The sequence below is a fragment of the Synechococcus sp. LA31 genome (genome assembly GCF_018502385.1).
GTDB lineage: Bacteria > Cyanobacteriota > Cyanobacteriia > PCC-6307 > Cyanobiaceae > Vulcanococcus.
In genome coordinates, this window is the sequence record NZ_CP075523.1 from 1,856,856 (window position 1) to 1,909,176 (window position 52,321).

Consider the following 52,321-nt stretch of genomic DNA (forward strand, 5'->3'; position numbering starts at 1 on the left):
GGCACCCGCAGGTCCACCAGGCTGCCGCCGTGAGGTGCAATCAGGCCTTGGGGGGAGGCAACGGTGCTCGTCATGGCGGCGGTAGAGGCATGCGTTGGAGGGGATTCTCCCAGAGCGCGTCCTAAGGGGTACGTCAACAGCGGCAGGAACCGAAGCCAGACGCTGTCCCAGTCGGGATATCCATGGATATCCCGACTGGGACAAGACACAAAAAAGGGGCCCTAGGGCCCCTGGCGATCAAGAACGCTCGAACCGGATCAAGCCTTTTCGAGACGGCCGTAGAGCTGGCCAACGATCTTCACATCGACGGGGTCATGGCTGCCCATGTCGGTGTCAGACGGCTGAACGGCCGTGAACACGCCAGCGAATTCACCGGTGGACGCATCAACTTTGGTGATGGAGAGGTTCATCTCACCGGTGCCGTCGATGTAGCGCTTGCTGTTCTCGCGAGCCAGCTCGTCATCCTGGCCATTCAGCGCAACCAGACCTTGGGCGTACTGCACCCCGGTTGTAAGCGCACGACCCTTGGGGTCAAGGAAGTTGGAGGTGCGGTAGCTCGGCACCCGATAGGTGCCGTTCAGGTCTGTGCTGGTGGTGAGAGCAGCGCCATCAGCGGTTGCGCTGAGCTCCTTGCTCGAGAAGGTGAAAGGCACTTCCTCACCGCCGGGCAGAAGCACGGTCACGATCTGGAAGTCGATCCCGCCCTGCTCCTGGAAGTTGATGCCGTTATCGGTCACCGCCAGGTCGCCATAGACCTGGTCAAGGCTGGTGGTGAAGCGAGTGAGGATTTTGGACTCCACAAACTGCGCCTCTTGGCGCTTGTTAGCGGGTTCTCCTTTCACAAACACCTCAGAGGGGTGCATGCAGATCTCCCGGAGCTGGTACTTGCTGCCGGCGTCCAGGCCGATCGAACCGCGAGCCGAATCGGGCAGGGTCGGGCAGTCGTTAGCCAGACCGGTGTTGTGGATGTCGTCGTAGGTGAGGTTGGCCCGATCAACAGCCTTGGCGCCGCCGCTGCAGGCGGTCACGAGGGTGAGACAAAGCGCCAGCACGAGGGCCAGCAGGGGACGGAAACGCATGGGGAGAAGCCGGTCTGGCGGGGAATACCTCTGGGTGGGGGTGCGCCCGCTGCGGATACTACCGGTGCAAAAAGCCCATTCCGCGTACCATGTCGCGGCTCTCAACAACCTGTATGCGAGGGCGGCCGATTCAGAACGCATGAACGAAGGCAGCAGCGATCACCGCACCACAAACAACCTGGCCGCAGGTGACTGGGAAGCTCGCCTCAGCGAGGAGCTGCTCAGCATCCAGGCCCTGTCTGATGAGGTGGATGGTGATTCCGAGGCGCTTCTCCTGCTGTTGCGCCGCCTGGAAGAGCTGCACCGCAACATTCAAGACGGCCCCTTCCGCTCCAGCCTTCCCGCCGACCGCGGCGAGCTGTTCAACCTGCTGCAAGGCATGGAAAAGAGCGGTGGCTGGCCCTATATCCCCCGCCTACAGCTGCGCACCTTCATGGATCTGCTGCAGAGCGGCGATTCCGGCTCAGCCCTGGCCGCCTAAGCAGGACAACGGGTGGCCAGCAAGCCGCCGAGGCGATCCAGTAATAGGTGGCCCATCGCCAATTTGGCCATGGGCTCCAAGCGCTCCTCCGCACAACCTGGTCCCAGCAACCAGCCCTGATTGAGGGCGCTGCCAAAGCCTGCGCCTGGTTGATCAATTGGATTGGCAAGCAGCAGATCGCAACCCTTCCGCGCCAATTTCGCCCGAGCCTGAGGAAGCACCTCGCCGCTGTGGGCTGCAAAACCAAGGATCGCCTGGTGGGGCAGGCGGTGCTGCACAAGCTCGATCAGCAGATCCGGCACCGCCTCCCAACCGGCCGCCATCGCCTCGGCACAGCCCGCCTTATCGCTTTTATGGGCCAACGGCCTGGCAGGTCGATGGTCGGCCACAGCCGCCGCCATGGCAATGGCATCCACCTGGGGCTGTAAGCGCTGAAGCGTCTGCTGCAGCTCAGCGCCGGTCTCGATCGGGTGCGACTCCACCCCCTCGAGCCACGCTGGCTCAACCTGCAGAGGCCCATGCACCAGCTGCACCGCAGCGCCCCGCAGCCGAGCGGCCTGAGCCAGCAGCACCCCCATGCGGCCGGTACTGGGGTTACTGATGCAACGGGCCGGATCCAACCACTCCCGGGTGGGACCAGCCGTCACCAACAAGCGACGGCCGTGCCAGTCGCGCTGCCAGCCCCAACAGGCCAGGCTTTCCAGGGCCAACAGCAGCAGGGCGGGTTCTGCCATACGACCGGACCCTTGGCGATCACAGGCCAGCAGCCCCTCGGCAGGGCCGAGGGGGAGCACTCCCGCAAAACCCTGCAACCTCTCCCAATTGCCATGCACCCCAGGCGAGGACCACATGGCGGTGTTCATGGCTGCGGCCGCCAGCACCGGTGCCTCGGTGGCGAGCAGGGTGGCCGCCAGCAATGTGTCGCCCAGGCCATACACCCAGCGGCCCAGGCTCGTGGCACTGAGAGGAGCCAACAACACCAGTTCGGCCCATTCCGCCAGCTCCACATGCAGAGGCCGCGCAGCGGTATGGCTCCACTGGTCGGCATCGAGGTAACAACGTTCACGGCTGAGGCTGGCGAGGGCCACGGGGCTCACCAGCTGGGCTGCACTGGGGGTGAGAACGCAACGCACCTGAGCGCCGCGTTTGGCGAGGGCGCTCACCACCAGAGGCAATTTCACCGCGGCGATGCTGCCGCTGATGCCCACCAGGATGCGCCTGCCCCTCAGCGGATCAGCCGGTGCCGCTGGAGCCGGGTCAGTCTTCATCAAAGGGTTCCTGATCCACCAGGTGCACGTAGGGCCTGGCCAACTCGGGGCGATGAATGGCCACAGCGCGCAACAGATGCCAATCGCGAAGCCCCGCAAACGGGGTGGGGTAGTCGTCATCTTCGAGACGACGGGCCAGCTCGGCTAGGGCAGCCTCATCCAGCGAGGCCAGCAGTTCAGGCGTGATCGTGGCGGGCTCGGTCATGTCTGGGGACAGCAGGGGACGGACATCAGCCGCTACAGCACCAGTAAAGGCTGATAAGTTCTCGCCAGAGCCCCGCGTTGGGCACTCGAGGGGAATTAGCTCAGCTGGTAGAGCGCTGCGATCGCACCGCAGAGGTCAGGGGTTCGAGTCCCCTATTCTCCATCCACCCAATGAAGGCTGAGCAACGGCAGCGATGAACTGGAGCGCAGACGCCGAAGCCAAATTGAAGGAGATTCCTTTCTTCGTGCGCCCAGCCGTGCGCAAGCGCATCGAAACCCTGGCCAAGGAGGCGGGCCACCACTGCATCGAGCTCGCCTTTTATGAACAAGCCAAAGCCCAATTTGGCCAGAAGTAAGGCGACACGACCCCATCTGTAACGGCTGTGGGATTCACTGGGCTGACCACGGCCCGGTCTCTGCTAGAGGGCGATGCGGTAAAAGAGACTGATCAGTCCGTTCCTGATCACAGGCATGTCGCAGTCGAAACGCGAGCAAGTGGTGAGCCATCTGCGCTACATCCGACAGGAACTGCGCGAGATGCACCAGGGCGTGATGGACGACGGCCTGCTGCCTGAAGCCGGCGAGGTTCGCGGTGTGATGGCTCAGATGGAAGCCCTGCTGGAGCTGCTGGAAGGCAAAGGCTCCCGCAAGAAAGACGCCGACAGCTGAGCCCTGATTGAACAGCTCCCGCCCACTGCAGCGCACCCGCCTTCAGCAGAGCCTGGGCGGTGCCTGGCCGCGGCTTGAGCAATGGTCCACCAACCCCTGGCGCCGACTGTCACTCCTGCTGATCGTGCTTTTGAGCACGTTTTTCATCGGCAATGCTGTGAGCACGATCATCGGGGCACGGGCTTTTCTTGATCCGCCCGCCGCTCTGATCTGCGTGGCGATGATCGAGCTGGCGGTCCGAGCGCGCCGCCCCTTGCTGCGCCGAAGCGGCGACCGCCTGGGGTTGCAACTGCTCGACATGAGCCGTATCGGCTTCTGCTACGGACTGCTACTCGAGGGTTTCAAGCTGCTCTGAACGGCCCACAGCCGATCAACTGGCTGCCATCAGATACAGCAATGCCATCCGAACCGCGATGCCGTTAGTGACCTGCTGCTCCACCAAGGAGCGCTGAGGATCGTCAAGCAGGGCGCCGCTCATCTCCACGCCACGGTTCACCGGACCTGGGTGAAGCACTGGCACATCGGGAGAGCAGCCGCTGAGGCGTGCATGGGTGAGGCCATAGGCGCGGTGGTAGCTCTCCAGGCTGGTGAGCAGATGCTGGTTCATGCGCTCCTGCTGCAGCCGCAGGGTCATCACTGCATCAGCACCAGCCAAGGCTTGATCCAGATCGCGCTCCACCCGGATCGAGCCACGCTGAACCACTGGATCCACGGCCTGCCCTGGGGGTGGAGCATCAGCGAACTGCGCGAACGTCTCCGGCAGGAGCGTGGCGGGCCCACACAAAACCACCTCGGCTCCGCAGGCGGTGAGGGCCCAGAGGTTGGAGCGTGCCACACGAGAATGGAGGATGTCGCCCACGATCACGATGCGGCGCCCGCGCAACGCCTCCGGGGTGGGGGCATCCGGGCTGAAATGGCGCGCCAGGGTGAACAGATCGAGAAGGCCCTGGCTGGGATGGCTGTGCAGGCCATCGCCACCATTGAGCACTGCAACCCGCTCGCCACTGGCATCGAGATCACGCGCTAGAGCTGCAGGCACGCCCGTGCAGCGATGCCGCACCACCAGCAGATCCGCACCCATGGCCACGTAGGTGCGCACCGTGTCGAGCAAGCTTTCGCCCTTGCTTAACGAACTGGAGGACGGTGAGAAGCTCTGCACGTCAGCCGAGAGACGCTTGGCAGCGAGCTCAAAGCTGCTGCGCGTGCGGGTGCTGGGCTCAAAGAACAAGGTGGTCACAAGCCGGCCCTGCAAGGCCGGTAGCTTGCGCGCACCGGACGTCGGCATCACGCGGAAGCGCTGAGCCAGCTCGAGCACCGTGGCGAAATCATCGAGCGAGAAGGCCGACAGATCCAGCACATGGCGATGGGTCCAGTCGCTCAAGGTGGTCTGCAAGCGTCGACTTCAGGCTAAGAGTCCATCGGCAGCGGGGCCACGAAAAGGGCATCCGCCAGAGCAGGCAATCGATCACCTCTGGCTCGCTTACTCACGCTGCGACTGGCCCGCAAGTACCAGCGCCAGGGAAGCTCCTGCCCCTGACTGATGCCAATACGGGTGGTTTGCACCAATTCCTTAGGCCCCAATGCCTGGAGCTGCGGCGGCCGAGGCGCGAGCCACAGCCCGTTGGCTGGATCCACGGGCTGCGCGTCGTAGCCGCAATCAAGAGCAAAACGGCGCGCCAATAAGGCGGGCCCCGCCGCCACCCGCTCAGATTCCCCTGCCATGGCTACCGCCCGCAGCAACACGCCATTGGCCCAATCCGGCTTGTATGTCACCACATTCACGCAGTGGTGGATGCCGTAGCTCACATAGACATAAAAACGCCCTGGCTCACCAAAGAGCGTTTCGTTGCTGGGGGTGCGGCGGCGGTAGCCGTGGCAGGCGGGGTCGTCTTGGGAATACGCCTCCGTTTCCACAATCGCGCCCCACAGGAGGTCGCCATCGGGTTGGCGTTTCACCAGAAGGCAGCCGATGAGGTCGGGAGCAACCTGTTCGGCGGGGCGGGCGAAGAAGGATTGGGGAAGAGATTGATCGCGATGAGTTGGCACAACTACACCACGCAGCAACATGGAAGAAAGATGAATGACTTGACTTCCCAAAAATCATCAAGCACAAGAGCCCTCAAAACCGCGAAGCAGATCGTCACGAATCATTTCAGAACCCTGCGAACCAAGCCGTCGCGAGGAGCATGAAATTATTCGACTTTTGACAATGGGGCGTATCAAGTGGCTGTGGCAGTATGCCAACACAGAAGGGGATAGCCCAATAGGCAAAGGCAAGCTGTTCACCAACAGCAAACCGAATGACGAAGGCTTCTACCGCGTGAAGGCCATCAAAGGGAAAGTTGATGGCGTCAAAATTGACGAACTGCTACCCGCCGGCACAGGCATTCCAGGGAATGTAGATCCGATCACCGGAACGCCCTACCTCGGAGACAACAGGCTGCGGCCAAAAAGCTTTAACGACAGTGAGGCACAGCTCACAGGTGGAGGGATCATCTTCTCGCTGAAAGACGCAAACTATTCCAATCTATTCTTTGGCAACTATCCGCCCCAACCAAGCTATTACGAATTCCACACTGCGCCCCCCTATCCCGACGGGCTGGTACCACCTAATACGCAATCCTTCATCAACTTCAACGCCTGGATCAGCGAAGTAGGCTGAAGGCCATCGCCCAGCCAAGCATGCACTCCAGCGGCTTCACACTCGCCACCGTGCTGATCGGAGGCAGCGGCCTGTTCGTTCTGGCCACACTCTTTTTCGGCACCAAAGGCGGCTACTACGACACCGACGACTACGACGGCAACGGGACGGCCCACTGAAGACGCTCAGGTTCAACGTGGGCACGTCCATCGTTAGCTTGATTCTGGGCGCTGCTGTTCTGGCAGGGCTGAAAGCCACAACCGTGCTGGCTTGGCTGCTCGTCCAGCCACCGCCACTAGTCTTGCTGGGACTGGTCTTACTCAGTGGCGTCGTGCTCTTAATGGCAACCCGGGTTGCCCATCACGCCGATGAGCTGGCCTTGCGGCTGGGTGAGCCCTACGGCACTTTGATCCTCACGGGCTCGGCGATCGTGGTGGAGCTGGCGCTAATTGCCAGCACCATGACCACTGGCGAACAGAATCCAACGCTGGCGCGGGATTCCATGTTCGCCGTTCTGATGATCGCCCTGACTGGAGTGAAAGGCATCAGCATCTTTCTGGCCTCCCAGGAACAAGAGCGACAGCTGGACGAACCGGTTGATGACAGCAATTTGGCCAGCATGAACCTCAGTGGTTCAGCCACCTACTTAAGCCTGATCTCAGCGATCAGCGTGCTGGCACTGGTGACACCCAACTTTGCACACCTCACCAATGAAGCCAACTTCACCACGTCTGTGAATGTCGTACTGAGCTTGGTGGCGATTGGGTTGTATGCCGTGTTTCTCAGCTATCAAACAGGCTCCTATCGACCTCTCTTTACAGAGAGTGCAAGTCAGGCGGAGTGGCTCAGCACAAGCTTCAACATTGATGACAACAACCACAAGCGGGGAATCCTGCCCACAGCTGCACTGATGGCAGGTGGATTGCTGTTGTTAGTGCTGATCACCGAATCGATGGGTCAGCTGATCGAAACCAGCATCACCGATTTGGGACTTCCCAGCTCCATGGGTGGTGTACTGGTGGGCCTACTCGTGCTGGCGCCGGAAGCTCTCAATGCGTTCCAGGCTGCTTCCCGTGGCGAAGTTCAGCGATCACTCAACACGCTGTATGGCTCGGTGCTCTCCACCCTGTGCCTCACCGTTCCAGCGGTGTTGCTGATCGGAGCGGTGATCCACAGCGATGTGATTCTCGGGCTCGACCCACTCGAGATGGTGCTTCTAGCCCTCACACTCTTTCTCGTCCGCCCCACCACTGGCCGCGTCAGCCGCCTCGATGGATTGGTGCTTCTGGCGATTTTTCTGTTCTGGATTGCCCTTCAGGTGGGCTGAAGGAAGGCCTTATCCCTGGCTGGGGAGCTGCTCCGATTCAGGGCAGTCGCCCGTTACTTCGATGTCGTCAGCATCTGCGCTGCGGCTGAAGAAAGCCAGGCGGGTGCTGATCGCGCCGATGGAATCGAGCCGCACACATTCCTCCCAGCTGTGCAACTCGTCATCGTCCTCAGCGTCGTAGCGGAGGGTGACCAGATCGCCCTCGAGTTCCACCACCAGCGCCTCTTCAATCCAGCGCTGCTGATCGCGCAGAAACACCCAGATCGGGCGTTGCTCGCACTGGAAGCGATAGAGCTTGCGCTGCAGCATGGGGTGCCCTCAGGAACCACCTGTCTCAGATCCTAGAGATACTGAGCCGAAGTGAGCTGATGTGTCGTCGTGGTTGCCACCAGTACTGAGGACATCCGTCTGCAACTGCGCAGCTGGCCGGAAGTGGAGGCCTACCTGGAGGGCTGCAAAGGCGTGATCGTGCCTCTGGGCTCCACGGAGCAGCACGGCCCCACCGGCGCCATCGGCACCGATGCACTCACCGCTGAAGCGGTGGCACTGGAAGTGGGCTGCCGCACAGGCGTGCTGGTGACCCCGGCTCAAGCCTTTGGCATGGCTGAACACCACCTCGGCTTCGCCGGCACGATGAGCCTTCAGCCGGCCACGCTGCTCGCCGTGATTCACGATCTGGTGCTCTCCTTGGCCCGTCACGGCTTCGAGCGCATTTACGTGATCAATGGCCACGGGGGCAACATTGCCACCACCAAGGCCGCCTTCGCCCAGGCCTACGGCACCGCGGCCAGCCGCGGCCTCGACAATGCGGGATCCCTGCGCTGCAAGCTGGCCAATTGGTTCATGGCTCCCGAGGCAATGACGCTGGCCAAGGAGCTCTACGGGAAGAAGGAGGGTCATCACGCCACCCCGAGCGAAATTGCCATCACCCTCGCTCTAGAGCCAAGCCTGCAAAGCAAACAGCGCCCCTTGCCAGAGCCCGCTCCAGCCGGACCGATCCACAGCCCTGAGGATTTCCGCCGTCGTCACCCCGATGGACGCATGGGCTCCCACCCCTCTCTGGCCACAGCCGAGCACGGCAACCGATTCCTGGATGTGGCCGCCACAGCCTTGGCTGCCGATCTGCAACGCTTCCTGGATGAGCCCTCCAGCTAGGTTCTGCTCATGAGCAACATCAGCGCTGACGACGTTCGCAAGGTGGCCAAGCTGGCCCGCCTTGACCTCCCTGAGGAGAAGATCGCCACTTACACCACCCAGCTCGAGCGGATCCTTGGCTACGTGGATCACCTACAGGCGGTCGACACTGAGGGCGTGCCTCCCACGACCCGTGCGGTGGAAGTGGTCAACGCGACCCGCGACGACGTGGTAGTGACCACTGACGTGCGCGAGCAATTGCTCGACGAAGCGCCTCAACGCGAGGGCGACTTCTTCCGCGTGCCGAAAATCCTGGCTGACTGAACCAGGCCGACTTGCACCGGCCGGCTTGCACCTCTCAGCGTCTGGGCGAAACGGCTGTGCGATGCAGCAGCGCGACAACATGGCGTCGCGCCTTGAAGCTGGGCAGCAACCCTGCGATAGGCCGCAATTTGCTGCGGCGGCGCTTGTGGCTGCGCACTCCCAGCAGGACGTCGTAGATGAAGTTCGTGAAATCACCCTTGCTTTCAAACAAGCCAAGCCTCTGCGGTGAGCCCTTGGCATCAAGGATCGGTTTTGTGGCTTCGTAGGCCGGTTTGTATTCAAACCAGGGAATCGAAGGCCAGAGATGATGCACCAAGTGATAGTTCTGACCCATGATCAGCCAATTCATCAGCCTGCCGGGGTAGATGCGGGCGTTATGCCAGCGATTGCGGGAGAGAAACGGGCGGTGGGGTAAGTAGTCGAAGAACAAACCCAAGGTCACGCCCACCATCAGGGCCGGAGCGAACCAGCAATTGAAGATGAAGTCGATAAAGCCATATTGAATACCGGCGAACACAATCATGAAGAAGATGCCGCGGCCTAAGCCCCACTCCAGCAGTTCATAGCGGCGCCAGAGGCGGCGCTGAAAGAAGAAATACTCGTGATAGAAGAAGCGGGGTGCAATCAGCCACAGCGGGCCAAAAGTGCTCACGATGTGATCCGGGTCGTTCTTCGGATCGTTCACATGGGCGTGGTGTTGCAGGTGCACCCGCGTAAACACGGGGAAGCTGAACCCCAGCAACAGGGCCGCACCATGGCCCATGAAAGCGTTCCAGAAGCGATTCGGATGGGCGGCGTTATGGCAGGCGTCGTGAATCACGGTGCCCTCAAGATGCAGGGCTAAAAAACCGGTCGCCAACAGCGGCAGCAGGGGCCACTCCCACACAAACCAACCCGCGATCGTGATCGCAGCCAGCACGTAGCCACCCAAAAACAACCCCACCGTGGGGTTCCAGGCCGACGGTGGATCGAGGTACTCACGCGGCACCGCACTCACCGATGCCCGCAGCTCCCTGGGAGATCCATCCATCTCCAGCGACTGAACCAGAGCTTGCGTCATTCCCTGGCTGCACCGGCCAACAGTGAAGCCACCTTAGGAAGTTGGGGCCTTTGCCCCGATGCCCACCGGGGGACTTGAACCCCCACAGCCGAAGCCACTGGAACCTAAACCCAGCGCGTCTACCAATTCCGCCAGGTGGGCATGGCGCAACTGTAGGGATACGCCAAGAATGGGGTCAATCTTCAGCAGACCCATGGTTGCCAGCCTCAGCGGGACGCTTGCCCTAGCGGTGGGCCTGGCCGTGCTGCTGCTGCCATTGATGGCCAGCGAGCTGTCGCGCCCCCGCGATGCCATGTGGGGGGCGGTGGTGCTGTTGCTTGGGCTCACCCTGGTGACCAGCGCTGATCGCCTCACCGGCTCCCCGATGCTGGCGGTGCTCTGCGGCGGGCTTCTGATCGGTCGCCTGGGCCTTGAGGTGCTGCAACTGCGCTGGCGTGCCCTCACCCCCGAGGAGCAGCAGCGTCTGCTCTCGATCGAACGCTGGCAGACCAGCCTCAGCGAACTCCTGGTCACGGTCGCCAGGGGAATTGCAACGGTGAGCGCAGCCGCCGGCACCGTGCTGGCTGCCCTCAAGCGCGGCGGCGGCAAAGCCAGCAGTGGCAAGCGCTGGGTGAGAACCGAAACCACGGCTGAGCCTGTGCCTGCAAAGCCGGAAGCCACGAGCCCAGAACCCACGCACGTGGTGCATTCCTTCGCCGAGATCGATCAGCTGCTGCAAGCCGCCGGCAGCCAGGCGGGATAATCGGCCCTTGCTGCCCAAGGCGCCGTGACCGCCAGCTCTGCGCCCGCCACCTCCTACAAAGACACCCTCAACCTGCTGCAAACGCCCTTCTCGATGCGGGCGAATGCCAAGGTGCGCGAGCCAGAGATCCAGGCGTTCTGGGCGGAACTGCAGCTCTATGAGCGCCTGAGCCAGCAGAACAGCGGCGAGAGCTTCACGCTCCACGACGGCCCCCCCTATGCCAATGGGGCCCTGCACGTGGGCCACGCTCTCAACAAGATCCTCAAGGACATCATCAACAAAACGGCCCTGCTGCAGGGCAAACGGGCGCGGTTCATTCCTGGCTGGGACTGCCACGGCCTGCCGATCGAGTTGAAGGTGCTGCAAGGCCTGAAGAGCAGCGAGCGGGCCGAACTCACCCCTGTGAGCCTGCGCCAAAAAGCCCATGCCTATGCACTCGAGCAGGTGGAAGGTCAAAAGGCCGGCTTCCGTCGCTGGGGCATCTGGGCCGACTGGGATCAGCCTTACCTCACCCTCCAGAAGAGCTACGAAGCCGGCCAGATCGGCGTGTTCGGGGCCATGGTGCTGGCCGGGCACATCTACCGGGGCCTCAAGCCCGTGCACTGGAGCCCCAGCTCCCGCACCGCCCTGGCCGAAGCCGAACTCGAATACCCCGACGGCCACACCTCCCCGAGCGTGTATGCAGCCTTCCCGGCTGTGGAGCTGCCGGAGGCCCTGGCCGGCCGGCTGAGCGCCGCTGGCCTGAGCAGCGATGCCGCAACTGCAGCAGGCGGCCTGGCTGTCGCCATCTGGACAACCACCCCCTGGACCCTGCCCGCCAACCTGGCGGTGTCGGTGAACGAGCGGCTCGACTACACCATCTGCGCTGTTGCCCCCCAAGGCGACAACAGCGCTCCCGGCGTGAGCCATCTGGTGGTGGCCGCCGAGTTGCGCGAAAGCCTGGAAACCAGCTTGGGGCTAACGCTCAAGCCCCTGCTGAGCGTGAAGGGCGCCGATCTCGCGGGAATCGTCTACCGCCATCCGCTGCTGGAGCGCACCAGCCAAGTGGTGATCGGCGGCGACTACATCACCACCGAAGCCGGCACGGGCTTGGTGCACACCGCCCCAGGCCACGGCGTTGACGACTTCAATACCGGTAAGAAGTACGGACTGCCCGTGCTCTGCCCAGTGGATGAGGCCGGCAACCTCACCGCTGAAGCGGGCCCCTTCGCTGGCACCAACGTGCTGAAGGACGCCAACCCAACCATCCTCGAAGCGCTCGAGGGCACAGGACTCCTGCTCAAACAGGAGCGCTACGAGCACCGCTACCCCTACGACTGGCGCACCAAGAAACCCACCATCTTCCGCGCCACCGAGCAATGGTTTGCTTCGGTGGAGGGCTTCCGCGCTGCGGCCCTGGACGCCATCGCCCAGGTGGAATGGCTCCCGGCCAGTGGCCGCAACCGCATCGAAGCGATGGTGAGCGAGCGCGGCGACTGGTGCATCAGCCGCCAGCGCACCTGGGGTGTGCCGATTCCCGTCTTCTACCACCGTGAAACCGGTGAGGTGCTGCTCAACCAGACCACGCTCGATCACATCCAGGCCTTGATCGCTGAGCACGGATCCGATGTGTGGTGGCAGCGCGATGAAGCAGGCCTGCTGCCCGAGCCCTACGCCGCCGATGCAGCGCAGTGGCGCAAAGGCACCGACACGATGGACGTGTGGTTTGACTCCGGCTCCTCCTGGGCCGGCGTGCTGGGCGGCATCGCAGGCAGCGAAAGCCGTGCACCCGAACTCCACTACCCAGCCGATCTGTATCTCGAAGGCAGTGATCAGCACCGCGGCTGGTTCCAGAGCAGCTTGCTCACGTCCGTGGCCGTGAACGGCCACGCGCCCTACAAGCGGGTGCTCACCCACGGCTTCACCCTCGATGAGAAGGGCCGCAAGATGAGCAAGTCGCTCGGCAACGTGGTGGATCCCGCGGTGCTGGTGGAAGGCGGCAAGAACGAAAAACAGGAGCCGGCCTACGGCGCCGATGTGCTGCGCCTGTGGGTGAGTTCTGTTGACTACTCCGCCGATGTGCCCCTAGGCCCCGGCATCGTCAAACAGCTGGCCGACGTCTACCGCAAGGTGCGCAACACGGCCCGCTACCTACTGGGCAACCTGCACGATTTCAATCCGGCCACGGATGCCGTGCCCTACGCAGAGCTGCCGCTGCTGGATCAGTGGATGCTGCAGCGCACCGCCGCTCTGATCGACAGCGTGACCGGAGACTTCGAGCGCTTCGAGTTCTACCGCTTCTTCCAGGCGCTCCAGAACTTCTGCGTGGTGGATCTTTCCAACGTCTACCTCGACATCGCCAAGGATCGTTTGTATGTGAGCGGTGCGGCTGACTTCCGCCGCCGCAGCTGCCAGACCGTGCTGGCCCTGGTGGTGGAGCGCCTGGCCGGCCTGATCGCGCCGGTGCTCTGCCATATGGCGGAAGACATCTGGCAGAACCTGCCCTACGCCGTGGCGGAGCGCTCGGTATTCGAGCGGGGCTGGCCCACGGCCCCGGCTGAGTGGCACCAGCCAGCGCTCGAGCAGCCGATGGAGCAGATCCTGCACCTTCGGGCCCTGGTGAACCGCCAACTGGAAAGCTGTCGATCCAGCGGTCAGCTGGGTGCTTCCCTCGAGGCCCAGGTGCAGTTGGAACTAGGCGATGGCGCCGAATCCACCCGCACAGCCCTGGCCTGGCTGGAAGCAACCGCTCATCCCAGCGTCGATAACCTCGCCGACTGGCTGCTCGTGTCTGCCCTACGGCAAGGCGGCGTCGCCCCGGCAGAGGTGCTGGCGGAAGCCAGCGAATCAGGCCTCAGCGTGCGCATTGCCAAGGCCGCCGGCGAGAAGTGCGAACGCTGCTGGCACTACGCGTCAGACATCGGCCAGCACAACGCCCACCCCACCCTCTGCGGCCGATGCGTGACAGTGCTGAGCTGATCATTCAGCTTGGTCTCCAGCCCCATCCAGAAGGAGGCCATTACCGCGAGACCTACAAAGCCGAGCATCAGGTGATAACTCCGCGGGGCCCGCGGGCAGCCTGCACGGCCATCCTGTTTCTGCTGCGAGCGGGCGAACGCTCCCATTGGCATCGGATCCACTCCGATGAGATCTGGCACATCCACGGAGGCGGCCCGCTGGTCGTGCATGAACTCAACCGCAGCGGCATCGCCCGGAGCACCCACCTCGGCATGGATTTGGCCCATGGCCAGCAGCCCCAGCATGTGGTGCCAGCCGGCAGTTGGTTCGCCGCAGAACCATGCCCCGGCTCAGCCTGGTGTCTGGTGAGCTGCACCGTGGCCCCAGGCTTTGACTTCGCCGACTTTGAACTGGCCCAGGCTGACCAACTGGCTGCCCACGCCCCAGCACTCAGGCAGCTCTGCGGGGCATGGGAGCGCTTCTGCGTTTGAGCTTCAAGCCCAGCGGAGCGGATCGAGCAGCTCTTCGGCCGCCATCGGCCCTGCCAACACCTGCTCAGCCGCGGGGTTGAGGGGCCCTGCCAGCAGCTGAGCCGCTTCGATGCGCGCCGCCTCAGACAAAGCTGGCTGATCAGGATCAAAGGCGGTGGGATGGCTGACGCTGCTGGAGAAGCCGCGGAAGATCAGCAGCTCAAACAACTCCTCACCGTGATCTCCGGGCAGATGCCCTGTGAGCCGCAGCACCCGATCCGGGCGGCTGCGGCTGATGGCTTCAAGCTGAGCCAGAAGAGCGGCGATAGTGCTCACAGCAACACCCTAAAAACCACCGGCGACCCGCCCCTGCTTGGGCAACCGCACCAACAGCCATTGGAGGGCACCCACGCTGTAGGCCACCAGTGCCACATAGCCGGCAAAGGCAGCGATGGTGCCAGTCCAACTGCCACCAAACACAAAACCAAAGAAGTTGGCCGCTCCGCCGTGCAGGTCGTCGGGAGCTTCCAGCCAAACCCGGCAGAAGGGGCGCGTGACACCACCGCGCACACAATCGAGGGCTCGGGCACTGAGCAAGCCCCCCAGCACGCCAAACACGCTTAACCCCCAGCGCCAGGCACGCACCACAAACGGCAGAGGCCGCCAGGGGGGCAGATCGGCAAGCTCTTCATTGAGATCCACCCAGAACCACACGCTCACGACCACAAGCAACTGAGCCAGGAAGGCCAGCAGGTAGCCCAGGGGTTTGTTGTCCGTCAGCAGAAGCACGGTGATCAGCAGCAGGCTGGCCACCTTCCAGTAGATGCCCATCAGGCGCACCAACGCCTGCTCTTGCTTCCAGGCCGACCAGATCAGCAGCACCAGGGGGAGCCCCACGGCGAACAGCGCCGCCAAGCGGTAATCCAGCCACACAAGAGTGCGGTAGAGCTGCAGGTCTGGCACGCAGAGGGGGGCGGCAAGCCGTCATTATCCCGAGCCTGACGCTGCAACCAGCAGCAGTAGGGTCCAGCCATGGCTCGGATGTTCCCCCTCCCCCACTCGCTGCTGCGGCGTTGGCCAGGGCAACAGGCCCACTGCTTCACAGCCTTGAGCAACCAACCGGCCCTGGAGGCCGCTGTGGCTGACCTCAAGCAGCAACTGCGCGCAGCAGGCCAACGCGGACCGGCTGATCTGGCGCTGGTGTTCTGCTCCACCGCCTACGCGACCGACCTGCAGCGTCTGCTGCCGCTGTTGCGCGACGCCATCCCCAGCCACAACTGGATCGGCTGCGCCGGTGGCGGCGTCGTGGGCACCGATTCAGGCGGGCAACCGCATGAACTGGAACATCAGCCGGGGATCAGCGTCAGCCTGTTTGAACTGCCGGGCAGCGAACTGCAGTTATTCCATCTCGAGGCTGGAGGCCTGCCCGATCTCGATGGCCCCAGCCAGCAGTGGGTGGATTGGGTGGGCGCTCAACCGGAAGACGCGCACTCGATGCTGCTGTTCATCGACCCGGGTTGTCCAGCCATCAACGACCTGATCAGTGGCCTCGATTACGCCTACCCGCAGGCGGCCAAGGTGGGCGGCATCGCTGGCCAACACAACGCCAGTCACGGATCCCTGCTACTCAACGACCGCGTTGTGGAGGGAGCAGTGGGCTGCCTGATCAGCGGCGCCTGGCGCATCGAGCCTGTGGTGGCACAAGGCTGCCGACCCATTGGCCCGGTGTTCGAGGTGGAGAAAGCCGAGCGCAACGTGGTGCAGCGCCTCAGCGATGGGCACAACCAAGGCACCCCTGTGGCCTGCCTGCAAGCGATTCTCGAAGGCCTCAATCCCCAAGAGCGCGAGCTAGTGCGCCACTCGCTATTTCTGGGGGTGGCCAAGAGCAGCTTTCAGCTCAGCAGCAGCGACACCCCCGATGATTCCGCCTTTCTGGTCCGCAACCTGATCGGCGTGGATCCCCGCACCGGTTCGGTCGCCGTGGGCGAACGGCTGCGGGTAGGCCAGCGTGTGCAATTCCAGCTGCGCGATGCCAACGCCTCACGCCAGGAGCAACGCCAACTGCTCAGCCTGCAGCGCCGGCGCCAGCCCGAACCCTTGGCCGCCCTGCTGTTTGCTTGCCTGGGGCGGGGCGAAGGGCTCTACGGCCAACCCGATGGCGATGTGAACGCCTGCCGCGAACTCTTCGCACAGGTGCCTGTAGCCGGTGCCTTCTGCAATGGCGAGATCGGCCCGGTGGCTGGTGCAACCCACCTGCATGGCTACACCGCCAGCTGGGGCTTCCTTGTTCCCAACACGCCCCCGGCCGTCAGCGACATGCCGTCGGGTGCCACAGCCTCCTGAGCCGCATGGTGCGTCAGCACGTCAATCCCCTCAGCCGCTTCTTCCAGCTGCCCCTGGAGCTGCCGCCACCGGCTGAACTGTTCAGCACGCCGGCGCTACCGCTGCACCTCGACATCGGCTGCGCCCGCGGGCGCTTCCTGCTGGCCCTGGCCCAGCAGCAACCGGGGGTCAACCATCTGGGCGTAGAGATCCGGCGGCCGCTGGTGAGTGCCGCAGAGGCCGACCGGCAAGCTCTGGGCCTGAGCAACCTCCATTACCTGTTTTGCAACGCCAATGTGAGCCTTGAGGCCTGGCTGGAGGCACTGACGAAGGAGCAGCTGGAGCTGGTCTCGATCCAGTTTCCCGATCCCTGGTTCAAAAAGAAACACCACAAGCGACGCGTGCTTCAGCCGGCGCTGCTGCTGGCCATTGCCACCGCCCTGAAACCCGGCAAGCGGCTGTTCTTGCAAAGCGATGTGCCAGCCGTGATCGAACCGATGGTGGCTCTCACCGAAGCGAGCGGCTGTTTCACCCGGCCCTCCGCTGATCCACGCCCCTGGCGGGCCGACAATCCCCTACCGGTACCCACCGAACGGGAAACCTATGTGATCAGCCAGGGGCTGCCGGTGTATCGGGTGCTCTACGAGCGCAACGAAGAGCCGCGTCCGGAGCTGCAGCTGCTGGAGCAATGGATGGAAGCCGCCGACAAACAGACCGATAATCCGCTCGACCCTGAAGCCCCCATGGCATGAGCCTGGCCCCGGTGCCGTCCACCACTCCCTGGCTGCTGCGCTGGCAAGGGCTGCTGACCAGAGCCGCCAACGGACCCATCAGCTCGCGCCTGAGCCTGATCGCCGGGATTGTGCTCTGTGCCCTGATGGCCGGCCTGCCGCTGGTAACGCGGGGGGGATTGAGCTTGTTGATCCTGGCCGCCGGACTGCTCTGGCTGCTGTGGGCTCTATGCACCCCGGCTGGGCGCATTGGCACGATCAGTGGCTGGCTGCTGCTGATGCTTGGCATCGCAGTGCTGGCCACGGGCTTTTCGCCGGTGCCGATGGCGGCCTTCAAGGGGCTGCTGAAGCTGCTCAGCTATCTGAGCGTGTACGCCCTGATGCGCCAGCTGCTGGCTGCAGCACCTCCTTGGTGGGATCGGATCGTGGCAGCGCTGCTCGCTGGAGAGCTGGTGAGTGCGGTGCTGGCGATCCGTCAGCTTTATGGGGATACCACTGAGCTAGCCCGCTGGGCCGATCCCAACTCCGTGGCGGATGGCACGATCCGTGTCTACGGCCCCCTGGAGAACCCCAACCTGCTGGCGGGTTATCTCATTCCGATCCTGCCCATCGCTCTGGTGGCATTGCTCCGTTGGCGCAGCTGGCCCCAGCGCCTTTTCGCTGCAACAGCGCTGCTGAGCGGCAGCGCAGCCCTCTTTTTCAGCTACAGCCGCGGTGGCTGGCTAGGCATGCTGGCCGCCCTGGGAGCGGTCGCTCTGATGCTGGTGCTGCGGCAGACCCGCCACTGGCCAACGCTTTGGCGACGGCTCTTTCCCCTGCTGCTGGTCAGCGCCGCCGTGGCCGTACTGGTAGTCGCCGTGACCCAAATCGAACCACTGCGCATCCGTGTGATGAGCCTGCTGGCCGGCCGCCAGGACAGCTCCAACAACTTCCGCATCAATGTGTGGCTGGCGGCGATCGACATGATCCAGGCCAGGCCCTGGCTGGGGATCGGCCCCGGCAACACCGCCTTCAACCTGATTTATCCGCTGTTTCAGCAGCCCAAGTTCAATGCCCTCAGCGCTTACTCGGTGCCGCTGGAGCTACTGGTGGAAGGGGGCATTCCCAATCTGCTGGCCGGGCTGGGCCTGCTAGCGGCCTGCATCCGGGCAGGCTGGGCCCAGTTGAAGGGGGAATCAGCCTGGGCGTTACCCGCCATTGCCGCACTGGCCGCCATCGCCGGGTTGTGCGTTCAGGGCGTAACCGACACGATTTTCTTCCGGCCTGAGGTGCAGCTCACCGGCTGGTTTTGCCTGGCCACCTTGAGCGTGAGCCGCAGCGCACAGACCAGCAGCGATGCCTGACACGGAGCACCGGCTGATCGCCGGTTTCGATGCTGGCCAAACCCACACCACCTGCCGGCTAGCCACGCTGCAACCCGATGGCTCCTGGCAAGTGCTCAGTGAAGGCCAGGGCACGGGCGTCTCACACCTCGCGGCCGAGGGTGGAGCCCCACGTTTTGAAGCTGCACTGGGCAGCAGCCTCAGGTGGGCGCTGGATGCAGCAGGTCTACCGGCCAACGCCACCCTTTACGCCACCGGCATCGGGGCCAGCGGCATCGAATCGGGCAGCACCGTGCAGGAGCAAGGCACCCACCTGGCTTCGGCGTGTCTAGGTCTGGCTCAGCAGCGAGTGGTGGTGGTGGGGGATGAGTGCACCGCACTTGCGGGAGCGTTCAACGGCGGCGCGGGGATCTTGGTGATCAGTGGCACCGGCTGCATCGCCCTCGGCAGTGATGGCCAGGGGCACAGCCACCGCTGCGGCGGGTGGGGCTGGCTCTTGGATGGGGCTGGATCCGCCATGGACATTGGCCGCGATGGCCTGGCCCTGAGCGTGCAGATGGCCGATGGGCGCCTGCCGGAAACGGCCCTGCGCCAAGAGCTCTGGCAGGCCCTGGGGGCTAGCAGCGCCCAGGCGGTGAAAGCCGCCGTGGTGGCCCCACACTTCGCTGCGGCAGGGTTCGCCCGACTGGCCCCTGTGATGCATCAACTAGCCCTCGGCGGCGACCCCCACGCCCAAGCGGTGATCCAACGCTCGGCGGAGGCACTGGCAGCGATGGTGCACACCATTGCCGAGCGCTTGAAGCTGCCTGAGCCTGCCGTGTGCGGAGTGGGGGGAGCCCTGCATCACCTCAGCGTCCTGCGGCAGGGATTCAGCAGAGAGCTGAAGCGGCGGCTGCCGCAGGCCGAGCTGCAACCACCAGGGGGCGATGCCTGCAGCGGCGCTCTCCGCTTAGCCGCTCAGGCAGCGTTGAGGTAGCGGTCAGCCAGCGCGGCTAGCTGCTGGCTCCAGTGATCCACGTCGCTCTGCTCAGCCGCCTCCACCATCACCCGCAGCAGCGGTTCGGTGCCGCTGGCCCGCACCAGCACCCGGCCGCAGCCCTGCATCGCCGTTTCCGCCTGGTGCACAGCCTCTTGCAGGGGCTCACAGCTCTGCCAGCCCGTGCGGCGCCCCTGATCGGGCACGGTTACATTCACCAATTTTTGCGGATAGGGCTGGAAGCTGCCGTCCATCCAATCGGTCAGGGATCCACCCTGGGCCTCGATCAACGTGGCCACCTGCAGGGCGGTGAGCAGGCCGTCGCCGCTCATGCCATGCCGGGCCGAAAGGATATGGCCGGATTGCTCGCCCCCGAGGGCCGCCCCCAGCTCCTCCATAGCGGCATAGACATATTGATCGCCCACCGCGGTGCGCTCCAGCACGCCACCAGAGGCCTGCCAAGCGCGCTCGAAACCCAGGTTGCTCATCACCGTGGCCACGATGCGATTGCCCGGTAAGGCGCTCTCGGCCATCAGCGCCTGGCCCCAGAGATACAAGATCTGATCGCCATCCACGATCCGGCCGCGGCCATCCACCGCCAGCATCCGGTCGGCATCGCCATCAAAGGCAAAGCCCATCGCCGCTCCCTGCGCGATCACGGCCTGCTGCAGCGGCTCCAAGTGGGTACTGCCGCAGCCCTGATTGATGCGGTTGCCATCGGGAGCGCCGTGCAACACGGTGAGGTCAGCCCCCAACGCCCTGAACAGCGCCTCCCCGCAGCTGCTGGCAGACCCCCAGCAGAGATCCAGCACAATCCGGCAACCATCCAGACGCGCAGCGCCCACGCTCTCCAACAAACGCTGCTGGTAGTCCTGCATCAGGTCGGGGCGCTGCTGCAAGCGGCCGCTTCCGCAAAACCCCTTGTGATCCTGGCCGACTCCATGCAAACCGGCCTCAATCGCAGCCTGTTGCTGCTTGCCGAGTTTGGCGCCGCAGGCGCCAAACACCTTGATGCCGTTGTCGTGTGGGGGGTTGTGGCTGGCGCTCACCATCAGGCCGCCGCTGCCACCGAGCTGGCGGATCGCCCCGGGCACAGCGGGCGTGGGGCACAAGCCGAGATCCAGCACCTCGCGCCCCGCCGCCGTGAGCCCGGCCGCCAGGGCCGCCACCAACATCGGCCCGCTGCTGCGGGAATCACTCCCGAGCAAAATCGGGCCACCCTGTGGCAGCACCTGCCCACACCAGTAGCCCAATTGCAGGGCCAGAGCAGGCGTGATCTGGCTGCCCACCCGGCCGCGGATGCCATCGGTGCCGAAGGCTGCAGTGCCCTGGGGCAACGGCGCACCCAATGGAGAGGCAGCCAAGGAGAACGCAGCCGGCTCGGCCATTACAACAATGCACCTATGGCGGCCTGCAGGGTAGGCCGCGGCCTCAAGCCCGCTCAGCGCCAGCGCCGCGGCCACCAGGCCCAAACCAGCAGCTCGATCACCGCCCAGAGCAACACAGCACCCATCACCCAACCCGGCAGCAATCGCAGCGGCCAGAACGCCCGAAACAGCATCAACAGGCCCGCCAAAGCCCACACCTGCAGCAGCCGGCGCCGCTGACGCCACCCCGGCAGCAACGTGAGGCTCGGCGGAAGCGATGGCAAACGCAGCCGGCCCATGGCTCGAGGTTGAGATCTCCTCAAGAATGCCAACACTCGTTTCACCCCGTTGCCCCAGCTGCGCCCCGCCGCCACCCTGCTGATCGGCGCCACCTGCCTGGGCAGCGGCATCGCCTTGGCCGCTGCCCGCCAGGCCTTGGTGCAGCTGGCTCCACCGCTCACTCCCAACAGCACCACCGCCCAGCTGGAGGCAGCCCGCTTCCGCGGCATCAATCCGCAACGGCGCCGCGAGGCCGCTTTGCTGCTCAGCGCCCAACCCCAACGCAGCGAGCAGGAACGCAAGCGCCTGCTGCTGGGCCAGGGCTGGGGTCACTCCCCCCTGGCTGCCGTGGTGCTCAAGCAATCGGGCCGGTGGCAGGCGCTGCTGCGCCGCTTCCCGCAGGAGCCCGCCAGCGCTGATGCCCTCTACGCCCTGGGCCGCCGCAACGAGCTGCTGCAGCGCTTCCCGGCCCACCCAGCCGCGCTAGCAGCGGCGCTGGAAGCTGGCGACGGCCTGCACCTGGCCCGCTGGGGGGCCCGCTGGCCTGGGGCAGAACCGCTGCTGCTCCAGGCCTGCGAAGCAGCGCAAACCACGGTCAAGCCGCACGAACGCCACTGGCTGGCCGCTGGCTTGCTGCAGCTGGGCCAGCTGGAGGCGGCGCGCCGCTGCCTTGGAGAGCCGCCGTGGCCGCCGGAGCTCACCCTGAACCTGAGCCGAAGCCTGCTGCGCGGGGATGCTGCCGAGCGGGCCGAAGGCCAGCTGTTGCTCCTGCGGATGGCCCAGCGACAGCCCAACAACACGTTTAGCCAGGAGGCCGCAGCTCTGCTGGCTGAAGACCCAGGCGAGGTAGCGCTCACCCTGCTGGATCAATTGCCCGAGAACCTCAACAGCAGCGCAGCGGTGCAGGCGCGGTTGGCGCTGGAGGGGCTCATCCCCTGGCAACCGGTGCTGCAGCGCTGGCCTAAGGAGCCCTCCAGCTGGGAGCTGCAATGGGAGCTGGCCCGCCAAGCACTGCTGCAGCGGCGCTGGGTGCAGGCCAGCACGATCCTCACGGCCATCAACAGCCAGGAGCTGCCGGCGCCCCTGGCTGCGCGGCAGTTGTTCTGGCAGGGCTACAGCGCCCAGCAGCAGGGCCAGCGCCAGCAGGCCGAACGCCTGTGGCAAGCCGTGCTGCAGGCCCAGCCGATGGGGTACTACAGCTGGCGGGCGATGGTGCGGCTGGGCCGGGTGCTGCCGCCCACCAACGCCAGCCAACCAACAGGAGGGAAGGAGTTGCTCTGGCGCCCCTTGGCCAGCGGCAACCAACGCCTCGACGACCTCTGGCGCACGGGCCAGGCGCTTGAGGCCTGGGAAAGCTGGCGCAACCTGCGGGGGGGTGCAGCGCCAAAAGACGCGCAGCAACGGCTGCTCGAAGGTCGCCTGCGGACCGGCATCGGTGATGACTGGACAGGGCTGGGCCAGCTGGAGTTCGCCAATCTGCGCCTGCCACAGCCTGGCTGCCGGCAGCAGTGGCTGCGGGAGACCGATCAGCACCCGCGCCGCTTCCAAAGCGAGCTGGGGGAAGCAGCCCAGCACGAAGGGGTGGATCTCGAGCTGCTCTGGGGTGTAGCACGGCAGGAATCGCGCTTCAGCCCAGGGGTGGCCTCCCCGGTGGGCGCCATCGGCCTGCTGCAGCTGATGCCCGACACCGCCGCCGAACTGGCCAGGCGCGAGCTCAGCACCCAGGAGCTGCAAAACCCTGCGCTGAATGCTCAGCTGGGCGCGCGCTATCTGCGCCAACTGCTGGAGCGCTGGCAGAGCCAACCCTTTCTGAGTGCGGCCAGCTACAACGCTGGGCCAGGCGCCGTGGCCAGCTGGTTGAATTCAGCCTTACCAGACCCGCAGCGGGAGCCGGAACTGTGGACCGAAGCCATCCCTTACCCGGAAACACGCCTCTACGTGAAAAAGGTGCTCGGCAACCGCTGGAGTTATCAGCTGCTGCAGCACGATCCGGCTCTGATCTGCGGCCGTTAGGCCGCCACCGCTACGACGCGCTCATGCAGCAGGTAGCCAAGGCCAATGCCCAAGAGCACCCAGCTGCTCAGCCCAGCGGCCCCCACAAGCGGCGCAGGAGCGATGCGCAGGCGGCTGAGATCAAGGCGGGCCAACAGCACGGCTGAAGCCAGCACCAAGACCTCCGCCAGCACCGCCAGGTGCAACAAATACAGACCACCGGTGATCACGATCAGCAGGGTCACCACCAGGGTGAGGGCCTTGCTCGCAGCCATCAACTGCGAGAGCTCGCGTAGCAACAGATCGGGCATCGCACACACCACCACCACCACAAGGGCTTGCAGACACTGCAGAGGCCAGAACAGGGGGCCGGCCAGCTCCAGCTGTAAGGGCGTTTCGGCGCGACTGAGCAGCAGAGGGGCCACCTCCGCCCAATGCAGCCCCATGTAGCCACTCACCAGCAGCAGCACCAGCAGCATCGGTGCCCGCACAGGCAGGAACAGCAGACCAAACACAGCTTTCACGGGGATGGCTCCAGCACCAGGGCGATGGCCTCGAACGGACAGGTGGGAATGCATTGTTCACACACCAGGCAGCGTTGCGCGTCGAACTGCAGCTGCCAAGAGGGTGCGGCGGAACTCAGAGCCCCGCTGGGGCACACGCTGGTGCAGATGCCGCAATCCACGCACCGATCACGATCCACCCGGATCTGGCCAGAGGCGCGGTTGAGACCGAGGCCTTGGGCTTCAAGCCACTGCTCAGCAGCGACGAGATCGTCGATATCGCCAGAGAGCTCCACCACCATGGTGCCGCTCTGGTTGGGAGCGATCTGGGCGCGCAGGATCTTGGCAGCGATATCGAACTCCACGGCCAGCCGGTAGGCGATCGGCTGATGCACCGCTTCGCGGGGGAAGTGGAGGGTGATGCGGCGCTTCACGCTGGCTAGCCCACCAGGGTTACAGGCTAACCAGCCTCGAAAAACTGGCAGATTGAGGGCTCCGCGATCCTGGTTTCGGCGTGAGCGCACCCAGCACCAACTCCACAGGCCAGCCGTTGCTTGGCCGCCGCGGCCGCATGCTGCTGGCGGCTCTTGGCGCCGTGCTGGCCTTGGCCCTGTTTGCCCTGCGCGGCGGTCTTCAGCCCGCCGCACCACTGGAGAAACTGGCGCGCCAATCGCTGGATCTCTCGGTGGCCCTTGGCGATGGGCGACCCACCTTGGTGGAGTTTTATGCCGATTGGTGCGAGGCCTGTCAGGCCATGGCTCCAGCGATGGAGACGATCGAGCAGCAACACCATGGCGAGATCGACGTGGTGTTGCTCAACGTGGACAACCCGCGCTGGCAACCCGAAATCGATCGCTACGACGTGAACGGTATCCCGCAGCTGGAGCTGTTCAACGCCTCCGGTGATGCCATCGGTCGGGCCCTTGGCGCCCGCAACAAACCGGAGCTCGAAGCCCTCACCACCGCGTTGATCGCCAACGCGCCCCTGCCGCAACTGGCGGGCCTCGCCAACCAGAGCAGCCTGCAACCCACCCTGGCCGCCACGCCGGTGGCCGGCCCGCGCAGCCACAGCTAAATCCGCATCTACCCTTCAGCCATCCGGCGCCTTACCCCATGAACCGCTTCCGGGTTGAGCTGATCGCCGCCACCCCCAACCCCCAGCAGTGCATCTACGCCGCGATGCACCAGGACTACAGCGAGGGGTTCGTCGCCGCCGATCGCGCTGAGTGGCCCGAGGAAACAAAGGCCGGTGAAATCTGCGTGAAGCGCCTGCTATCCGGCGAGCGAGGCCATTACGGCCCCTTGGAACACGCCCAGATTGTGCTCAACGTGGGCTGGTTTCCCCATTCGGTGATGCAGCAGGCCCGCACCCACCGGGTGGGGGTGAGCTTTGATGTGCAATCGATGCGCTACACGGGCGATCGCATTTGCCGGGCCGCCAATGGCGAACTCGACCTCGAAGAGGTGTTCTATCTGCGTCCCGAAGGTCACTACAGCGATCGCCAAGGCAAGAAATACGCCTACACCGCCGAAGAGCGCAGCAAGGATCTTGAGCTCTGCAAGCTCGCTGCCGAGCGCTACCGCGACATGCTCGCTGCCGGCTTCGCCGAGGAGCACGCCCGCGGCATCCTCCCCTTCGACTACCGCCAGCACTTCGTGGTGAGCTTCTCGCTACGGGCCTTCCTGCACTTCATGGACCTGAGAGCCAAACTCGATGCCCAGGAGGAAATCCGGGTGCTGTGCGACCTGATGTGGCCCCACATGCAGGCATGGGCTCCAGAAATCGCCGGCTGGTACGAGAAGAGCCGGCTGCACAAAGCGCGCCTGGCCCCTTAACGCTTAGACCTTCGCGAGCGTGACCCGCTCAGGTTGGTGCTGGTATTTCCCAGCGCGATCTTGATAGGTGGTTTCACAGGGATCACCTTCAAAGAACAACAACTGGCAAATGCCCTCATTGGCATAGATACGACAATCTGCTCCCGAGGAGTTGCTGAACTCCAAAGTGAGATGCCCTTCCCAACTAGCCTCAGCGGGGGTGGTATTCACGATGATGCCTAGGCGGGCGTAGGTGCTCTTGCCCAGGCAAATCACGGTGATATTGGGCGGCACCTTCATCTTCTCTAGGGCCACACCAAGGCCATAGGAATGCGCAGGCAAGATGAAGTAGTCGCCGTCGTCGTCACGGCGCAAGGGAGCGGGCTCCAAGTTGGCAGGGTTGAACCGCTTGGGGTTCATCACCGTGCCCGGCACATGCTTGAAGATCAGGAATTCCTGGGGCGACAGGCGCAGGTCATAGCCATACGACGAGCAACCGAAGCTGAGCACCGGCTGGGCCCCGTTATCGGGATCGAGGTGGCGCACCAGCTTGGGCTGGAAGGGCGCGAGCATGCCAGCGGCAGCCTGCTCATTGATCCAGCGGTCGTTCTTGAGCATCAGAAACCTCGGCGCAGCTGGGTGACCTGATCCGCCATCGCCAGCAGGGCGCTCGGTATGGACGGCCCCGTCAGGATCACATCCAGGTGGGAGGGTCGCTGCTCCAACGCGGCCACTACTTCAGCTTCCTCAAGGAAACCCAGCTCAACCGCCAACCCGAGCTCATCGAGCACCAGCTGATCAAGCTGCCCGGCCAGCATCTGCTCACGGGTGAAGCTCCACACCTCCAGCACTGCCTCGCGTTCAGCGCGACCCACCTCATCCATCGCCGCAGGCTGCGCTAGGCAACTCGCCACCGCAGGGCGCAGCCACTGCAGCCGGCCGCACAACCACACACTGCGCTCCAGCCCTTGCTCCACCCCACCTTTCAGAAACTGGCTGATCAGCACGCGGCTGCCCAAGCCAGCACTGCGAAGAGCCTGGCTGAACACCCCACTGAAGCTGCCGCGGAAGGGAGCGGTGTGAACCTGCAGCAGCCCCTCCTGCTGGGCCACGAGGCGCAGGCTGCGCCCAGCCGCCGGCGGCGCCGCGCTGAAGGCGCGCGCCGCACCCCCGCGGTGGCCGGGGCGGGATGGGCCTCCGGAGCCACCGCTGGGAAGAGCTGCAATGCTCGCCGTCATCTCCGCTGGCCGCCGCGCTGAAACCTGAATGTAGCGGCGTCAGACCACAGGGCAAGCATTCACCACTACCTGTAGTGCAAACACCCGTACCATCGGAGCGCCGCTCACCTTGCTGCCGTTCATGTCCGCCGCCCCCTCCCGCAGCGATGGCCGCAGCCCTAGCGAACTGAGGCCCACCCGTTTCAGTTGGGACCCGATGGGATTTGCCCTGAGCTCGGTGACCGTGCACACCGGCCGCACCGCCGTGATCTGCAGCGTGTGCCTCGAGGAGAGCGTGCCCAAATGGCGGCAGGGCTCGGGCAAGGGCTGGCTCAGCGCCGACTACCGCCTATTGCCCGCCAGCACCCCCAGCCGCCAGCCCCGAGAGCTGATGAAACTCTCCGGCCGCACCCAAGAGATCCAGCGGCTGATCGCCCGAAGCCTCAGAGCCTGCTTGGACCTTGAGGCCCTGGGGGAGCGCAGCCTCCACATCGACTGCGACGTGCTGCAGGCCGATGCCGGCACCCGCACCGCTTCGATTACCGGCGCCTGGGCCGCCCTGGCCTTGGGCCTGCGGCGCCTAGAGGCCAGAGGCGTACTGGAGCGATCCCCACTCCTGGAGCAAGTGGCGGCTGTGTCGGTGGGGCTGGTGGATGGGAGCGGTCTGCTCGATCTCGACTACAGCGAAGACAGCCGCGCCGCCGTGGATCTCAACGTCGTGATGAACAGCCAGGGCCAGCTGCTGGAAGTGCAGGGCACCGCTGAAGGCGCACCGTTTTCACGCCAACAGCTCAACGGGTTGCTGGATCTCGCCGAAAGCGGACTGCTGCAACTTCGGCACAGCCAGCAGCAGGCGCTCGAGCAAGCACCGAATTAGTGTCAACCACTACAAGAGCCCGTCAGGGTGATCCGTAGGGTCCGGCACACATTGCCCCGCCGTTATGGTCGGCGCCCAACCAGGCTTCAGCCGCTACTCCCCCAGCCCCACGACTGGCGCCACCCCGGCCGCCAATACAACGCTGCTGGATGTGATCCGCGGTCTCAACGGCAGCACCACGGAAACGGTGGAGCGCGGCAAAACGATTTTCTTCCCGGGCGATCCAGCCGAGAAGGTCTACCTGCTGCGTCGCGGTGCTGTGCGCCTGTCGCGGGTGTACGAATCCGGTGAAGAGATCACCGTGGCCCTGCTGCGTGAAAACAGCCTGTTCGGCGTGCTCTCGCTGCTCACCGGCCAACGCTCCGACCGCTTCTATCACGCGGTTGCTTTCACGCGGGTGGAGATGGTCACCGCTCCCGCCACCTCAGTGCGCAAAGCCATCGAAATCGACGCCAGCGTGGGGCTGCTGATGCTGCAGGGCCTCTCCTCGCGCATCTTGCAGACCGAAACCATGATCGAAACCCTCACCCACCGCGATATGTCGTCGCGGCTGGTGAGCTTCCTGCTGGTGCTCTGCCGTGATTTTGGCGTGCCCACCAGCGAGGGGATCACCATCGATCTGCGCCTCTCCCACCAGGCCATTGCCGAAGCGATCGGCTCCACCCGCGTGACCATCACGCGCCTGCTCGGCGATCTACGCAATGCCGGGCTGGTGCAGATCGACCGCAAGAAGATCACCGTGTTTGATCCGCTGGCGTTGGCTAAGCGGTTCAGCTGAACGCTTCCAGCCGATACTGAATCGTCGTCGCGAAAGCGTGTGTCGGGCTGGCTGCTGATCCTGGCGTTGCTGCTGCTGGGTGGGGTGCTCTCCACCCTCGGCGATCGGCTTGGCTCGAAGGTGGGCAAAGCTCGCCTGAGCCTGCTGGGTATGCGACCCCGCCGCACCGCTGTGGTGATCACGGTGCTTACCGGCAGCCTGATCAGTGCCATCTCCCTCGGACTGATGCTGCTAGTGAGCGACAGGCTGCGCACCGGTTTGTTCGAGCTCGATCAGTTGGAGAGGCGCTTGCGTGATGGACGCGAAGACCTCGAACGCAGCCAGCGGGAACTCAGCGCAGCCGAACAGGACCGAGCACTGGCCCGCACACAGTTGGCCATGGTTGAAGACCAGGCCCAGGCGCTGCGCAAGGAGCTCGCCCCACTGCAGGCGCAACGCCGCCAACTGGAGCTGGAACGCGATCGGCTGACCCAGGAGATCGGCACCAAGGATGCCGACATCCGCCGCAACCGCGATGAGCTGGCGCGGCTCAACAGCCGCATCAACGCCGGCGCCAGGGAACTGCAGCAGCTGGAAACCAATTTGATCGCCCTGCGCCGTGGCGATGTGGTGATCAGCAGCGGGCAGCCATTAGAGATCGCCAAGGTGCGGATCGAGCAGCCCTCGCAAGCCAAACCGGTGATCGAAGCGCTGCTGCGCCAAACCAACATCAACGTGTATCAGCGGGTGCTGCCGGGCCAAGTTCCCAACCGCCAGATCCTGCTGGTGCCCCGCAGTGACATCACCAAGCTCGAAGGCATCCTCAGCAAGCCGGGTGACTGGGTGGTGAGCGTGATCTCTGCCGCCAACGTGCTCAAGGGTGAACGACAGGTGGTGGCCTTCCCCGACGTGCGACGCAATAAGCGGGTGGTGCAGGCGGGCGAGCAACTGGCCAGCACCGTGCTCGAAGGCGATGAGCGCAGCCCCGAACAGGTGCGCAGCCTGCTCAATCTGCTGCTCGCCGCTGCTTACAACACGGTGAAGCGCAACGGCAGCCTGGCCAGCGGGCTGCAATTCGATGCCGCCAGCGTGAGTCAACTCACCGCAGAGCTGACCAATCGTCCCTCCGGCCAGGTGGTGCAACTGCAGGCGATCTCGCGCCGCAACAGCGATCTGGTGGACCCGGTGGCTGTGGAGATTCGAGCAGTGAATCGTTGAGTCGCCTAGCCGCCATCGACCCGGGCCGCAGCAAATGCGGCCTGGTGCTCGCGGATCCGGAGGCATCGCGGGTGCTCGCTGCCGGCGTTCTTCCTCCGTTGCGCTGCCGCGAGCTACTGCTGCAGTGGTGCAACCAGCACCCCTTCGCCAAGGTGCTGCTCGGCGATGGCACCGGCAGCCAGCCCTGGTTGCCATGGCTGGCTGAGCAGCAGCTCTCAACGCTGCTCGTGCCGGAAGCCGGCACCACACTGGCGGCACGGGAGCGCTATTGGCAGTTGGAGCGCCCACGCGGCTGGCGGTGCCTGCTACCCCGAGGCCTGCGCCTACCTCCCCGCGATGTGGACGACGTGGTGGCCCAGATCCTGTTGGAGCGCCACTTGGACAGGCTGCTGACGCGGACAAGCGATCTGAAACTGCTGGTGCGCTGAAGCAGGAACTTTCAGAACTTGGCTCGCACGGTAAAGACGTAATCGCCGCCAGGCTCCAGTTGATAGTCGGCCTTGAGCAAAAACCGCAGCAGCGCGTCGTGGATCAAGGCACGACCGAGCGACGGTTCCACCTGGAGCTCCCCGCGATCAAAAAACCAGCTGAAGGTCCACTGAAAGCCACCGGCACTGACCTCGCCCTCCAGACGCCGCTGGCTGAAGCTCTGCTGCAGCACCCGCAGCTGAGCAGTCGTGGCGGGTAGGCGACTCAAGGCAGAGCTCCTCAGCAGCTAGAGGGCTCTGCCAGCTTGGCTGCCGCAGGCGCCACAAACCCGTTCAATCGGTTACCAGCGCGCTCAAAACCGAGCCGCTGAATCAGATCAATGCCGGCCAGCACCTCCTCGAGCACCTGATCCAGCACCGGCTGTTCAGCCGGGGCAAAGCGGCCGAGCACATGGCCCACCGTGCGTTGCTTCCGCTCCACCGGATTCAGGGCCGGAGCACCGATGCCGATGCGCAGCCGCGGAAACTCTTGACCGCCTAGATGGGAGATCGTGCTGCGCAGCCCGTTGTGGCCTCCCGCCCCGCCGGAGCAGCGGAGCCTCAGCCGGCCCAGCGGCAAGTCCATGTCGTCAACGAGCACGAGCATCCGCTCAGGCTCAAGGCCAAACCAGTCGAGGGCGGCACGGATTGAGCGGCCGCTGTCGTTCATGTAGGTCTGCGGCATCAGCAAACGCAGCCGCCGTGTCCCAACGCCAACCTCAGCCAGCAGACCATGCAGCTTGCTCTGCTGCTTGAAGCCGGTGCCAGCCTGAGCAGCCAGGCGTTCGAGGGCCATGAAGCCAACGTTATGGCGTGTGTCGGCGTACTTCTCGCCGGGATTACCGAGCCCCACAAGCAACTGCAAGGGAGCAAGGCCTTGATCAGCAGCCATGGGAAGCAATCGGGTCGATCACGGAGCCTGCGATCAGGCGTCTGCCGGATGATCCACCGCCGACTCCACACTCTTCGCCTGGGAAGGCTCGGCGGAGGGCAAGGTGCTGGAAGCACTCACCTCAGCTTCCACCGTATCCACAGCTTTTCGGAATTCCTGCTCGAACTCCTTTGAAGCGCTCTGAAAACCCTTGAGAGTTTTCCCAAGGGTTTTACCGAGCTCGGGCAAACGCTTCGGGCCGAAGACCAGCAATCCGATGGCGGCGATTACCGCCAGCTCAGGCAGTCCGACTCCGAACACATTCATCGAATCAGCCTGCGCCGTTCCAATTAACCGTGATGCCGTCGAGCAGCAGCGACTTGTTGTACAGCTGCAGGATCACCAGCAGGAAGACAAGAAACAGGGCCATGAACACGCCCATCACCGGAGTGGTTCCCCAGCCGGGAACAACCTTGCCGTACTCCGAGTTGAGGGGGCGAAGCAGATCTCCCAGGCGGGTGCGTTGAGCCATGACGGGCTGTGCTCTCTGGCAGCGGGGTCAGTCTCGTTACTGTAAGGGTCGCGGCCGCTGCCGCGGCTTGCCTGTCGAGAGTTGTGATGGAAACGTCGTCCCCAGCCATGTCCGTGGCCCTGGCCGTACTGGCCGTGTTACTGGGCCTCACGGGGTTTGGGATTTACCAGGCCTTCGGCCCCCCGTCGAAAGAGCTCACCGATCCCTTCGACGATCACGACGACTGACTCAGCTCAGCGCCGCCGCTGACCCGCCAGCGGCCTAATTGCCAGGGCCTGAGCAGGTCGCCATCGGCCTCCTGCGCGTCTGCGAACGCCCCATCACCCAGGCCCTCACGGCGAGCGCGCCAGCCCTCCGGCCAACGCAGGCACTGCCGCTGCGGGCTGAGGTTCTGCAACACCAGCTGCGCTTCGCCAGGCTGCGCCAACGGCTGCAACTGAACGAGCTGGAGTGCGTCGGAGCCCAGGTCCAGCGGCAGCGGCACTTCAGTTCCCTCGGCTTGAGCCGCCGGCCTGAGCCAGAGCGGTTCGCGGAAGCGCTGAGCCTGCCGCGGCACCGCTTGCTCCCGCCAACCATCGGCGCAGGGCATCAAGGCCAGCCGGATGCGCTGCAGCCCCTGATCCGCCGAGGGATCGGGCCATGTGGGAGCTCGCAGCAGGGACACCCCCAGGCGATCCGCGTCTGCCGAAACACCCTGCGGCCCATCCAGCAACACCGCCAGCCCGCCGCCAGCACTGGCCTGAGACGCCAGCCAGCTGATCGCCGGCACCTCCCAGCGGGCCTGCTCGCGGGCATTCATGACTGCGGCCGGCCGCTCCAACACACCGCCAGGGGTGTCGGCCGCGTAACGGCAGGCCGCCTGCGCCAAGGGCAGCTCCAGACGCAGCAGTTCATGGCGTTGCTGCCAATCGACACGCAAACAGAGCTCCAACCAGGGGGACGCCGCGCGCAGCTGCACATCGAGCCGGAGGCTGCTGTTGCCGCAGCGGCCGCGCCACACCAGGCGGGTGCAAAGCGGCCCCTGCTCTGCCAGGTCGGGGCCCGGCTGCCACTGCAGCGGTAAAGGCTTGGAGCGGTAATCAGCGGCGATATCCCAGGCATCCCAGAACTCGCCGTGATCACCCCAGCGACACCAGGCCAGGGGCCCACGCAACTGCGCCACGCCATCGCCACCCCAAAGCTGCTGCAGCCCGCCAGGACCGAACTCAGCGCGCAGAAGCCCATTACTGAGCCACCAGCGCTCCTCACCGATCTCCAGCTGCACCGACTGCTGGACGCCGGCGGGCGCCGCCAGAGCTGCATCGCTGCGATGCAGTGGCACGGCCGCCAATCCAGCCGGCATAGCCAGCTGCACCCAGGTGCCGCCGCCCGGAGCTGGCTGATGCGGCAGCCCAACTGCACCGGCTTGCCAGTGCCCGGGGGGCAATCGCAGCGTGTGCAGGCCTGCAGCCTGCAGCTGCAGCTGCACCAACCACCAGCCCGAATGCGGCGCCAACAGAGCCTGGAGGGCCTGATCCCGGCAGCGCGCGGCCTGGCGGCGTGCCTGGCGCCACTGGGGCTCCGCCTGCTCAAACACCTCCGGGATCGACGTGCCCGGCAGGATGTCGTGAAACTGCTGAAACAGCAGCGGGCGCCAATCAACGCCTGGCTCCGCCGCGACGGTCGGTTGCAGCATGCGCTGCAGGGCCTGAGCCAAATCCGCCTCCCGCAGCAAACGCTCAAGGCTGCGGTTGTGGCGCTTCTGGTCGGGCCGACTGGTGGCACAGCCGCGGTGCAGCTCCAGGTAGAGCTCGTCGCGCCAGACCGGCAAGCGCCGGCGCAGGGGCTCGAGCTCCTCCAGATAGGCCCGCAGGGTTCCATGGCGCTGGGGGCTGGCCAGCGGTTGCTGCTCCCACAGCTGCAGCTGCTCAAGCATCTCAGCGGTGGGGCCGCCGCCGTGATCACCCACCCCTGGCAGCCAGAGGGCCTGCTCCACCCCTGTGGCGGCTTGCCACTGGCGGCTGTAGCGATCGATGGCCAGAGGATCGCCATCGGTGCCGATCGGCGCTGTAGACAGGGCCATCAGCTCGGCGCCACAGCGGCCGCGCCAGCGAAACAAACGATGTGGGAACGGTTGAGAGCTGTTCCAGGCCAGCTTGTGGGTGCAGAACCAGGTCACACCGGTGCTGCGGGCCACTGCCGGCAAGCCGGCGCTGAAGCCAAAGCTGTCGGGCAACCAACAGAGGTGGTGGCGCCACTCGGGGAAACGGCTACGGCTGTAGGCCTGGCCGAGGGCGAATTGCTGCAACAGCGATGCCGTGCCGATCAACACGCAGTCGCTCTCCACCCAGGGGCCATTCACCGGCTCGAACCGTCCGTCTCGCATCGCCTGGCGCAGCCGGGCGAACAGCGCTGGGCGGTGCTGTTCGATCCAGGCATAGAGCGCCGGTGTGGAGTGCGCGAAATGCAGCGCTGGGTAGCGCTGCATCAGGGCGAGGGCGGATTCAAAGGTGCGCAGTGCCGCTTGCCAGGTGTCGGCCACCGGCCAGAGCCAGGCCAGATCGAGGTGTGCGTGCCCGAGCACATGCACTACCCCTGGCGGACGATCGGCAACCTGCTGCTCGAGCCATGGCTGCAGTGCTGCCGCTGAAGCCGGGTCTGCGGGATCCAACCGCTCAAGCCGGGCATGCAGCTGCTGCAGGGCACTGGCATTCAGACGCTCGGCGGCCATGGCCAGCTGCGGTGCCGTGAGCACCCTGGTGGGATCGGAGGCCTCAACGGGTTCCTGCTCCACAGCGCTGGTGATCAGCGCCCCGTCGTCATGCAGAGGCGAGCGCAGGCGCAACTCCAACTGCAGCGGCTGGCCCTGCCACCAGGATGCTGGCAACGGCCAGCGGCAGGCGGTATCGAACAAATCCCCCTGATGCACCAACGCTCCATTCACCCGCAGCTCCACCGCATCAGCCCACCACCGCAACACCAATCGCGCCAGGCGATCCCCCTGCTGACGCTGCTGCCAGGCCACCGGGCACAACACGTCGAGCTGGAGCGACAACCAACGCCCCCCGCGAGGCCAGATCAGCAAACCGCGGGCATGCCAATCCGGGCGATGCGCCGCTCCCCAGGGGTCAAGTAGCGCCAGATCACCGGCACCGCCTGGGCTGGCCAGGCGCCACTGCGGCCGCAGATCCAGCCGCACCTGGCCTTGAAACGTTTCAATCCAGGTGCGAACGGCGCCCTCTGGGCCCTCGGGCATCGGTTCATGCGATCACGACCCATAGGATGATGCCGCTGCCGCGGGGTCATTCAGAGCCCACCTGGCGCCCGTTACTCCCTGTCACCGCCGGACAGAACCAATGCTCGCCCTCAAGATCTCGGTTTACTCCGTCGTCTTTTTCTTCATCGGGATCTTCGTGTTCGGCTTCCTGGCCAGCGATCCCAGCCGGACCCCCAGCCGCAAAGACCTGGAGGAATGATCCGCTCCTGCATGCCTGCTCTGCGCTTCCGCTGCAGGCGTGTCAGGATCACGCCCTCTTAGATCCTGTCGGTGTCCATCCCGCAACGCGTCCGCCGTCTGATTGCGGTGCTGGGATCGGCATCCGTGCTGGCGGCAGGTGGTGCTCGTGCCGCCGAACCCACCACTCAGCAACCCGAGAGCGCTCAGGCACAGGTTTCTGCTGCGGCTTCCCCCTCGCTGATCGAGGCCACCCCCAGCCAGAAGCCACCAATCGACATCGAGCTCACGGCTGATAGCCAGGGCTTCGATCTGTTGGCCAACCGCTTTGTGGCCGTTGGCAACGTGAAAGTGATCCTGGCAGGCGGACGCCTGCTGGCCGATCGCATCGAATACGAAAGCGCGACACGCACGATCTATGCGAGCGGACGCATCCGCTTCCAGCGCGGCAACCAATATCTGCAGGCAAGCAAGCTTCGCTACAGCCTGATCGAGAACAGCGGTGAGATCGACGAGGTGTATGGCGTTCTCGACCTCGACAGCGCTGCCCTCGACCTCAACCCGAGTGAACCGCCCTCCGCAGCACTGCTGCCGCTGAGCTACTGGTCGTCGCCAGCTGCCCCGTTCAACGCCAACATTTCCTTCACCGCTGAGGCACTTCCCGCGCCAGACAGCGCGGTGGCCGCGCAGCTGATCAGCAGGCCGCTGAGCGATGGCACCAGCGCCGCTGCCATTCCGCCAGGCTCACCGGAGCCCGTGCCGAACGACGACTGGCAGATGCCACCGGTGGCGCTCTCTCCGGCAGCGCAAACCATGGCTTGCCCGCCGGCGCTGCCCCCCGTTCCCAACTGGCGCCCCTATCCGTGGGCCGCCACCGTTTGGGGCGGGCAGATGATCGACGCCAACTTCGGCGACACTTTTCTCTTCAACGGTGAACTGAGACCCGAATATCTTTGGGGCGTGGGGTTGAACAAACGCCTGCTGCGCGCCGGCCCACTAGCTCTGGAGTTCGACTCGAACGCCCTAATCCACAGCGCTGCCGAGCAACCCGGTGGTGGCTTCAACCAAGACGTTCCCTTCGCCAACACGCCAGCTCAGACCTTCGGCGAATTCACCTGGAGCTTCGGTGTACGCGCTTGGCTGCAGCCCTGGCTGAGCCTGGCCTTCTTTGAAGGGGTGAGCCTTAACACCAACGTCAGCAATTACGAGAAGACATTTCGCGAGGATTACACCACCTTCCTCAACTACCTCGGCTTCGAGGTGGAAGCACTGATCAAACCGGAATGGTCGATTGTGGGGCGGATCCACCACCGCTCCGGCGCCTACGGCACCTACAGCGGCGTGAGTGAAGGCAGCAACGCCTACCTAGTGGGCATGCGCTATCGCTTCGGTAGCAGCCCACCTCCGCGGTTCAGCGTGGCGATGGACCCTCCTGATGGGTGCCCAGGAGGCGGTCAGCCCCAGCCCAAACCCCTGAGCGAACAGCTCAATCAGGTGGCACTGGGCTCAGCAGAGCAGGCCACAGGCACGCCCCCAGCCCCGGCTGGTGCCACTGCTGCCTCAAGCAACCTCAGCCCCGGGCAACAGGAAGCATTGCGGCGCGAAGCGATCGCGGCTGCGGTGGATCAACGCGTGAGTGGCCTGCAGTTTCAGCAGAGCCTCAAGGTGCAACGGCAGGCCGGCGGCAACACAGACGATGTGACCATCACTGGCCGGCAGGTGACCTACGGCAACGTGCGGCCCTGGCAGCTGCAACCACTCACCAATAAGGAAAACCGCAAGTTTGTGAGCGGCATGATCAGCCGCTGGCGCATGCAGGCCAATCAGCTCAAGGTGACACCCAAGGGCTGGCAGGCCGATCGCGTTGCCTTCACCAACGACCCCTACACACCGGCGCAATCGTGGGTGGATGCCAGCGGTGTGGTGGCGTATCAGGAGGCCAACGGCGACTTGGTGATTCAGGCCAAGAGCAACCAGCTGATCCTCGAAGACCGCCTGCCGATCCCTCTGCAGCGCAATCAACGCTTCGAGAAGGATCGCGAGGTGGAAAACCGCTGGGTGATGGCAGTGGACTCAGAAGACCGCGACGGCTTCTATCTCGGATACAACCTCAAGCCACTGGAGGTGGGCAAGCGGGGCACCCTCAACCTGCAACCCCAGTTCATGGTGCGGCGGGCCCTTGATGGCACCACCAGCAGCTATGTGCTGCCAGGTCAACCGATCGGCAGCTCGCCGAAGAGCCAGCCCACGCGCATTGGCGACTTGTTTGGCCTGCTGGCACGCTTCGACACCCGTGTGCTCGGCTTAAACGTGGATGTGGTGGGTGATTTCTCCACCTTTGATCCCAGCAACTTCGCCAATGGCACCCGTAGCTGGGCTGACATCAGCCGCTCCTTCAACCTGCCGGTGATCGGCAAAACCACCGCCCGCGGGTTTGCGGCCTATCGCTTCCGGGTGTGGAACGGCTCCCTCGGCGAGCAAGACGTGTATTCCGCTCTGGGCGTGTCGCTGGAGCAGGACGTCGCTCTACCCAACCTGGGCAGCATCACCAACCGCATGTTCTGGCGTGCCGGTGTGGGCAACTTCCAGGGCACGCAATTCACCAGCGTGAATCTGGCCGATCTGTGGCGAGCCAGTGCGTATGGCTCGATCAACAGCCGTTTACAGCTCTGGACTGGCAAGCCGCTCAATCCAGGCACAGAACTGGCCACCCGATTCAGCCCCACTCCGGTGGTACCTGGCTTAGCACTCAACAGCAACCTCAACATGAACCTCGCCTATTACGGCGATGGCACCAACCAACAGGCCGTGAGCATCAGCGGTGGACCCACGCTCACCCTGGGGCATTTGCAGAAGAACTTCTTCGATTACACCCAATTCACCATCGCCGGCGGCGGCACCTTGCGGCAGGGGGTCAGCCCCTTCAGCTTTGATCGCATCGTGGATCTGGGCACCCTGGGGGTGGGCCTCACCCAGCAGCTCGTTGGGCCGCTGATGATTAGCGGTGGCGTTGGATTCAACGTGGATCCCAACTCGGAATTTTTCGGCGATGTTTTGGATTCCTATGTGGAGCTGCGCTGGCAGCGGCGCGCCTATGAGCTGGCGATTTACTACAGCCCGTATCAAGGTATCGGTGGTGTTCGCGTGAAGCTCAACGACTTCAACTTCCGTGGCACCGGCCTGCCCTTCGTGCCCTACACACCGCCGGGTCTGGCGGCCGACGCTGCCATTCAGCGCCGCGGCTTCTGAGGCCCAACAGGGGGCAAGGGAGCCGGGCCAGGCTCCTCGCCGCCAATGAACAAATCGCTCCCGGTGAAATCGGCACCCACCAGCACGGCACCCTGAATCTGGGCACCTGGGGTGAGGGCTTGAATCAACACGGCTTCCTGCAGATTGGCCTGGCGTAGATCCGCATCACTGAGATCAGCATTGGTGAGCCAGCTCTGCTGCAGGCGAGCACCACGCAGATCAGCACCGCTCAAATCAGCCCCCTCCAGATTGCTGCCCCGCAGATCGGCGCCCCGCAGATCGGCCTCACGCAGATCCATGCCGTTGAGCAGCAGGCCCTTCAGATCAGCGCCGCGCAGATCACAGCCTCGGCAATGCTGCCAAGGCGGCGCCGCCGGCGTATAGGGCTCCACCGCGATGGGCTGAGCGGCTGCAGCTGCCAAAGGCAGGGCCAAAAGCCAACCCGCCAAGGCCGGCTGTGCATGAGAGAGGAAGCGCATCGGCCATGAACCGTCCTCTCTCCTTGATAGACAGTTCAGCGAGTGGCGGCCACGAAGCCGCTCAGATACGGCAAGCGCGCAGCGGCGGCCTCGAGAGCTTTGCCGTTGGCGAGCAGCTGCCCAGTGGCATCCCACTGGCCGGTGGACAGCATCTGGCGCGGACCCGCTGCCAAATCCAAGGCCCAGCTCTGCTCACCCAGGCTCAGGCAGGCATTCGCTACATCCACCTCAAACACCGCGGCTGGATCAGCTTGCGCTGCAGCCTGGATGGCCAGCATCGTGTCGTGTTCCGCCGCCAGGCAGGGGATCCCAAGGGCCAGGCAGTTGCCATAGAAAATCTCCGCGAAGCTCTCGCCCACCACAGCGCGGATGCCCCAGCGCATCAGCGCTTGAGGGGCGTGCTCCCGGCTGGAACCACAGCCGAAGTTGCGATTCACCAGCAGGATCGCGGCGCCCTGGTGCTCCGGGCGATCGAATGGGTGCGGGCCAACCGGGCTGGCGGTCAGCTCGGCGCGATCGTCGGCGAAGACGGCGGGGCCCAGGGCGTCAAAGGTGACGCACTTGAGGAAGCGAGCCGGAATGATCCGATCGGTGTCGATGTCATCGCCACGCACCACCACGGTGGTGCCGCGGATGCTGCTGATCGGTCCGGTGGGGAAGGGGGTGGAGCTGGTCATGACTTCAAGCGTTGAGCAGGGTGCGAACGTCGCTCACGCGGCCGTTAATGGCAGCAGCGGCCACCATCGCCGGGCTCATCAGCAGGGTGCGACCGCTGGCTGAGCCTTGGCGGCCCTTGAAATTGCGGTTGCTGGAACTGGCGCTGATCTGCCGGCCCTCAAGCCGATCGGGGTTCATCGCCAGGCACATGGAACAGCCGGGCTCACGCCACTCAAAGCCCGCCTCCACAAACAACTTGTCGAGCCCCTCAGCCTCAGCTGCCGCGGCCACCTGCTCGCTACCAGGCACCACAAAGGCCTTGATCCCAGGAGCCACCTGGCGGCCCTTCGCGACCGCTGCCGCCGCCTGCAGATCGCTGAGGCGACCGTTGGTGCAACTGCCGATGAAGCACACATCAACCGGCGTGCCGGCGATGGGCGAGCCGGGCTGCAGATCCATGTAGCGGTAAGCCTCCTCCGCCAGCGGCCGCTCATCGGGCTCGGTTTGCTCGAGGGTGGGTACGGTTTCATCCACGCCGATGCCCTGGCCTGGCGTGATACCCCAGGTGATCGTAGGAGCGATGGTGGCGGCATCAAAGCGCACCTCGTCATCGAACGAGGCATCAGCGCCGCTGGCCAGACTGCTCCACCAGGCCACGGCCTGTTCCCAAGCGGCACCGCTGGGGGCAAAGGGCCTGCCCTTGAGGTAATCAAACGTGACGCGATCGGGGTTCACGTAGCCGCAGCGGGCACCGCCCTCGATCGCCATGTTGCAGAGGGTCATGCGCTCTTCCATCGAGAGCGCCTCAATCGCCGGACCGGCGAATTCATAGGCATAGCCCACGCCACCCTTCACACCGAGCGTGCGGATCACGTGCAGCACCAGATCCTTGGCATACACGCCGTTCTGCAACTGCCCGTCCACCCAGATGCGGCGCACCTTGAGCTTGCCCATGGCCAAGCTCTGGCTGGCGAGCACATCGCGCACCTGGCTGGTGCCGATGCCGAAGGCAATCGCACCGAAGGCGCCATGGGTGGAGGTGTGGGAATCGCCGCAGGCGACAGTCATGCCGGGCTGGGTCAGGCCGAGCTCGGGGGCGATCACATGCACGATGCCCTGACGGCCACTGCCGAGGCCATGCAAGGTGATGCCGTGCTCAGCGCAGTTGGCTTCCAGTGTGGCCAACATCTCCTCGGCGAGCGGATCGGCGAAGGGACGCGCCTGACTCGTGGTGGGCACGATGTGATCAACCGTGGCAACGGTGCGCTCGGGGTGGCGCACACCCAGGCCGAGGTCCCGCAGGGCCGCGAAGGCCTGAGGGCTGGTGACCTCATGAATCAGGTGTAGGCCGATGAACAGCTGCGTTGCGCCTCCGGGCAGCTGGGCCAGCTGATGCAGATCCCAGACCTTGTCGTAGAGGGTGCCGGAGCTCACGTCGCTCGTACCAGCAGAACGGATGAGCCTAAAGCCGAACGCGCCTGGCTCAATCCAGCAAGGCCAGGCGCAGCCGGTTGAGAGCCTCGCCCGCGCTGAGGGCCTGGATCCAGCAGCGGCCGCGACTGGCCCCGAAACGCACACCTTCACTGCAGCAGCCATCAGGACCTGCCACAGCGATGTGCACCAGCCCCACGGGCTTCTCCGCCGTGCCACCGCTGGGGCCTGCCACTCCTGTGATCGCCAGGGCCCAGTCGGCGCCGGTGGCACGGCGGACACCCACCGCCATCGCCTGAGCAACCGAATCGCTCACGGCGCCATGGCTCGCGAGCTGCTCTGCTGGCACGCCAAGCAGCTCTTGCTTCACGCGGTTGGCATAGGCAATCACCCCGCCGAGAAACACATCGGAGGCACCGGGTACCGCCGCCAGAGCCGCCCCCAGACCGCCGCCAGTGCAGCTTTCAGCCACCGCCAGGGTGTGACCGCCACGGCGCAGCTGCTGCAGCACCACAGAGGCGAGATCATCCTCGTTCTCGCCAAAGCAGAGCCTGCCGGTACGCGCGCGGATCTCCTGCTCCACCGGCGCGAGCAACTGTTCCGCCTCAGCTGCTGTGGCCGCCCGGGCCGTGATCCGCAGCTTCACCTCACCGGAGCCGGCGTAGGGCGCCACGGTGGGGTTACTGGCCTCGAGCAGATCGGCCATCCGCTCGGCCAGATCAGACTCAGCAATGCCCCAGAAACGCAGCATGCGACTGGCGAATACCCCTTCCGCCAGGCCGGTTGCCTGCAGCCAGGAGGCCGCCGTGGCCTGCCACATCGCCCGCATCTCGCTGGGCACCCCCGGGAAGGTGAGGATCGTGAAACCCGGCCGCGGGGTCCAGATCATCCCGGGGGCGGTGCCGGTGGGATTGGGGAGCAGTGCGGCTCCTTCTGGCAGGAAGGCCTGCCGGCGGTTGCTGGCGGCGCAGGGCCGGCCGCGCGCCGCCAGGCGTGCCTGGATCTCCGCCCACACCTGTGGATGCTCCACCAGCGGCGCGCCGAAGGCTGCCGCAATCGCTTCGGTGGTGAGGTCATCTGGGGTGGGGCCGAGGCCGCCGGTGGTGATCAACACCTGACAACGCTGAGCGGCAGCCTGCAACTCAGCGATCAGTCGCTCGCGGTTATCGCCCACCACAGCCTGGCGATGGTGGGCGATGCCCAGGGCCGCCAGTTGCTCAGCAATCCAGCGCGCATTGCCATTGGTGATGTTGCCGAGCAGCAGCTCGGTGCCGATGCACAGGATTTCAGCCGTCATGGCTGGCAAGTTGCTCGCTATTGAGGCTGCGGCGGGCGGCAGTTACCACCACAATCAGCACAGCAGTGGCCAAGCCCAGCCAGAGGAAACGCAGCTCAGCATTGGCCAGCACCAGTGCCAGGGCTGCAAGCCACTGGGTGAAGGCGTAGATCAGCACCACGGTGCGGCGATGGCTGAAACCGGCCCGCAGCAGGCGGTGATGCAAGTGGCGGCGATCGGGATAGAAGGGGGAATGGCCCTGGCTGAGGCGGCCCATGATCACCGCCGACATATCAGCCAGGGGGAGCGAGAGGATCAGCAACGGCAACAGCAGGCTCACGGTGGTGAGACCTTTGGCCGGACCGACGATGCTGATGGCCGCCAGGGCAAAGCCCAGGAAATAAGAGCCGCCGTCACCCATAAAAATGCGGGCGGGGTTGAAGTTGTGCCGCAGAAAGCCCAGGCAGCTGCCCGCCAGGGCGGCTGCCAGCAGACCAGGGGCGGGCTGGTTGAGGCTGTAGCTCACCGACAGCAGCCCAACGGCGGCGATCCCGCTCACACCCGCCGCCAGGCCATCGAGACCATCGAGCCAGTTGATCGCATTGGTGATGCCCACCAGCCAAATCACTGTGGCCAGAAGGCTCAGGGCAGCGGGCAGCGGGATCGCTCCAGGCGGACTACCGAAGAGAGGGAACGGCACGTCGATGGCACCGATCTGCACCCCCTGGCTCCAGACCGCCATCGCCACCAACACCTGCCCCCCCAGGCGGGGCAGCGGTGGCAGGGCAAAGAGGTCGTCAGCCAGACCGATCACAAAGAAACAGAGCGCCCCGGCGAGGGTCGTCCAGATCTGGCTATCGCGCTGGACTGGCAGCTCCACGAAGCCACCCATCAGCCAGATCACGGCCAGCGCGATCACAAAGCCACCCACGATGCCCACGCCTCCAAGGCGCACCATCGGCGTGGTGTGCTGCTTGCGGGAATCGGGCTGATCGATCAGGCCCCACCGCAGCCCAGCTCGGCGCACGATGGGCACCAGCACGGCGGTGAGGAGCGCCGCCATCCCAAACGCCAGAACAGCGGCGAGGTCCGGCCGGCTGGAGATCATCGGGGGCGCTGCGCGGTCGGAATTGGAGCCTGAAAAGGCCCTGCCGGCCGAAGCTTAAGCGGCGTTCAGGCAGGTTGCAGCTCGCGAGCCTCGGCGTAGAGCGGGAAGCGCTCACACAGCGCAGCAACACGGTCGCGGCAGCGCTGCTCGATCGCTGCATCCTCAGGATTGAGCAGGCGATCAGCGATCACATCAGCCACCTCACGGAAGGCGGCTTGATCGAAGCCACGGGTGGTGCAGGCGGCGGTACCCAGACGCAGACCGCTGGTCACGAAAGGTGATTGGGGATCGAACGGAACGGTGTTCTTGTTGGCTGTGATGTGCACATCGCTCACCAGCAGGTCGGCCACCTTGCCGGTCATACCGATGCCGCGCAAATCGAGCAGCACGATGTGGTTATCGGTGCCGCCGCTCACCACGTCGATGCCGCGCTCCCTAATTCGGGCTGCCAGGGCCTGCGCATTCGCCACCACCTGTTGGGCGTAGGCGGTGAAGCTGGGCTGCAGGGCCTCACCGAAGGCCACGGCCTTGGCCGCGATCACATGCTCCAAGGGGCCGCCCTGGCTGCCGGGGAAGACCGCCTTGTCGAACTGCTTGGCGAATTCGGCATCGCGGCAGAGGATCAAACCGCCGCGGGGGCCGCGCAGGGTTTTGTGGGTGGTGGTCGTCACCACGTCACAGACGGGCACCGGGTTGGGATGCACACCAGCGGCCACCAGACCAGCGATGTGAGCCATATCGGCCAGCAGGTAAGCACCCACTTCATCGGCGATGGCACGGAAGGCTTGGAAGTCGATGGTGCGGGGATAAGCGGAATAGCCGCACACGATCAGCTTGGGCTTGTGCTCGAGTGCCAGCTTGCGAATGCCCTCGAAATTGAGCTGCTGGGTGGTCTCATCCACGCCGTAATGAACCGCCTTGAACCACTTGCCGCTCACATTCACGGGCGAGCCATGGGTGAGGTGGCCGCCATGGCTGAGGTCCATCCCCATGATCGTGTCGCCGGGCTGCAGCAGCGCCAGAAACACGGCGAAGTTGGCCTGGGCGCCGCTGTGGGGCTGCACGTTGGCCCAGGCGGCGCCAAAGAGCTCTTTGGCACGCTCGATCGCCAGCTCTTCGATGGCGTCGACATGCTCACAGCCGCCGTAGTACCGCTTGGCGGGCAAACCCTCGGCGTACTTATTGGTGAGCACCGAGCCCTGGGCCTCCATCACGGCCTTGGAGGCGAAGTTCTCGGAAGCGATCAGCTCAAGGTGCGTTTGCTGACGCTCAAGCTCCTTGCCGATCAGCGCTGCAATCGCGGGATCACCGGCCGCCAAAGACTGGTTCACGGCTGTTCCGGTGGACTCCGCCATGGCAGATCAGGGGGTTTGAGTGGCTTCAATCGTAAGAAACCGCAGCACTCAGCGCCTGCCCGTCAGACGGACACAAAAAAACCGCCCAAGGTGGACGGCTAGGGGTTGAAAGGCGCGCCTGGAGAGATTCGAACTCCCGACCCTCTGATCCGTAGTCAGATGCTCTAATCCGCTGAGCTACAAGCGCCTGTGCCTGCCCTGACATTGTGCCCATACCGAGGGCCCACCCGTCAACAGACCCCTCGCTCATCCCCCGATGCCGATCCGCTGGTACGGCCCCGCCGACCCTGAAGATCCCACCTACCGCCATTTCAACCGGATCGTGAATCTGGTGCTGCACACGATGGTGTTTGCCGCTCTGAACAGCGGGCTGTGGTTCGTGCAGAACATGCGCCACCCGTTCAGCCACCTGGCCTGGCTCACGGAGGTCTGGGCGCTGGTGCTGCTGGTGCAACTGATCAGCGTGGTCGTTAGGCGCCCACAGACGCCATCCTGAACACACGCACAGCCGCCACCGCGATGTCTCTCTCTGCCAGCGAAATCCGCGACCTACAACTGCAGATCGCCGATCGGCTGTACATCCAGATTGGTGGCTGGCATCTGTATCTCGGCGATGCCGGTGTGGCTGAAGCGCTGGCGATCGAATGCGCTGCCCGGCTTGACCAAGGCGCAGGCGTCTGTGCCAGACAAGCCCTTGAAGCCGTGCAGGTGCCGATCGGCGGGGGGAGCAGCAAGCTGCCGCTGGCACGGCTGGTGCCCGCGGGCCAACTGCAGGATCTCGAGGATCTGCTGGCCAACCACGGTTAGGGTTGCGCATCCCGCTGCGGCCCTGTGCTGGTCATCGAGGTCACCAACGCCCGAGAGGTTGTTCGCCAGCGCATCGGCCCCCTGGGCAGTCGCCTGATCGGCAAGGTGGTTGACGCCGAAGCGCAGGTGGAAAAAGCGCTGATGCAGGAGATGGAAACCGCCTTCCGCGATTTCGGGATTGAAGCCCGCATCTATTCCGTGGATGGCCCGGCGATGGTGGGACGCAGCCATCTAGAAGTGCCGATCCACGTGCGGGAAGAGCGCGTGGTGGAGCTCTAAGTGCCTAGCGCCTGAAGGGCAAGCGCCGCAGGATCTGCCCACCGAGCTGTCGGCAGATCTGCGTGGCCTCCGGCACCCGTGCCCAACTGGCAATCCCCCCGTAAAGCAACAAGCCCGCGGCAGCGCAGATACCGCACTGCAACAGCAAACCGATCAGGTGGGTGGGCCAGGCAATCCACTCCGCCAGGGCGAAGCTCACCCCACCGGCGGCAAGCGCCGCCAACAGCAGCAGCAGACTGTCGCGACCCCAAACAGCCAGAGGCAAGCCACCGAGGCGGTGCTGCAGGGCCAGGAGCAGACCCAGGCACGTGATCACATTCACCGCCACCGTGGCCAACACCAGCCCGGGTGCGCCGAAATTGAAGGCCGGCAGCTGCAGCCCCCAGGGGGTGGGGCCTCCCACCAGCAGCCAATCGAACAGGGCATTGAGGCCGATCCCGGCCATCGAGAAGCGGAAAGGGGTGGTGCCATCCCCAAGCGCATAAAACACACGCACCAGCACATCGCGGCCCAAGTAGGCCGGCATGCCGACGCCGTAAGCCATCAGCAACCCCCCCACCAGAGCAGCAGCGCTGGCATTGAAGGCGCCGCGCTCGTAGATCAGGGCCACAATCGGGCCCGCCAGCGCCACCATCAAGGCCCCAAGGGGCAGCATCGAGGCGTTGGAGAGCATCAGACCCTGGCGGATGCGCGCAATCAGCTCAGGGCGGTCTTGAGGTGCGGTGAGCCGCGCGTACACCGGCAGCAACGGCACCAACAGAGCGTTAGAGAGCAGGCCAAGGGGCGTTTGCACCAAGAGGTTGGCGTAGCCCAGACCTGCCGCCGCGCCCACGATGCCGGAGGCGAAAAACAGATCGGTAAACACATTGATCTGCAACATGCCCGACGAGAGGGTGGCCGGTCCCATGACCCGCAGCACCTCCTGCACACCGGGGTGCTTCCAGTCCCAGACCAGCTGGAATTTGTGCAGCCCCTGCTTGGCCAGCGCCGGCAACTGAATCAGCCACTGGAACACCGCTCCCAGCAGCGTGGTGCCCGCCAGCACGGCGCCCCCGAGGACGGCGTATTGCGGCAGAGCGATGGCCGAGCCCAGGTGCAGCCAAAGGATGCCGATTCCTGCGATCACCGCCACGCTCGAAAGCAGCGGGCTCACCGACGGCAACCAGAACTCATCGGCAGCATTGAGCGCCCCAAAGCCAAGGCCGATCAGACCAGCAAACAGGGCCATCGGCGCCATCCAACGCAGCTGCAGCACAGCGATGGCGTGGCGTTCGGCATCAAGACCTGGCCCCACCAGATCGATCAGCGGATCAGCCGCCACAAACAGCAGCAGCGTGACCGCGATCAAGCCGGCGCCCACCACGGTGTTGATCGCCGCGAGCACGTGGGCACCCTCCTGGCGAGGCCGGCGCGCCAGGGCACTCACCATGGCGCTGTGGAAGGGGCCGTTGATCCCGCCCAGCAGGATCAACAGGAAGCCCGGCAGCACATAGGCGTAGTTGTAAGCGTCGTAGGCAGCGCCCACACCAAAGGCCGCCGCAATCGCCTGCTGGCGCACCAGGCCGGCCAGTTTGCTCAGGGCAGTAGCCACCGCCACGATCAAGGCAATCCGGCGCAGTGAGCGCACAGGCGCTGGAGTCGAGCCTGGGCTCGAGGATTGGCTCGGGGATTCGCTCGGGGATTCGCTCATCCAATGCGGCCTTGGCCCCAACTCGAGCGATTCTTGCCTGCAGAAGCATCCACGTCATGCCGGCTACCGCCGCGCCCGAAGCCCAGCCCGTGCTGACGCTCGAGCCCCTGCAGGAGGGGGCCCTGCTCAAGCGCTACAAGCGCTTCCTGGCGGATGTGGAGCTGGACAGCGGCGAGGTGGTGACCGCCCACTGCGCCAACACCGGCCCCATGACCGGCGTGCTGCATCCAGGCGGTCGGGTGCGACTCCGCCACGCCCCATCCCCCACCCGCAAGCTCGCCTGGACGTGGGAGCAGGCGCAGGTGCCCGGCACCAACGGCGAGCCGGTGTGGGTGGGCATCAACACAGCCCTGCCCAACCGCCTGGTGCGGGCCACCATCGAAGCGGGCTGCCTCGAACCCTGGCTGGGGCCGATCGGAGCGATCCGGGCCGAGGTGGCCTACGGAGCCAATCGCCGCAGCCGTATCGATCTGCTGCTCACGCCAGCGGAGGGGGCCGCCGATTCGCGACCGATCTACCTGGAGGTGAAGAACACCACCTGGACCGACGGCGATCTGGCTCTCTTTCCCGACACGGTGACTGAGCGAGGCCAGAAGCACCTTGAGGAGCTGATGGGGGTTGTTCCAGAAGCCCGGGCCGTGCTGGTGCCCTGCCTGAGTCGCGCCGATGTGACGCGCTTCGCCCCTGGCGACAGCGCCGATCCCCGCTACGGCAACCTGTTTCGCCAGGCCCTTGATGCAGGTGTGGAGGTGCTGCCCTGCCGCTTCGCCTTCAGCCGCGAGGCCGTGCACTGGCTCGGTGTGGTGCCGGTGCAGCGCCACAGCAGCCCAGCCGCTGAGGGTGCCCCATAGAGTTGGCGTCCCCCGTGCCTGCCGCCGTGGACACCCGCGCGTTCAAGCGATCCCTGCACCATTCGGATCGCTACAACCGCCGCGGCTTCGGCCTTGGCGAGGAAGTGGCCGGCAGCCTTGAGCAGGCTTACCAGAGCAACCTGATCGCCAGCCTCCGAGAGAACGGCTATCAGCTGCAGCATGGGCGGTTGAGTGTGAAGCTTGCTGAAGCCTTCGGCTTTTGCTGGGGTGTGGAGCGCGCGGTGGCGATGGCCTACGAAACGCGCCGCCACTACCCCACCGAGCGGATCTGGATCACCAACGAGATCATCCACAACCCCTCGGTGAACGACCACCTACGAGAGATGAACGTGCTGTTCATCCCTGTGGATGGCGGCGTGAAGGATTTCTCCAACGTGGCCAGCGGCGATGTGGTGATCCTGCCGGCCTTCGGCGCCACCGTGCAGGAGATGCAGCTGCTCAACGAGCGCGGCTGCCACATCGTGGACACCACCTGCCCGTGGGTCTCCAAGGTGTGGAACACCGTGGAAAAACACAAGAAGCACGCGTTCACCTCGATCATTCACGGCAAGGTGAAACACGAGGAAACGCTGGCCACCAGCTCCTTCGCCGGCACCTACCTGGTGGTGCTGGATCTAGCTGAGGCTCAGATGGTGTGCGACTACATCCTGGGCAAGGGCGATCGCGACAGCTTCATGGCCCGCTTTGCCAAGGCCTGTTCCCCAGGCTTCGATCCCGACCGCGACCTGATGCAAGTGGGTGTGGCCAACCAGACCACAATGCTTAAAAGTGAAACCGAAGAGATCGGCCGGCTGTTTGAGCGCACAATGCTGCAGCGCTTCGGGCCCGCCGAGCTCAACAACCATTTCCTGGCATTCAACACGATTTGCGATGCCACCCAGGAGCGGCAAGACGCCATGTTTGCCCTGGTGGACGAACCGCTCGATCTGATGGTGGTGATCGGTGGATACAACTCCTCCAACACCACCCACCTGCAGGAGATCGCGATCAGCCGCGGTATCCGCTCGTTCCACATCGACACGCCAGAACGAATCGGACCTGGCAACCGAATCGAGCACAAACCGCTCGGCGGCGATCTAGAGGTGGTGGAGCCGTTCCTGCCCGAAGGAACCCTGCGGGTGGGCATCACCTCCGGCGCCTCCACACCGGATCGGGTGGTGGAAGACGTGATCGGCCGGCTGATCGATCTGGCAGATGCCTAAGCGGGCTGTCACAGCCACTGCAATCCGGGCAGCAGCCGGGCTTTACATTGATTCAATATTCACTGGTTCAGGCCCGGGGAGAACCGACAGCGTTGATCTCATCGGTGACCAATCCCCTGTCTGAAACCGGCGAGATGCTCCAGCCGGGCCTGCGCCACAGCGGCGACAACCGCGTGCGCTGTTACAGCAGCCACTTCGCCGATCTCATGGAGATGCGGGCCCCAGCTCACATCGTGGCCGCCTATCTCGATCGTCATGAGGGTTGGTTTCGCCGCTGCGCCGCACCGATGCAGGTGGACTCCCTCGGCCACAACGGCTACGTGCTCACTCTTGGACGCTTCGGCAACTTCGGCTTTGAAGTGGAGCCCACGATCGGCCTGGAGCTCCTACCGCAAAGCGCCGGGGTGTATCGCATTTGCACCGTGCCGCCCGAGCAGTTCCAGCCGGGTCTGCGCGACCTCTACGACGTGGAATTCAACGCAGCGCTAAGGCTCGAGGAGCAATCCGCTGATGCCCCCCTCACGGAGGTGCGTTGGGAGCTGGATTTGAGCGTGTGGATCAAGCTGCCTTCCGTCATCGGCCTGCTGCCGGAATCACTGGTGCAAAGCAGTGGTGATCACCTATTGCGCCAGATCGTGCGTCAAGTGTCCCGCAAGCTCACCTGGAAGGTGCAGGAAGACTTTCACGCCACCCATACCCTCGACTGCCCACCGCGGCGGCGGGCTCAGTTCTGAGGCATCGGCCGATCAGGCCGGGCGGTTTTCCCAGATCTTGTTCACGATCTGCATGCCGGTCACGGCTTGCCAAAGGAACAGGGTGACCACGCCCATGTTCAGACCAACGTGCACCTTGCGAGCGATCAGATTGCCCTGCTGCATCAGCGGCGAGAGGGCGGCTGCCATCACAAGCATGCTGCTCATCGCGATGCCCACCAGCAGGTGCGGGCCAACAAACAGCTTGCCGTTGTTGAGGTAGGTCACCGCCATGCCCCCGAAGGTGCCAAGCACCATCACCGCAAGCACAGCGCTGCCGTACAGGTAGTGGCGCTTGGCGAACTGCCCTTTGATCAGGGTCTTGCGAGTTTCCGCGTCAGCGGTGCGGGTTTTCTTGGCCTTTATGCCCAGAAACATCGCATAGCCGCTCAGGGCAAGCAGCGCCCACATCGAGAGGGGGTGCAGGAAGTTGAGGTTGAAGGCGAGGGCTTCCGGCATGGGACGCTGGCCAGGAGTGCAAGTTGGTGGCGAAGCTAGGGCAGAAGGGTGCCCTCAGTGCAGAAAATGGCGGCGGCCGGTGGTGATCATCGCCAGGCCCAGCTCATCGCAGGCGGCGATGGAATCCGCGTCGCGCACGCTGCCGCCAGGTTGGATCACCGCTCGGATGCCGTACTGGGCCGCCAAGCGCACCGTGTCGTCGAAGGGGAAAAAGCCATCGCTGGCCAGCACGGCACCTTGGGCTTTCTCGCCGGCTGCTTCTAGAGCAAGACGGGCTGAACCCACACGGTTCATCTGACCGGCCCCAATGCCCAGGCTCTGGCCGTTTTTAGCCACAGTGATTGCGTTGGAACGCACGTGGCGCACCAGGCGCCACGTAAAACGCAGATCCTCCAGTTCCTGCGCAGTGGGCTGGCGTTGGCTGACCACCTGCCAAACCGTTTCATCCACAGGCTGATCATCGAGCTCTTGCACGAGCACGCCGCCCAGCACGCTGCGCAGCTGCTGGCGGCTGGCCCGCTCAATCGCCGCTGGGTCCAGCTCCAGCAAACGCAGGTTGGTCTTGGCAGCGAGCAAATCGCGGGCCGCAGGATCAAAAGCCGGAGCCACCACACACTCCAAAAACAGACTGGTGAGGTGGCCAGCAGTAGCCGCATCTACCGGCCCATTGATCGCCACAATGCCGCCAAAGGCGGACAGGCGGTCGGCATCGAGAGCCCGCTCAAGCGCGTTGGCACTGCTGCTGCCAGTGGCCACACCGCAGGGGTTGGTGTGCTTCACCACCACCGCTGCGGACTGGAAGGGGTTGCCACCAGCCGGCTGGCCCCCGTAACCGAACTCACGCACGGTGGCGAGAGCAGCTTCCAGATCCAAAATATTGTTGTAGCTGAGCTCCTTGCCCTGCAGCTGCTCGCCAGCGCCGAGGCCAGCGTTGGGCTGAGCATACCAGGTGGCGTTCTGGTGGGGGTTTTCGCCGTAGCGCAGGCTTTGGCGCGCCGGCAGGCTCAGGCTCAGCTGTTCTGCATCAGCCTGGGTGTCAGCGCTGAGCTGGCTGGCCAGCCAGGCGCTGATGGCGGTGTCGTAATCAGCTGTGTGGCTGTAGGCCTCCAGCGCCAGCTGCCGGCGCAGAGCAGAGCTCAGCGCGCCGGCGGCGACGGCCTCAAGGAAAGCGGGGTATTGGCGAGGGCTAGTGAGCACCGCCACATCGGCATGGTTCTTGGCAGCAGCGCGCACCATGGCGGGGCCGCCGATATCGATGTTTTCAATCGCCAAATCCCAGGTTACATCGGGCCGGGCGATGGTTTCGCGGAAGGGATAGAGGTTCACCACCACCACGTCGATGGTGGCAATGCCCTGGGTCTCCAGATCCGCCTGATGGGAGGGCTCGGAGCGCTTAGCCAGGATGCCGCCATGAATGCGGGGGTGCAGCGTTTTCACACGGCCGCCCAGAATTTCCGGGGCGCCGGTGTGGTCAGCCACCTTGGTCACAGGAAGCCCCGCCGCCGCCAGCGCCGCTGCTGTGCCGCCGCTAGAGATCAGCTGGTAGCCGGCGGCCAGCAGCCCTTCAGCCAGCGGCACCAGCCCTTCCTTGTTCGACACGCTGAGCAGGGCCGTGGGCGCCATGGCTGTTGAGTGGAGGGCAGAAGAACCAACCTACGCAGCAGCTGCTCGTCTCCCCCATGACCAGCAC

At 64.8% G+C, this 52,321-nt stretch carries 63 protein-coding genes and 3 tRNA genes (2 of these 66 only partly in view); 34 read left to right on the forward strand and 32 right to left on the reverse strand.

The window, feature by feature from the left end:
• Nucleotides 1–74, reverse strand: the start of a protein-coding gene (sat, locus tag KJJ24_RS10115) for a sulfate adenylyltransferase (protein WP_214338464.1). Its footprint begins 1,093 nt before the window's first position; only the first 74 of its 1,167 coding nucleotides appear in the window; the start codon lies at nucleotides 72–74; the stop codon falls past the left edge of the window.
• Between the two features lie 183 nt (nucleotides 75–257).
• Nucleotides 258–1,079 carry a photosystem II manganese-stabilizing polypeptide gene (locus tag KJJ24_RS10120; protein WP_214338466.1) on the reverse strand — a complete coding sequence of 274 codons (822 nt, stop codon included), beginning with the start codon at nucleotides 1,077–1,079 and terminating at the stop codon, nucleotides 258–260.
• Nucleotides 1,080–1,218: 139 nt separating this feature from the next.
• On the opposite strand from KJJ24_RS10120, the gene KJJ24_RS10125 reads away from it, so the two are divergent.
• Nucleotides 1,219–1,560: a hypothetical protein gene (locus tag KJJ24_RS10125; RefSeq protein WP_214338468.1), complete on the forward strand. Its 342-nt coding sequence runs from the start codon at nucleotides 1,219–1,221 to the stop codon at nucleotides 1,558–1,560.
• Here KJJ24_RS10125 and coaBC read toward each other — a convergent pair.
• Together coaBC and KJJ24_RS10135 are read right to left on the reverse strand one after the other, a co-directional pair.
• Nucleotides 1,557–2,828, reverse strand: coding sequence for a bifunctional phosphopantothenoylcysteine decarboxylase/phosphopantothenate--cysteine ligase CoaBC (gene coaBC, locus KJJ24_RS10130; RefSeq protein WP_214338470.1), 1,272 nt, complete (start codon nucleotides 2,826–2,828; stop codon nucleotides 1,557–1,559). The genes KJJ24_RS10125 and coaBC overlap by 4 nt on opposite strands.
• Entirely contained in the window at nucleotides 2,818–3,033 is a 216-nt protein-coding gene (locus KJJ24_RS10135; RefSeq protein WP_214338472.1) for a DUF2555 domain-containing protein, read from the reverse strand. Before KJJ24_RS10135 ends, coaBC begins: the two co-directional genes overlap by 11 nt.
• 89 nt (nucleotides 3,034–3,122) lie before the next feature.
• Here KJJ24_RS10135 and KJJ24_RS10140 point away from each other — a divergent pair.
• From KJJ24_RS10140 to KJJ24_RS10155, 4 genes are all read left to right on the forward strand, one after another.
• Nucleotides 3,123–3,195 (forward strand) — tRNA-Ala (locus tag KJJ24_RS10140).
• A 31-nt stretch (nucleotides 3,196–3,226) separates the two neighbouring features.
• Nucleotides 3,227–3,388, forward strand: coding sequence for a PCP reductase family protein (locus KJJ24_RS10145; RefSeq protein WP_214338474.1), 162 nt, complete (start codon nucleotides 3,227–3,229; stop codon nucleotides 3,386–3,388).
• A gap of 115 nt (nucleotides 3,389–3,503) precedes the next feature.
• A complete protein-coding gene (locus KJJ24_RS10150; RefSeq protein WP_010311955.1) occupies nucleotides 3,504–3,701 on the forward strand; it encodes a hypothetical protein in 198 nt (65 codons plus the stop codon).
• Nucleotides 3,702–3,708: 7 nt separating this feature from the next.
• The gene (locus KJJ24_RS10155) at nucleotides 3,709–4,056 is read left to right on the forward strand and encodes a DUF565 domain-containing protein (protein ID WP_214338475.1); all 348 of its coding nucleotides are present in this window, start codon (nucleotides 3,709–3,711) and stop codon (nucleotides 4,054–4,056) included.
• Nucleotides 4,057–4,071: 15 nt separating this feature from the next.
• Here the strand turns inward: KJJ24_RS10155 and KJJ24_RS10160 are convergent, their stop codons facing one another.
• Nucleotides 4,072–5,082 (reverse strand): aspartate carbamoyltransferase catalytic subunit, encoded by a 1,011-nt coding sequence (locus KJJ24_RS10160; RefSeq protein ID WP_214343551.1) that lies wholly within the window; start codon nucleotides 5,080–5,082, stop codon nucleotides 4,072–4,074.
• A gap of 26 nt (nucleotides 5,083–5,108) precedes the next feature.
• Nucleotides 5,109–5,768, reverse strand: a complete 660-nt coding sequence (locus KJJ24_RS10165; protein WP_214338476.1) for a DNA-3-methyladenine glycosylase — start codon at nucleotides 5,766–5,768, stop codon at nucleotides 5,109–5,111.
• A 142-nt stretch (nucleotides 5,769–5,910) separates the two neighbouring features.
• On the opposite strand from KJJ24_RS10165, the gene KJJ24_RS10170 reads away from it, so the two are divergent.
• From KJJ24_RS10170 to KJJ24_RS10180, 3 genes are all read left to right on the forward strand, one after another.
• Nucleotides 5,911–6,363, forward strand: coding sequence for a hypothetical protein (locus KJJ24_RS10170; RefSeq protein WP_214338477.1), 453 nt, complete (start codon nucleotides 5,911–5,913; stop codon nucleotides 6,361–6,363).
• A 20-nt stretch (nucleotides 6,364–6,383) separates the two neighbouring features.
• Entirely contained in the window at nucleotides 6,384–6,521 is a 138-nt protein-coding gene (locus KJJ24_RS10175; protein ID WP_214338478.1) for a hypothetical protein, read from the forward strand.
• A 161-nt stretch (nucleotides 6,522–6,682) separates the two neighbouring features.
• On the forward strand, nucleotides 6,683–7,669 hold the full coding sequence (locus KJJ24_RS10180; protein WP_250544619.1) for a sodium:calcium antiporter: 987 nt from the start codon (nucleotides 6,683–6,685) through the stop codon (nucleotides 7,667–7,669).
• 9 nt (nucleotides 7,670–7,678) lie between these two features.
• Here the strand turns inward: KJJ24_RS10180 and KJJ24_RS10185 are convergent, their stop codons facing one another.
• Nucleotides 7,679–7,978 carry a DUF6679 family protein gene (locus KJJ24_RS10185; RefSeq protein WP_214338480.1) on the reverse strand — a complete coding sequence of 100 codons (300 nt, stop codon included), beginning with the start codon at nucleotides 7,976–7,978 and terminating at the stop codon, nucleotides 7,679–7,681.
• 69 nt (nucleotides 7,979–8,047) lie between these two features.
• Between KJJ24_RS10185 and KJJ24_RS10190 the strand changes: the two genes are divergently transcribed.
• Together KJJ24_RS10190 and gatC are read left to right on the forward strand one after the other, a co-directional pair.
• Nucleotides 8,048–8,824, forward strand: coding sequence for a creatininase family protein (locus KJJ24_RS10190; protein WP_214338482.1), 777 nt, complete (start codon nucleotides 8,048–8,050; stop codon nucleotides 8,822–8,824).
• Nucleotides 8,825–8,833: 9 nt separating this feature from the next.
• Nucleotides 8,834–9,127 carry an Asp-tRNA(Asn)/Glu-tRNA(Gln) amidotransferase subunit GatC gene (gene gatC / locus KJJ24_RS10195; RefSeq protein ID WP_214338484.1) on the forward strand — a complete coding sequence of 98 codons (294 nt, stop codon included), beginning with the start codon at nucleotides 8,834–8,836 and terminating at the stop codon, nucleotides 9,125–9,127.
• Nucleotides 9,128–9,161: 34 nt separating this feature from the next.
• Here the strand turns inward: gatC and crtR are convergent, their stop codons facing one another.
• Nucleotides 9,162–10,187: a beta-carotene hydroxylase gene (crtR, locus tag KJJ24_RS10200; protein WP_214338486.1), complete on the reverse strand. Its 1,026-nt coding sequence runs from the start codon at nucleotides 10,185–10,187 to the stop codon at nucleotides 9,162–9,164.
• A gap of 59 nt (nucleotides 10,188–10,246) precedes the next feature.
• Nucleotides 10,247–10,328 (reverse strand) — tRNA-Leu (locus tag KJJ24_RS10205).
• Nucleotides 10,329–10,380: 52 nt separating this feature from the next.
• Between KJJ24_RS10205 and KJJ24_RS10210 the strand changes: the two genes are divergently transcribed.
• The 3 genes from KJJ24_RS10210 to KJJ24_RS10220 are packed head-to-tail and all read left to right on the forward strand — an operon-like array spanning nucleotide 10,381 to nucleotide 14,357.
• Nucleotides 10,381–10,929: a Ycf66 family protein gene (locus tag KJJ24_RS10210; RefSeq protein ID WP_214338487.1), complete on the forward strand. Its 549-nt coding sequence runs from the start codon at nucleotides 10,381–10,383 to the stop codon at nucleotides 10,927–10,929.
• A 24-nt stretch (nucleotides 10,930–10,953) separates the two neighbouring features.
• Nucleotides 10,954–13,887: an isoleucine--tRNA ligase gene (gene ileS / locus KJJ24_RS10215; protein WP_214338489.1), complete on the forward strand. Its 2,934-nt coding sequence runs from the start codon at nucleotides 10,954–10,956 to the stop codon at nucleotides 13,885–13,887.
• Nucleotides 13,866–14,357 (forward strand): cupin domain-containing protein, encoded by a 492-nt coding sequence (locus KJJ24_RS10220; protein WP_214338491.1) that lies wholly within the window; start codon nucleotides 13,866–13,868, stop codon nucleotides 14,355–14,357. The genes ileS and KJJ24_RS10220 overlap by 22 nt, the downstream gene beginning before the upstream one ends.
• A 3-nt stretch (nucleotides 14,358–14,360) precedes the next feature.
• Here KJJ24_RS10220 and KJJ24_RS10225 read toward each other — a convergent pair whose 3' ends face one another.
• Together KJJ24_RS10225 and KJJ24_RS10230 are read right to left on the reverse strand one after the other, a co-directional pair.
• On the reverse strand, nucleotides 14,361–14,672 hold the full coding sequence (locus KJJ24_RS10225; RefSeq protein WP_250544621.1) for a hypothetical protein: 312 nt from the start codon (nucleotides 14,670–14,672) through the stop codon (nucleotides 14,361–14,363).
• 9 nt (nucleotides 14,673–14,681) lie between these two features.
• The gene (locus KJJ24_RS10230) at nucleotides 14,682–15,299 is read right to left on the reverse strand and encodes a DUF3177 family protein (RefSeq protein ID WP_214338492.1); all 618 of its coding nucleotides are present in this window, start codon (nucleotides 15,297–15,299) and stop codon (nucleotides 14,682–14,684) included.
• Nucleotides 15,300–15,368: 69 nt separating this feature from the next.
• Between KJJ24_RS10230 and KJJ24_RS10235 the strand changes: the two genes are divergently transcribed.
• Genes KJJ24_RS10235 through KJJ24_RS10250 form a run of 4 tightly spaced genes read left to right on the forward strand, consistent with a single transcriptional unit; the run spans nucleotide 15,369 to nucleotide 19,687 of the window.
• Nucleotides 15,369–16,679 (forward strand): FIST N-terminal domain-containing protein, encoded by a 1,311-nt coding sequence (locus tag KJJ24_RS10235; RefSeq protein WP_214338493.1) that lies wholly within the window; start codon nucleotides 15,369–15,371, stop codon nucleotides 16,677–16,679.
• Nucleotides 16,680–16,687: 8 nt separating this feature from the next.
• Entirely contained in the window at nucleotides 16,688–17,410 is a 723-nt protein-coding gene (trmB, locus tag KJJ24_RS10240) for a tRNA (guanosine(46)-N7)-methyltransferase TrmB (RefSeq protein WP_214343555.1), read from the forward strand.
• Nucleotides 17,407–18,732, forward strand: a complete 1,326-nt coding sequence (locus KJJ24_RS10245) for an IctB family putative bicarbonate transporter (RefSeq protein WP_214338494.1) — start codon at nucleotides 17,407–17,409, stop codon at nucleotides 18,730–18,732. The genes trmB and KJJ24_RS10245 overlap by 4 nt, the downstream gene beginning before the upstream one ends.
• The gene (locus KJJ24_RS10250; RefSeq protein ID WP_214338495.1) at nucleotides 18,725–19,687 is read left to right on the forward strand and encodes an N-acetylglucosamine kinase; all 963 of its coding nucleotides are present in this window, start codon (nucleotides 18,725–18,727) and stop codon (nucleotides 19,685–19,687) included. Before KJJ24_RS10245 ends, KJJ24_RS10250 begins: the two co-directional genes overlap by 8 nt.
• Here KJJ24_RS10250 and glmM read toward each other — a convergent pair.
• Both glmM and KJJ24_RS10260 read right to left on the reverse strand, forming a co-directional pair.
• Nucleotides 19,669–21,075, reverse strand: coding sequence for a phosphoglucosamine mutase (gene glmM / locus KJJ24_RS10255; RefSeq protein ID WP_214338496.1), 1,407 nt, complete (start codon nucleotides 21,073–21,075; stop codon nucleotides 19,669–19,671). The genes KJJ24_RS10250 and glmM overlap by 19 nt on opposite strands.
• A gap of 53 nt (nucleotides 21,076–21,128) precedes the next feature.
• The gene (locus tag KJJ24_RS10260; protein ID WP_214338498.1) at nucleotides 21,129–21,353 is read right to left on the reverse strand and encodes a hypothetical protein; all 225 of its coding nucleotides are present in this window, start codon (nucleotides 21,351–21,353) and stop codon (nucleotides 21,129–21,131) included.
• Nucleotides 21,354–21,402: 49 nt separating this feature from the next.
• Here KJJ24_RS10260 and KJJ24_RS10265 point away from each other — a divergent pair, with 49 nt between their 5' ends.
• The gene (locus KJJ24_RS10265) at nucleotides 21,403–23,346 is read left to right on the forward strand and encodes a lytic transglycosylase domain-containing protein (protein ID WP_214338500.1); all 1,944 of its coding nucleotides are present in this window, start codon (nucleotides 21,403–21,405) and stop codon (nucleotides 23,344–23,346) included.
• On the opposite strand, the gene KJJ24_RS10270 is transcribed toward KJJ24_RS10265, so the two are convergent.
• Both KJJ24_RS10270 and KJJ24_RS10275 read right to left on the reverse strand, forming a co-directional pair.
• A complete protein-coding gene (locus KJJ24_RS10270) occupies nucleotides 23,343–23,849 on the reverse strand; it encodes a hypothetical protein (protein ID WP_214338502.1) in 507 nt (168 codons plus the stop codon). The two genes, KJJ24_RS10265 and KJJ24_RS10270, sit on opposite strands and share 4 nt — an antisense overlap.
• Nucleotides 23,846–24,262: an NIL domain-containing protein gene (locus KJJ24_RS10275; RefSeq protein ID WP_214338504.1), complete on the reverse strand. Its 417-nt coding sequence runs from the start codon at nucleotides 24,260–24,262 to the stop codon at nucleotides 23,846–23,848. The genes KJJ24_RS10270 and KJJ24_RS10275 overlap by 4 nt, the downstream gene beginning before the upstream one ends.
• A gap of 137 nt (nucleotides 24,263–24,399) precedes the next feature.
• Between KJJ24_RS10275 and KJJ24_RS10280 the strand changes: the two genes are divergently transcribed.
• Nucleotides 24,400–24,903 (forward strand): thioredoxin domain-containing protein, encoded by a 504-nt coding sequence (locus tag KJJ24_RS10280; RefSeq protein WP_214343557.1) that lies wholly within the window; start codon nucleotides 24,400–24,402, stop codon nucleotides 24,901–24,903.
• A gap of 38 nt (nucleotides 24,904–24,941) precedes the next feature.
• The gene (gene thyX / locus KJJ24_RS10285; RefSeq protein ID WP_214338506.1) at nucleotides 24,942–25,664 is read left to right on the forward strand and encodes an FAD-dependent thymidylate synthase; all 723 of its coding nucleotides are present in this window, start codon (nucleotides 24,942–24,944) and stop codon (nucleotides 25,662–25,664) included.
• A 3-nt stretch (nucleotides 25,665–25,667) separates the two neighbouring features.
• Here the strand turns inward: thyX and dcd are convergent, their stop codons facing one another.
• Together dcd and KJJ24_RS10295 are read right to left on the reverse strand one after the other, a co-directional pair.
• Nucleotides 25,668–26,261: a dCTP deaminase gene (gene dcd / locus KJJ24_RS10290; RefSeq protein WP_214338508.1), complete on the reverse strand. Its 594-nt coding sequence runs from the start codon at nucleotides 26,259–26,261 to the stop codon at nucleotides 25,668–25,670.
• Nucleotides 26,261–26,881, reverse strand: coding sequence for a cob(I)yrinic acid a,c-diamide adenosyltransferase (locus KJJ24_RS10295; RefSeq protein ID WP_214338510.1), 621 nt, complete (start codon nucleotides 26,879–26,881; stop codon nucleotides 26,261–26,263). Before KJJ24_RS10295 ends, dcd begins: the two co-directional genes overlap by 1 nt.
• 121 nt (nucleotides 26,882–27,002) lie before the next feature.
• On the opposite strand from KJJ24_RS10295, the gene rph reads away from it, so the two are divergent.
• From rph to KJJ24_RS10315, 4 genes are all read left to right on the forward strand, one after another.
• Nucleotides 27,003–27,737 carry a ribonuclease PH gene (rph, locus tag KJJ24_RS10300; RefSeq protein ID WP_214338511.1) on the forward strand — a complete coding sequence of 245 codons (735 nt, stop codon included), beginning with the start codon at nucleotides 27,003–27,005 and terminating at the stop codon, nucleotides 27,735–27,737.
• Nucleotides 27,738–27,801: 64 nt separating this feature from the next.
• A complete protein-coding gene (gene ntcA / locus KJJ24_RS10305; protein WP_214338513.1) occupies nucleotides 27,802–28,515 on the forward strand; it encodes a global nitrogen regulator NtcA in 714 nt (237 codons plus the stop codon).
• 39 nt (nucleotides 28,516–28,554) lie between these two features.
• Nucleotides 28,555–29,712, forward strand: a complete 1,158-nt coding sequence (locus KJJ24_RS10310) for a DUF3084 domain-containing protein (protein ID WP_214338515.1) — start codon at nucleotides 28,555–28,557, stop codon at nucleotides 29,710–29,712.
• Nucleotides 29,709–30,140: a resolvase gene (locus KJJ24_RS10315; RefSeq protein ID WP_214338517.1), complete on the forward strand. Its 432-nt coding sequence runs from the start codon at nucleotides 29,709–29,711 to the stop codon at nucleotides 30,138–30,140. The genes KJJ24_RS10310 and KJJ24_RS10315 overlap by 4 nt, the downstream gene beginning before the upstream one ends.
• Nucleotides 30,141–30,151: 11 nt before the next feature.
• Here the strand turns inward: KJJ24_RS10315 and KJJ24_RS10320 are convergent, their stop codons facing one another.
• From KJJ24_RS10320 to psbH, 4 genes are read right to left on the reverse strand one after another with little or no spacing between them, the layout of a single operon-like run.
• Nucleotides 30,152–30,409 carry a DUF3146 family protein gene (locus tag KJJ24_RS10320; protein ID WP_214338519.1) on the reverse strand — a complete coding sequence of 86 codons (258 nt, stop codon included), beginning with the start codon at nucleotides 30,407–30,409 and terminating at the stop codon, nucleotides 30,152–30,154.
• A gap of 11 nt (nucleotides 30,410–30,420) precedes the next feature.
• Nucleotides 30,421–31,071, reverse strand: a complete 651-nt coding sequence (gene pth / locus KJJ24_RS10325; protein ID WP_214338521.1) for an aminoacyl-tRNA hydrolase — start codon at nucleotides 31,069–31,071, stop codon at nucleotides 30,421–30,423.
• Between the two features lie 33 nt (nucleotides 31,072–31,104).
• The gene (locus tag KJJ24_RS10330) at nucleotides 31,105–31,377 is read right to left on the reverse strand and encodes a TatA/E family twin arginine-targeting protein translocase (protein ID WP_214338523.1); all 273 of its coding nucleotides are present in this window, start codon (nucleotides 31,375–31,377) and stop codon (nucleotides 31,105–31,107) included.
• Nucleotides 31,378–31,381: 4 nt separating this feature from the next.
• A complete protein-coding gene (gene psbH / locus KJJ24_RS10335) occupies nucleotides 31,382–31,582 on the reverse strand; it encodes a photosystem II reaction center phosphoprotein PsbH (RefSeq protein WP_094589879.1) in 201 nt (66 codons plus the stop codon).
• 86 nt (nucleotides 31,583–31,668) lie between these two features.
• Here psbH and psbN point away from each other — a divergent pair, with 86 nt between their 5' ends.
• On the forward strand, nucleotides 31,669–31,809 hold the full coding sequence (psbN, locus tag KJJ24_RS10340; RefSeq protein WP_214338525.1) for a photosystem II reaction center protein PsbN: 141 nt from the start codon (nucleotides 31,669–31,671) through the stop codon (nucleotides 31,807–31,809).
• On the opposite strand, the gene KJJ24_RS10345 is transcribed toward psbN, so the two are convergent.
• Nucleotides 31,797–34,817 carry a glycoside hydrolase family 38 C-terminal domain-containing protein gene (locus tag KJJ24_RS10345; RefSeq protein ID WP_214338527.1) on the reverse strand — a complete coding sequence of 1,007 codons (3,021 nt, stop codon included), beginning with the start codon at nucleotides 34,815–34,817 and terminating at the stop codon, nucleotides 31,797–31,799. The genes psbN and KJJ24_RS10345 overlap by 13 nt on opposite strands.
• 100 nt (nucleotides 34,818–34,917) lie before the next feature.
• Between KJJ24_RS10345 and KJJ24_RS10350 the strand changes: the two genes are divergently transcribed.
• Together KJJ24_RS10350 and KJJ24_RS10355 are read left to right on the forward strand one after the other, a co-directional pair.
• On the forward strand, nucleotides 34,918–35,037 hold the full coding sequence (locus tag KJJ24_RS10350) for a photosystem II reaction center protein I (protein WP_010312075.1): 120 nt from the start codon (nucleotides 34,918–34,920) through the stop codon (nucleotides 35,035–35,037).
• Nucleotides 35,038–35,108: 71 nt separating this feature from the next.
• A complete protein-coding gene (locus KJJ24_RS10355) occupies nucleotides 35,109–38,264 on the forward strand; it encodes a DUF3769 domain-containing protein (RefSeq protein WP_250544624.1) in 3,156 nt (1,051 codons plus the stop codon).
• On the opposite strand, the gene KJJ24_RS10360 is transcribed toward KJJ24_RS10355, so the two are convergent.
• From KJJ24_RS10360 to KJJ24_RS10390, 7 genes are all read right to left on the reverse strand, one after another.
• Complete coding sequence (locus tag KJJ24_RS10360) at nucleotides 38,246–38,743, reverse strand: pentapeptide repeat-containing protein (RefSeq protein ID WP_214338529.1); 498 nt, start codon at nucleotides 38,741–38,743, stop codon at nucleotides 38,246–38,248. The genes KJJ24_RS10355 and KJJ24_RS10360 overlap by 19 nt on opposite strands.
• Before the next feature lie 35 nt (nucleotides 38,744–38,778).
• Nucleotides 38,779–39,420 (reverse strand): 3-isopropylmalate dehydratase small subunit 2, encoded by a 642-nt coding sequence (locus KJJ24_RS10365; RefSeq protein WP_214338531.1) that lies wholly within the window; start codon nucleotides 39,418–39,420, stop codon nucleotides 38,779–38,781.
• Nucleotides 39,421–39,424: 4 nt separating this feature from the next.
• The gene (gene leuC, locus KJJ24_RS10370) at nucleotides 39,425–40,834 is read right to left on the reverse strand and encodes a 3-isopropylmalate dehydratase large subunit (protein ID WP_214338532.1); all 1,410 of its coding nucleotides are present in this window, start codon (nucleotides 40,832–40,834) and stop codon (nucleotides 39,425–39,427) included.
• A gap of 49 nt (nucleotides 40,835–40,883) precedes the next feature.
• Nucleotides 40,884–42,128, reverse strand: coding sequence for a competence/damage-inducible protein A (locus tag KJJ24_RS10375; protein ID WP_214338534.1), 1,245 nt, complete (start codon nucleotides 42,126–42,128; stop codon nucleotides 40,884–40,886).
• A complete protein-coding gene (locus tag KJJ24_RS10380; protein WP_214338536.1) occupies nucleotides 42,118–43,215 on the reverse strand; it encodes a glycosyltransferase family 4 protein in 1,098 nt (365 codons plus the stop codon). The genes KJJ24_RS10375 and KJJ24_RS10380 overlap by 11 nt, the downstream gene beginning before the upstream one ends.
• A gap of 65 nt (nucleotides 43,216–43,280) precedes the next feature.
• Nucleotides 43,281–44,570, reverse strand: a complete 1,290-nt coding sequence (gene glyA, locus KJJ24_RS10385; RefSeq protein ID WP_250544626.1) for a serine hydroxymethyltransferase — start codon at nucleotides 44,568–44,570, stop codon at nucleotides 43,281–43,283.
• A gap of 113 nt (nucleotides 44,571–44,683) precedes the next feature.
• A tRNA-Arg gene (locus KJJ24_RS10390) sits at nucleotides 44,684–44,757 on the reverse strand.
• 69 nt (nucleotides 44,758–44,826) lie between these two features.
• On the opposite strand from KJJ24_RS10390, the gene KJJ24_RS10395 reads away from it, so the two are divergent.
• The 3 genes from KJJ24_RS10395 to KJJ24_RS10405 are packed head-to-tail and all read left to right on the forward strand — an operon-like array spanning nucleotide 44,827 to nucleotide 45,656.
• A complete protein-coding gene (locus tag KJJ24_RS10395; RefSeq protein ID WP_214338538.1) occupies nucleotides 44,827–45,066 on the forward strand; it encodes a hypothetical protein in 240 nt (79 codons plus the stop codon).
• A gap of 23 nt (nucleotides 45,067–45,089) precedes the next feature.
• Nucleotides 45,090–45,377: a DUF3181 family protein gene (locus KJJ24_RS10400; RefSeq protein WP_214338540.1), complete on the forward strand. Its 288-nt coding sequence runs from the start codon at nucleotides 45,090–45,092 to the stop codon at nucleotides 45,375–45,377.
• A gap of 24 nt (nucleotides 45,378–45,401) precedes the next feature.
• Nucleotides 45,402–45,656, forward strand: coding sequence for a cytochrome-c oxidase (locus KJJ24_RS10405; protein WP_214338542.1), 255 nt, complete (start codon nucleotides 45,402–45,404; stop codon nucleotides 45,654–45,656).
• Between the two features lie 4 nt (nucleotides 45,657–45,660).
• On the opposite strand, the gene murJ is transcribed toward KJJ24_RS10405, so the two are convergent.
• A complete protein-coding gene (gene murJ, locus KJJ24_RS10410; RefSeq protein ID WP_250544635.1) occupies nucleotides 45,661–47,346 on the reverse strand; it encodes a murein biosynthesis integral membrane protein MurJ in 1,686 nt (561 codons plus the stop codon).
• Between the two features lie 56 nt (nucleotides 47,347–47,402).
• Here murJ and sfsA point away from each other — a divergent pair, with 56 nt between their 5' ends.
• The 3 genes from sfsA to KJJ24_RS10425 all read left to right on the forward strand — a co-directional run bounded on the left by sfsA (nucleotide 47,403) and on the right by KJJ24_RS10425 (nucleotide 50,154).
• Nucleotides 47,403–48,197: a DNA/RNA nuclease SfsA gene (gene sfsA, locus KJJ24_RS10415; protein ID WP_214338546.1), complete on the forward strand. Its 795-nt coding sequence runs from the start codon at nucleotides 47,403–47,405 to the stop codon at nucleotides 48,195–48,197.
• Nucleotides 48,198–48,223: 26 nt separating this feature from the next.
• On the forward strand, nucleotides 48,224–49,420 hold the full coding sequence (locus tag KJJ24_RS10420) for a 4-hydroxy-3-methylbut-2-enyl diphosphate reductase (protein ID WP_214343560.1): 1,197 nt from the start codon (nucleotides 48,224–48,226) through the stop codon (nucleotides 49,418–49,420).
• A gap of 134 nt (nucleotides 49,421–49,554) precedes the next feature.
• Nucleotides 49,555–50,154 carry a DUF1997 domain-containing protein gene (locus KJJ24_RS10425; RefSeq protein WP_214343561.1) on the forward strand — a complete coding sequence of 200 codons (600 nt, stop codon included), beginning with the start codon at nucleotides 49,555–49,557 and terminating at the stop codon, nucleotides 50,152–50,154.
• 12 nt (nucleotides 50,155–50,166) lie between these two features.
• Here KJJ24_RS10425 and KJJ24_RS10430 read toward each other — a convergent pair whose 3' ends face one another.
• Together KJJ24_RS10430 and purH are read right to left on the reverse strand one after the other, a co-directional pair.
• On the reverse strand, nucleotides 50,167–50,631 hold the full coding sequence (locus KJJ24_RS10430; RefSeq protein WP_214338548.1) for a DUF4079 domain-containing protein: 465 nt from the start codon (nucleotides 50,629–50,631) through the stop codon (nucleotides 50,167–50,169).
• A gap of 54 nt (nucleotides 50,632–50,685) precedes the next feature.
• The gene (gene purH, locus KJJ24_RS10435) at nucleotides 50,686–52,254 is read right to left on the reverse strand and encodes a bifunctional phosphoribosylaminoimidazolecarboxamide formyltransferase/IMP cyclohydrolase (RefSeq protein WP_214338550.1); all 1,569 of its coding nucleotides are present in this window, start codon (nucleotides 52,252–52,254) and stop codon (nucleotides 50,686–50,688) included.
• Between the two features lie 56 nt (nucleotides 52,255–52,310).
• Between purH and KJJ24_RS10440 the strand changes: the two genes are divergently transcribed.
• Nucleotides 52,311–52,321 carry the 5' end (the start) of an alpha/beta hydrolase gene (locus tag KJJ24_RS10440; RefSeq protein WP_214338552.1) on the forward strand. It continues 601 nt past the right edge of the window, so 11 of the gene's 612 nt are visible here — the first part of the coding sequence; the start codon lies at nucleotides 52,311–52,313; the stop codon falls past the right edge of the window.

What these genes read in the sequence shown, in the direction of transcription:
- KJJ24_RS10360 (WP_214338529.1), bottom strand. Translation starts at nt 38,743, where the DNA reads ATGCGCTTCCTCTCTCATGCACAGCCGGCCTTGGCGGGTTGGCTTTTG.
- KJJ24_RS10145 (WP_214338474.1), top strand. Translation starts at nt 3,227, where the DNA reads ATGAACTGGAGCGCAGACGCCGAAGCCAAATTGAAGGAGATTCCTTTC.
- KJJ24_RS10400 (WP_214338540.1), top strand. Translation starts at nt 45,090, where the DNA reads ATGTCTCTCTCTGCCAGCGAAATCCGCGACCTACAACTGCAGATCGCC.
- KJJ24_RS10165 (WP_214338476.1), bottom strand. Translation starts at nt 5,768, where the DNA reads ATGTTGCTGCGTGGTGTAGTTGTGCCAACTCATCGCGATCAATCTCTT.
- KJJ24_RS10295 (WP_214338510.1), bottom strand. Translation starts at nt 26,881, where the DNA reads ATGACGGCGAGCATTGCAGCTCTTCCCAGCGGTGGCTCCGGAGGCCCA.
- glmM (WP_214338496.1), bottom strand. Translation starts at nt 21,075, where the DNA reads ATGGCCGAGCCGGCTGCGTTCTCCTTGGCTGCCTCTCCATTGGGTGCG.
- KJJ24_RS10250 (WP_214338495.1), top strand. Translation starts at nt 18,725, where the DNA reads ATGCCTGACACGGAGCACCGGCTGATCGCCGGTTTCGATGCTGGCCAA.
- KJJ24_RS10380 (WP_214338536.1), bottom strand. Translation starts at nt 43,215, where the DNA reads ATGATCTCCAGCCGGCCGGACCTCGCCGCTGTTCTGGCGTTTGGGATG.
- KJJ24_RS10395 (WP_214338538.1), top strand. Translation starts at nt 44,827, where the DNA reads ATGCCGATCCGCTGGTACGGCCCCGCCGACCCTGAAGATCCCACCTAC.
- glyA (WP_250544626.1), bottom strand. Translation starts at nt 44,570, where the DNA reads ATGGCGGAGTCCACCGGAACAGCCGTGAACCAGTCTTTGGCGGCCGGT.
- sfsA (WP_214338546.1), top strand. Translation starts at nt 47,403, where the DNA reads ATGCCGGCTACCGCCGCGCCCGAAGCCCAGCCCGTGCTGACGCTCGAG.
- pth (WP_214338521.1), bottom strand. Translation starts at nt 31,071, where the DNA reads ATGGCTGCTGATCAAGGCCTTGCTCCCTTGCAGTTGCTTGTGGGGCTC.
- KJJ24_RS10260 (WP_214338498.1), bottom strand. Translation starts at nt 21,353, where the DNA reads ATGGGCCGGCTGCGTTTGCCATCGCTTCCGCCGAGCCTCACGTTGCTG.
- purH (WP_214338550.1), bottom strand. Translation starts at nt 52,254, where the DNA reads ATGGCGCCCACGGCCCTGCTCAGCGTGTCGAACAAGGAAGGGCTGGTG.
- KJJ24_RS10365 (WP_214338531.1), bottom strand. Translation starts at nt 39,420, where the DNA reads ATGACCAGCTCCACCCCCTTCCCCACCGGACCGATCAGCAGCATCCGC.
- coaBC (WP_214338470.1), bottom strand. Translation starts at nt 2,828, where the DNA reads ATGAAGACTGACCCGGCTCCAGCGGCACCGGCTGATCCGCTGAGGGGC.
- gatC (WP_214338484.1), top strand. Translation starts at nt 8,834, where the DNA reads ATGAGCAACATCAGCGCTGACGACGTTCGCAAGGTGGCCAAGCTGGCC.
- KJJ24_RS10120 (WP_214338466.1), bottom strand. Translation starts at nt 1,079, where the DNA reads ATGCGTTTCCGTCCCCTGCTGGCCCTCGTGCTGGCGCTTTGTCTCACC.
- KJJ24_RS10180 (WP_250544619.1), top strand. Translation starts at nt 6,683, where the DNA reads ATGGCAACCCGGGTTGCCCATCACGCCGATGAGCTGGCCTTGCGGCTG.
- KJJ24_RS10345 (WP_214338527.1), bottom strand. Translation starts at nt 34,817, where the DNA reads ATGCCCGAGGGCCCAGAGGGCGCCGTTCGCACCTGGATTGAAACGTTT.
- KJJ24_RS10150 (WP_010311955.1), top strand. Translation starts at nt 3,504, where the DNA reads ATGTCGCAGTCGAAACGCGAGCAAGTGGTGAGCCATCTGCGCTACATC.
- KJJ24_RS10430 (WP_214338548.1), bottom strand. Translation starts at nt 50,631, where the DNA reads ATGCCGGAAGCCCTCGCCTTCAACCTCAACTTCCTGCACCCCCTCTCG.
- KJJ24_RS10330 (WP_214338523.1), bottom strand. Translation starts at nt 31,377, where the DNA reads ATGAATGTGTTCGGAGTCGGACTGCCTGAGCTGGCGGTAATCGCCGCC.
- KJJ24_RS10245 (WP_214338494.1), top strand. Translation starts at nt 17,407, where the DNA reads ATGAGCCTGGCCCCGGTGCCGTCCACCACTCCCTGGCTGCTGCGCTGG.
- dcd (WP_214338508.1), bottom strand. Translation starts at nt 26,261, where the DNA reads ATGCTCAAGAACGACCGCTGGATCAATGAGCAGGCTGCCGCTGGCATG.
- KJJ24_RS10235 (WP_214338493.1), top strand. Translation starts at nt 15,369, where the DNA reads ATGGCTCGGATGTTCCCCCTCCCCCACTCGCTGCTGCGGCGTTGGCCA.
- KJJ24_RS10210 (WP_214338487.1), top strand. Translation starts at nt 10,381, where the DNA reads ATGGTTGCCAGCCTCAGCGGGACGCTTGCCCTAGCGGTGGGCCTGGCC.
- KJJ24_RS10220 (WP_214338491.1), top strand. Translation starts at nt 13,866, where the DNA reads ATGCGTGACAGTGCTGAGCTGATCATTCAGCTTGGTCTCCAGCCCCAT.
- KJJ24_RS10280 (WP_214343557.1), top strand. Translation starts at nt 24,400, where the DNA reads ATGCTGCTGGCGGCTCTTGGCGCCGTGCTGGCCTTGGCCCTGTTTGCC.
- thyX (WP_214338506.1), top strand. Translation starts at nt 24,942, where the DNA reads ATGAACCGCTTCCGGGTTGAGCTGATCGCCGCCACCCCCAACCCCCAG.
- psbH (WP_094589879.1), bottom strand. Translation starts at nt 31,582, where the DNA reads ATGGCTCAACGCACCCGCCTGGGAGATCTGCTTCGCCCCCTCAACTCG.
- murJ (WP_250544635.1), bottom strand. Translation starts at nt 47,346, where the DNA reads ATGAGCGAATCCCCGAGCGAATCCCCGAGCCAATCCTCGAGCCCAGGC.
- KJJ24_RS10185 (WP_214338480.1), bottom strand. Translation starts at nt 7,978, where the DNA reads ATGCTGCAGCGCAAGCTCTATCGCTTCCAGTGCGAGCAACGCCCGATC.
- KJJ24_RS10170 (WP_214338477.1), top strand. Translation starts at nt 5,911, where the DNA reads ATGGGGCGTATCAAGTGGCTGTGGCAGTATGCCAACACAGAAGGGGAT.
- crtR (WP_214338486.1), bottom strand. Translation starts at nt 10,187, where the DNA reads ATGACGCAAGCTCTGGTTCAGTCGCTGGAGATGGATGGATCTCCCAGG.
- rph (WP_214338511.1), top strand. Translation starts at nt 27,003, where the DNA reads ATGTCCGCCGCCCCCTCCCGCAGCGATGGCCGCAGCCCTAGCGAACTG.
- KJJ24_RS10175 (WP_214338478.1), top strand. Translation starts at nt 6,384, where the DNA reads ATGCACTCCAGCGGCTTCACACTCGCCACCGTGCTGATCGGAGGCAGC.
- ntcA (WP_214338513.1), top strand. Translation starts at nt 27,802, where the DNA reads ATGGTCGGCGCCCAACCAGGCTTCAGCCGCTACTCCCCCAGCCCCACG.
- KJJ24_RS10425 (WP_214343561.1), top strand. Translation starts at nt 49,555, where the DNA reads ATGCTCCAGCCGGGCCTGCGCCACAGCGGCGACAACCGCGTGCGCTGT.
- KJJ24_RS10350 (WP_010312075.1), top strand. Translation starts at nt 34,918, where the DNA reads ATGCTCGCCCTCAAGATCTCGGTTTACTCCGTCGTCTTTTTCTTCATC.
- KJJ24_RS10135 (WP_214338472.1), bottom strand. Translation starts at nt 3,033, where the DNA reads ATGACCGAGCCCGCCACGATCACGCCTGAACTGCTGGCCTCGCTGGAT.
- KJJ24_RS10375 (WP_214338534.1), bottom strand. Translation starts at nt 42,128, where the DNA reads ATGACGGCTGAAATCCTGTGCATCGGCACCGAGCTGCTGCTCGGCAAC.
- psbN (WP_214338525.1), top strand. Translation starts at nt 31,669, where the DNA reads ATGGAAACGTCGTCCCCAGCCATGTCCGTGGCCCTGGCCGTACTGGCC.
- KJJ24_RS10125 (WP_214338468.1), top strand. Translation starts at nt 1,219, where the DNA reads ATGAACGAAGGCAGCAGCGATCACCGCACCACAAACAACCTGGCCGCA.